We start from the raw sequence: 56,922 nt of genomic DNA, 5'->3' as shown, positions 1-56,922 counted from the left end.
CGGCCGCGAGCGCGTCCGAGCAGCGGCCGCCGCACTCGGTCTCGACGTGGAGCTGGTCGAGCGACCGCCCGCGCGCAGTCTCCACGAGGCGGCGGAGCTGCTCGGCATCGAGCCCGCGGACATCGTCAAGACGATCGTCGTGAAGCGTCGCAGCGGCGACTACCTCTTCGCCCTCGTGCCGGGCGGCCGCAAGATCTCCTGGCCGCCGTTCCGCACGCTGCTCGGTGTGAACAAGCTCGCGATGCCGGACGCGGCGACCGCGTTCCAGGCGACCGGCTACGAGCGCGGCACCATCACCGTCCTCGGTGCGAGCGCTCCACTCCCCGTCTATGCGGACGAGCGCATCCTCGAGCGCGGAGGGCGCATCTCGATCGGCGCCGGCGAGCACGGGTGGAGCGCCTTCGTCGACGCGGCGGAGTACCTCACCGCCATCGGCGCCGTCACCGCGGACCTCACCGAGCCGGAGGACCCTCAGTCCTGAGCCGTTTCCGGCGGGAGCACGAGGCAACTGTCGCCCTCGCAGACGACGGCGTCGCCTCCGAGGAGTCGGAGCGCCGGCCGGACCGGCGCGGACTGCTGATCATGGACGCTGCGCTCAGGCGACGTCGTCTCCGTGCTCACGCCTGCACCGGCTCGGTGCTCGCGCGTTCCGTCCAGACCTGCTCGAGGACCTGCGTGAACGCGGCCGCCTCCTGCGCGCCGGACACCCCGTAGGCGCCGTCGATGACGAAGAACGGGACGCCCTGGATGCCGTACCCCTGTGCCGTCGCCTGGTCCTCGCGGACTGCCTGCGTGTACTGGCCGGATTCCAGCGCCGAGACCACGGCGGACCGGTCGAGCCCCACCTCGACGGCGAGGTCGGCGAGGTCCTCGATGCGACCGACATGGCGGCCCTCGGTGAAGTAGGCCCGCAGGAGGCGCTCGGTCATCTCGAGCTGCTTCCCCTCCGCCTTGGCGAAGTGCAGCAGTTCGTGCGCCTTCACCGTGTTCGTGTGCTGGAGGATGCCGAAGTCGTACTCGAGACCGGCGTCCGAGGCGATCCCCGTCACCCGATCGAGCATCTGCTGCACCTGGTCGGCCGGCATGCCCTTGTGCTTCACGAGGAAGTCGATCTCGGTGCCGTCGAAGTCGACCGGGGTGTCGGGTGCCAGCTCGAAGGAGTGGTACTCGACCTCGACTTCGCGTCCGTCGCCGAGCTGCGCGAACTCCGCCGCACCCCGCTCGAACTTGCGCTTGCCGATGTAGCACCACGGGCAGGCGATGTCGGACCAGATGTCGATCTTGATGGGTTCACTCATGTCAGGGCCAACCGCCGACACCCGTCGGTCATTCCCCCGAGGGCGCCGGGGCGTCTGGCACGTCGCGCGCCCCGCCGAAACGACGGTCGCGTCCGGCGTACCGTTCGACGGCCTCCCAGAGCTGACGCCGCCCGAAGTCGGGCCAGAGGGTGTCGAGGAAGACCATCTCCGCGTAGGCCGACTGCCACAGCTGGAAGTTGCTGGTGCGCTGCTCTCCGGAGCTCCGGACGAAGAGGTCGACGTCCGGGAGGTCGGGCAGGTAGAGCCGGCTCTGGACGAGACGCTCCGAGACGGCCGACGGCTTGATGCGGCCGGCGGCGACGTCGTCGGCGATGCTGCGCACCGCGTCGACGATCTCGTTGCGACCGCCGTAGTTGACGCACATGGTGAGCGTCAGGCGGTCGTTGTCGCGCGTCAGCTCCTCCGCCGTCTGGAGCTCCTTGATGACCGAGGTCCACAACCGCGGCCGACGCCCCGACCAGCGCACGCGCACGCCCCACTCGTTCAGTTGGTCGCGCCGTCGATGGAGCACCTCGCGGTTGAACCCCATGAGGAAGCGGACCTCATCGGGTGAGCGCTTCCAGTTCTCCGTCGAGAACGCGTACACCGACAGGTGCTTGATCCCGAGTTGCAGGGCACCGGCCACGACGTCGAGGAGTGCGGCCTCGCCCGCCTTGTGCCCTTCGACACGCGTGAGTCCGCGCCGGTTCGCCCACCGGCCGTTGCCGTCCATGACGATCGCGACGTGCGACGGCACCTCACCCTTCGCGAACTCGGGCGGGACCTCCCCTGTCCAGTCGATCGGTTTGAACGGCACCGCGTCGCGGTGGGTGTAGGGCTTCGGGGTCACCCGCGGCTCCGATCCTGTTCGAGGTGCGCGAGCGACCGCAGGCCGCGCTCCAGATGCCATTGCGCATAGGCGGCGGTGAATCCGCTCGCCCGTGAGGCCGTCTGCTCGGCGGCGGCCTCCGCGTGCTCCCAGTCGCCGGAGAGCAGTGCTCCGAGGAGCGAGAGGGTCTCGGCGTCGAGCCGAGGGCTCCCTGAGGGCGCGCAGTCGTCGCACACGACCCCGCCGAGCTGCACGACCACGTGCGAGTACTCGCCCTCCGTGCCGCACCTCGAGCAGGCGCCGAAGCTCGGTGCCCAACCGGCGAGCGAGAACGCCCGGAGCAGGTAGGAGTCGAGGGTGAGCCGCGGACCGTGCTCATGCTTCGAGAGCGACCGCAGGGCGCCGACGAGCAGCAGGTACTGCTGGAGGGAGCCCTCGGACTCCGTCAGCCGATCGGCCGCCTCGACCATCGCGCTCGCGGCCGTGTAGCTCCCGTAGTCGGCGCTGATCTCGGCGCCGTACGAGCCGAGCGACTCGGCCTGGGTGATGGTGTCGAGGCTGCGGCCCTCGTAGAACTGGACGTCGGCGACCATGAACGGCTCGAGCCGGGACCCGAACTTCGAGCCCGTGCGACGGACACCCTTCGCGACCGCCCGGATCTTGCCCCTGCTGCGTGAGAGCATGGTGACGATGCGATCGGCCTCGCCGAGCTTGTGGGTCCGCAACACCACCACTTCGTCTCGATATACCGGCACGCATCGATTATCCCGCCTCGCACCGACAACGTGACCCGGGAACCGCCGTCGGGGATCGAAGGAGCGCCTGGAGAGATGAAGCCGTGAACGAGGTCCTCTTCGTCGTTCCGCTGTGGGTCGACCTCTCGGCGGTCGCGATCGGCGCCGTCCAGGGCGCGATGTTCGCGGCCAGATTCCAGGATCGTCAACTCGACTGGCTCGGCGTCGCCATCATCGGCGTCGTCGTCGGACTCGGTGGCGGTCTCATCCGCGACATCCTCCTCGGACAGGTGCCGGCGTCCCTCCAGAACAACTGGTACCTCCCCGTCGCCTCGGGAGCCGCCCTGCTCGGGATGTTCCTCCTGCGCACCATCACGAGGCTCGGGCCGGTCATCATCGGTCTCGACGCCCTGACGATCGGCATGTTCGGAGCGATCGGCTCCACCAAGGCCCTGGCAGCCGGCCTGCCGGTCATCCCGGCGATCTTCGTCGGAACCGTCTCAGCCGTCGGCGGATCGGTGCTCCGCGACGTCATGCTCGGTGTCCCCGTCGCCCTCATGCACGTCGGCTCGCTCTACGCCGTGGCGGCCGCGGTCGGTACCGCCCTCCTCGTCCTCGCCGTGACCTTCGGGGCACCGCTCGGGATCGCGGCGATCGTCGGTGTCTCTTCGACCGCGGTGATCCGCCTCCTGGCGGTCCGGTTCGGGTGGACGTTGCCGGAGCAGCGCCAGATCGGCGGATGGCGGATCTGGCGCCGCTCGACCCGCGGCTGAGTCGTCTCAGTCGACCGCGAGTGCCGCGACGGGCGCGATCCGGGTCGCCCGACGGGACGGTGCCACCGAGGCCGCAGCCGTGAGGAGTGCGGCGAGCACGACGATCACGGCGACGATGGCCCACGGGATGACCGGGAAGATGAGCCCGGGCGAACCGTTGATCGCGCCGAGCATCGACTGGGCACCGGCCCAGCCGTAGAACGTCCCGAGGACGAGGCCGACGACGACGGCCGCGATGGTGAGCTGCGCCGCCTCGATCACGATCATGCGACGGATCTGCACCGCCGAGAATCCGAGTGCGCGGAGCAGTCCGAGTTCGCGGGTGCGTTGCAGGACGCTGAGCGAGAGGTTGTTGACCATCCCGACCGCGGCGATGAGCGCGCTCAGCCCGATGAGGGCGGAGAAGACGCCGACGGTCGTCGCGACCACGGCCTGCGTGCCCTCGTAGACCTCCGGATTCGCAGCCTGTGCGTTCAGCACGAACTCCTGGAAGTTGGCCGCGGCGACCGCGAACATCGTCACGAGGGTCACGCCGATCACCAGTCCGATCGTCGTGCGAGAACTGCGCTCCGGGTAGCGGACGGCGTTCTCGGCGGCGAGTCGAGCCGTCGCTGAGGTGCCGAACAGCCGGCCGACCAGCCGCAGCGCCGGCGGCATCACGAGGTGCGCACCGAGCACGAGGCCGGAGAAGGAGACGATCCCGCCGAGGATGCCGATGAGCACGCCGAGCGGCGACACGAGCCCGACGCCGACACCGGCGAGCAGGAGCAGGACACCAACTACGAAGAGACCGATCGCAACCGCGTTCCGGGCGGGCCGCGCGGTGGCCTCCTCCCGACTCAACTCCTGCGATCCTCCGATCGCCTGCATCGGGGTGACCGTCAGGACACGACGCGCGCCGATCCAGGACGCGAGCCACGTGGTCAGGACGACCGCGACGACCGGCAGGAGCACGGCCGGTTCGACGATCGCGTACGGCAGCTCGGGCAGCACACCGGTCGCGACGCCGATCCGCACGAGCGCGAAGGTCGCGAGGAGCCCGACGAGCAGCCCTGCTCCCCCGCCGAGCAGGCCGACGACGACACCCTCCTTCGCGACGGCGCGACGCTGCGATCGCGCCGTCGAACCGATCAGGCGGAGCAGCGCGATCGTCCTCGTCCGCCCGGCGACGATCGTGGCGAACGTGTTCGCCGTGACGATCGCACCGACGTACACCGCCAACGAGACGAACACGGCGGCCGCGAGGATGAGCATGATCACCACGGTGCCGCTGGACCCCGTGACGTCGTCGGCCAGGATGAAGGTCGAGAGCACACTCGTGACCATGAGCAACAGGACGCCGAACGAGGCACTCAGCGTCGCGACGAGGAGGCTCGCGCGATGCTCGCGGGCCCGGGGCCCGAGATCCGCCCGGCTCATGCCGCACGCTCCATGCCGAGCATGAGCGCTGAGATCTGCTCGGCGGTCGATCGGGGACGGTCCTCGACCACCCGCCCGTCCGCGAGGAACACGATCCGGTCCGCGTAGCTCGCGGCGATCGGGTCGTGCGTCACCATCGCGATGCTCTGCCCGTACTCGGTGCTGGCCGCCGCCAGTAGGGCCAGGACGCTCCGCCCGGTGCGGGAGTCGAGGTTGCCGGTCGGTTCGTCCGCGAAGAGGAGCTCGGGTCGCGTCGCGAGGGCACGCGCGATCGCGACGCGCTGCTGCTGTCCGCCTGAGAGTTCGTGCGGGCGGTGCCCGAGTCGGGAGGCGAGTCCGAGCGTGCTCACGAGCACGTCGATCCAGCTCTGCTCCTCACCGGTCGGACGGCGGGCGTCGAGTTCGAAGGGCAGCCGGATGTTGGCCGCGACGTCGAGCGTCGGGACCAGGTTGAAGGCCTGGAACACGAAGCCGACACGACGCCGACGGAGGATCGTGAGCTGCCCGTCGTCGAGGTCCGTGATGTCCTGGTCACCGAGGCGCACCCGCCCCGCGGTGGCCTGGTCGAGGCCGGCCATGATGTGCATGAGCGTCGACTTGCCCGAGCCGCTCGGGCCCATGATGGCGGTGAACCGGCCCCGCTCGATCTCGAGGTCGACGCCGTCGAGGGCGACGACCTGGTTGTCGGCGGGTCCGTAGCTCTTCCGGAGTCCGTGGACGCTGGCGACGACGGACGGCTGTGCTGAAGTGGTCATACTCCGAAGCTACGGAGTGCGGTGCCGGGTGCGCGTCGGGCGCACGAGCGACCCGGGTACATCCTGGGGATGATCCTCGATCACTCCGCGGGTGCGTGCTGGACCGCGGTCAGACCAAGCCGTGCTCGAAGGCGAACACGACGAGCTGGACCCGGTCGCGCACCTCGAGCTTGGCGAAGATCCGGCTGATGTGCGTCTTCACGGTCGCCTCGCTGAGGAACTCGGCGGCGGCGATCTCGGAGTTGCTCAGCCCGCGCGCCGCGAGGAGGAAGATCTCGCGCTCTCGCGCCGTGAGCTCGGCATAGCGCTGCGGGGCGGCCGGAGCTGCCGGAGCCTGCTGGAAGTGCTCGAACAGCTCGCGGGTGGCCGACGCGGCGATGACCGCGTTCCCTGCATGGACCGTGCGGATCGCTGCGAGCAGGAACTCGGGCTCCGCGTCCTTGAGCAGGAACCCGCTCGCCCCGGCTCGGATGGCCGTCGCGGCCGCCTCGTCGAGGTCGAAGGTGGTCAGCACGACGATCCGAGGCCGCTCGCCCCCGCGCGCGTCTGCCTCCGCCAGGATCGTCTTCGTCGCCTCGATCCCGTCCATGACCGGCATCCGGACGTCCATGAGGATGACCTGCGGACGTGTCCGTGCGGCCAGCTCGACCGCTTGACGCCCGTCGGAGGCCTCGCCGACGACGCGGAGGTCCGGCTGCGAACCGATGAGCATGCGGATCCCGCCTCGGAACAGCGCCTGGTCGTCGACCAGCGCGATCGTGATCGCCCCCGCTGCCGTCGCGTCACTCGGATCGGTCATCTCGTCACTCCCACCGTCGCGTACGGGATCGATGCGTAGACGGTGAAGAGACCGTCCACCAGGGTCGTCCCGAACCTGCCGCCTGCAAGCGTAGCGCGCTCGTTCATCCCGGCGAGTCCGTGCCCAGTGCCGGCCTTCGGTGGTTCGACCTTCGCCCGGTTGACGACCCAGAGCTGCAGCTCGGGTCCGGTCCAGTCGAGATGGACGTCGATCGGCCCACGATGGTCGCCGTGTCGGAGCGCGTTCGTGAGCGCCTCCTGGATGATCCGGTACACGGCCAGCTGCGAACCGGTCGCGACCGGTCGTTCCTGGCCGTGACGCTGGACCACCACGTCCAACCCGGCTCCTCGCAGCTGCTCGTAGAGCCGATCGAGGTCGGCCATGACCGGCTGCGGGCCCTCGGTCTGTTGGAACCGTAATTGTGCGAGCAACACCCGGACATCGGCGAGGGCCTCGCGGGAGATGCTCGAGATCGTCCGCAACGCCTGGTCGGCCGAGTCCGGGTCCGCGGCCAGCGCATATCGGGCACCGTCGGCCTGCGCGATGACGACGGCGAGGGAGTGCGCGACCACGTCGTGCATGTCGCGCGCGATCCGGTTGCGCTCCTGCTCGACGGCGACGTCGCGCTCCGCCAGGAGCTGCGCCTGTCGGCTCTCGCGGGCGAGCCGCCAGGTGCGCATCAGGACACCTGCGGTCCAAGCGAGGCCGAAGAAGGCGGCGAACGCAAGGAACATGAACAGCCCGACGGTCACCTGCGCGACCGGTGTCATGTCGTTCGCCAGGCCGAAGGTACTGATGTCGCTGCCGGTGCCCGTGGTCCAACTCGGGACGACGATCACGTAGAACGCGATGAGCGCGGCTCCGACGAACGCAGAGGCGAAGGAGACCCAGCGCAGCACCCGTCCGCCGTAACTCGCCGCAGCGTAGAGCACGACCGGGATCGCGAAGTTCGCGGGATCGGGTGCCAGGAGGAGCAGCATCTGCGCCAGCGCTGTGACCCAGGCGACGGCGAGGGAGACGGCCGGGGCGACGCGACGGAGGGCGAGCGCGCCGCACATGCCGAGCAGCACGATGACGTACATCGGCTGTCGCCCGGCGTACAGCACGAAGGTGGCGAGGAACAACACCGAGGGCAGAGCGATGTCGAGAGCCAACTGGCTGGGTCGGAGCGAGCGGAGCATCCCCCAACCGTACGACCTGGCCGCCGTTTGCCCCGTCCTCGCGCGGGAAGATCATCCTCCGGGTGTACGCGGGAGGACAGCGCTGCGCCGGGTCGACCCGAAGGCCGACCCGGCGCAGCGGGATCGTCAGATGGAGGCCAGTTCCCGCGCCCCGACCTGCGTGCGCACGGCCCGGTTGACCGCCGAGACCACTGCCTTGAGCGAGGCGGTCGCGATGTCGCCGTCGATGCCGACGCCCCACAGGCGCTGGTCGTTCACCTGGAGCTCGACGTAGGCGGCCGCCTCGGCGTCGCCCCCGGCGCTCAGCGTGTGCTCGACGTAGTCGTACAGCGTGACCTCGATGCCCCGCCCGGAGAGCAGGTTGAGGAAGGCCGCGATCGGTCCGTTGCCGGTCGAGGTGCGCTCCTCGACCTGCTCGCCGTCGCGAAGCGCGACCTCGAGGACCACGGTGCCGGTGAGGTCGCTCGACGTCTTCGTGGACTGGAGTTCGAACCGACCCCACTTGGCATCCGCGACCGTTGCCGGAAGGTACTCGTCCTGGAAGATCGACCAGATCTGGCCGCTCGTCACCTCGCCACCCTCGGCGTCGGTCTTCGCCTGGACGACGCCTGAGAACTCGATCTGCAGGCGACGAGGCAGGTCGATCGCGTGGTCGGTCTTGAGCAGGTACGCGACGCCGCCCTTGCCCGACTGCGAGTTCACGCGGATGACCGCCTCATAGCTGCGCCCCAGGTCCTGCGGATCGACCGGCAGGTACGGCACGGCCCATTCGAGGTCGGCGACGTCCTTGCCCTGCGAGACGGCGTCGACGGACATCGCCTCGAAGCCCTTCTTGATCGCGTCCTGGTGCGAACCGCTGAAGGCCGTGAAGACGAGGTCGCCCGCCCAGGGGCTCCGCTCGTGCACCGGCAGCTGGTTGCAGTGCTCGGCCGTCCGCTTGACCTCGTCGATGTCGCTGAAGTCGATCTGCGGGTCGACCCCCTGCGTGAACATGTTGATGCCGAGCGCGACGAGGTCGACGTTGCCGGTCCGCTCACCGTTCCCGAAGAGGCACCCCTCGATCCGGTCGGCGCCGGCCAGGTAGCCGAGCTCGGCCGCCGCGATCGCGGTCCCGCGGTCGTTGTGCGGGTGCAGCGAGATGATGATGTTCTCGCGGTTGGCCAGGTTGCGGCTCATCCACTCGATCGAGTCCGCGTAGACGTTCGGCGAGGCCATCTCGACCGTCGACGGCAGGTTGATGATGACCTTGCGGTCGGGCGTCGCCTCGAGGACCTCGACCACCTGGTTGCAGATGTCGACGGCGAACTCGAGCTCGGTACCGGTGTAGCTCTCCGGTGAGTACTCGTAGTAGATCTGCGTCCCGGGGACCGTCGACTCCATCTCCCGACACTTCCGGGCGCCGTGGAGGGCGAGGTCGATGATGCCCTGCTTGTCGCTGCGGAACACGACGTCGCGCTGCAGGATGCTCGTCGAGTTGTACAGGTGCACGATCGCCTGCTTCGCCCCGCGCAGCGACTCGTAGGTGCGTTCGATGAGGTGGTCGCGTGCCTGGGTCAGCACCTGGATGGTGACGTCCTCGGGGATCGCACCCTCGTCGATGAGGCTGCGGACGAAGTCGAAGTCGGTCTGGCTCGCGCTCGGGAACCCGACCTCGATCTCCTTGTAGCCCATCTTCACGAGCAGGTCGAACATGATGCGCTTGCGCTCCGGGCTCATCGGGTCGATGAGGGCCTGGTTGCCGTCGCGGAGGTCGACGGCGCACCAGCGCGGGGCCTCGGTGATCCGACGGTCAGGCCACGTGCGATCGGGCAGCGAGACGTCGAACTGGTCCTGGTAGGCGCGGTAGCGGTGGACCGGCATGCCTGATGGGGTCTGGGTGTTCTTCATGATCCTGGGATCTCCTCGTGGGATTGGGGGTGAGCCAATGACGAACTCCGCGACGAGGGAGGCCTGGAACTAGGACTCGTCGCGGCAGCTAAGGAGGAGCAGACCGGAGAACACGTCGTCAGCATAGCACTCCCCCGCGCGGCCGATCAGGTGACCAACGAGGCGAGGTCTCGCACGGACACGTCCGGGAGGTACGCGCGCCCGACCGCGATGCCGATCGCCGGCAGGGTCAGCGGGTCCGCGTAGCCGAGGACGAGCGGACGCTCCTCCGGCTGGAACTTCCCCTTGAAGGCGAGGAGCGAGCGGAACCCGTAGACAGGTTCGAGCACGTTCCCGAGGTAGGTCAGGACCCGGTCGATCCCGTCCGTCTCCGGCTGCTCGGTGCTCTTCGAGCGCGCGAGTGGTGCCCCTGAGAGGCTCATCTCCTCGATGCCGTCCTCCTTGAACCGTGCGGCGGCCTCGGCGATGAGGAACTCCATGACGCCGTTCATACCGTCCGTCCGACGTCGCATGAAGTCGAGGGTCCAACCGACCAGCTCACCATCACGCCGCACCGGGAGCCAGCTCGTGACGCCGTGCAGCCGTCCTTGCTCGTCGACCGCGAGCAGGAGCCGGACCTCCTCGTCGACGAGCTCGTCGATGCCGCCGAGGGTGAACCCCATCTCGGGCAGCTTCCGTTCGGCGACCCACTCCTCGGAGATCTCGGCGATCTGCGCCGCCAGCCCGACGCCGAGTGCCCCGTAGGTGGACCAGACGGCGGTGATCCCCGCACGGTCGGCCCGGTTGACGGAGGATCTGATGTCCTGCCAGCGCTTGCCGACCATGCTCCAGCCCTGCGGGTGCAGGACCGTCTCCTCGGCGACCTGGACGGTGCGCCAACCGATCCGGTGGAGCGCTCCTGCGGTCTCCTCGTCCACGCTGTACAACGCCACCGTCAGGCCCGAGTCCTCGCAGTGCTCGATGAACCGCTCGAGGACCCCCTGCTCGTGCCGGTCCCTCCCGAAGAAGCCGCCCGCCGTGACCGCGACCCCGGCGACGATCCGGTAGGCGATGCCGGCGCTGCGCTCCGGGTCGAACCAGGTGAGGTTGCCCGGCCAGGTGGCCATGTGCCCGATGGAGTCGCTGCCCTCGGCCAGGAGCTCGCGCAGGCGGCGCTCGTCTGCCGGCGCGATGGCGTTCGCGACCCGGCTCAGCGGCCAGACGGCGCCGAGCAGGATGATGCTCCACCAGACGGGTCCGACGGCGTGGAACACCACGCCGGTGAGCGGGGCGACCGGCACGAAGCCCGGGAGTACGTTCCGCAGGTACGCGGCCGGGACGAAACGCTCCGGCGCCGCGCGGAGGACCTCCCACACGTCGGGCCTCGGCGAGAATCCTCCGGGTTGCAGCAGGGCGACGACCACGAAAAGCGCGGCGAGCACGACCCAAGACGCGCCGACCAGGGCGAGGTACCCCCAGGCACTGCGCCGGGTGGCCCGCACGGGGAACCCACGACGGAGCACGACCAGGAGTGCCGCCACGACGAGCGGGAGCAGGATCGCCGCCCACAGCGCGATCGCGATCTCGACGGACCGCTGCTGCGCGCCGTGCCCCGTCCCGAGCAACGACGAGGGGTGTCCCGCCGGGTGGAGTCGCACCCCCGCCCCGAGCGACAGCGCACTCAGGACGGCGAAGGACACCATGATCGCCGTGGCGAACCAGACCGCGAACCGTCTGCCGCGGAGCAGGCCCCACGCTGCGAAGAGCAGGGCGATCATGGGGACCACCGACAGGAGCACCGCTCCGAAGCCGTCGACGCGCACCAGCGTGAGGTCGCGCAGGCACTGTGCTGACACGCCGACCGTCCGGCATTGCCCGATGACCCGTCCGGCGTCCGGGATGTTCTGTTCGAGCAGGAGCACGAGCGGCGCGAGCGGACCGAGGTGCCGGCCGGACAGGAAGGTGATGAGCGGTCCGACGCCCATCATCGCGACGACGGACGCCAGGAGCACCCGGGTCTCGTGGTGCGAGCTCCGCACGCGTCGCACCGACGGGGTGACCCCGGCGAGCACGATCCCGAGCAGGACGCCGACCAGCGCTGCGAACAGTCGTGCGAGATCCTGCGGAAGGCCCGAGTACAGCAGCACGATCAGGGCACCGACGACGACGAACGCGCGGATCCGTCGACGCCAGAGCGGCCCGTGGAACGCACTCGACGCGGCGAGGGCGCCGAGCGCGCCGGCCACGGGGTCGAATGCCACGATGCGGGCGACCTCGCCGCTCCAGAACTCGCCGCCGAGCGTGCCGAGGAGTTGGAGCCCGATGGCGAGCGCGTTCCCGGCGACAGCGGTCACCAGCACAGCCAGGAGCGTCTTGGCTGCGCCGAACCGTCGCTCGGCGAGCACCAGTGCGGGGACGCCGATCAGCAGGAAGGCGAGGAGCCCGAGCACCCCGTCGGTTCCCAGGGCGCCGGTCAGGAGTGCCCACCAGTGCCCGTCGACCACGACCTGCTCGTACCCCACGCCGGCCACCTCACGGATCGCCGTCCGCCAGCCGGGGGTCGCCGCCGGCGGTGTGCGCCAGACGAACGCACTGACCACGAGCACCAGCGCCGTGATCCCGATGCTCATCGGCACCGACCGGAGCACGCCGGTCACGAGTCGACCGAACGGCGTCGCCCTCCCCGCGCGCATCAGGCGAGCCCGAATCGTGCGGCGATCACGGGGAGCGCACGCTCGAACACCGTGTGGACGGTGTGCCAGTCGTGCGCCGTCCCATCGGAGACGAAGGTCGTCGTCCGCATGCCGGCTGCCGAAGCCATCGCGGCGACCCGCCGGACGCCGGGACCGTAGCGGCTGTCGTCGCTGCCGTAGCCGAAGACGCCGACGGTGTCCGCGTACGGGGTGTGCGCGGCGAGGATCGCGGAGGGGGCCGCGGCCTCGTACGCCGTCGCCGACCCGCCGAAGCCCTGTGCGATCGTCGTCGGTCCGATGGACGGGACGACCTCCCCCGAGATGTCGAGGATGCCGCCGTAGCGTTCGGGGTGCGCGGCGCCGAGCTGGATGGAACAGGTCCCGCCCTGCGAGAACCCGGCGATGAACCAGTCCGTCCGCGATGCGGACACCGGGAGGTGCGCCGAGATCCACGCGGGGACGTCGACCGTGAGGTACGTCGCCGAGTTGCCGAGCGGCCCGTCGACGCACATCGGGTTGTGGTCCGGAGCGCCGAGCTGATCAGGCACGACCACGATCGGAGCGAGACCCGCATGCGAGGCGGCGAAGCGGTCGAGGATCCCGGCGATCCCAGCCGACGCGAACAGGTCTGCAGGCTCTCCCGGCTGACCGCTGAACGCTTCGATGACGGGCAGTGCCGGCGGGTGTGCGGTCAGGGCGGCCGGTGGCAGGTAGACGAGCGCGTCCCGGTGGGCGAACCCGGAGGTCGTCGCCGGGATGTCCACGTGTTCGACCCGCCCGCCGCTCGGCAGGTCGGCGGGTCGCTGCCACGACGTGGTCGTCCCCCGGGCTGCAGGCAGGGCCGAGAACGACTGGTACGGGCTGATCCCCAACGCCGCCCGCACCGTCGCGAACTCACCGAAGTCCTGGTTCACGCCGATCGCCCCGATGAGCAGGAAGGCGGGGATGGCGAGGCTCGCCACGACGACCCGCCACGCCCGGGTCCGCACGATCGCCGCGATCGCGAGGGCGGCACCTGCGAACCCGACCGCCGCCCACGCACGGGTGACCGGCGTCAGTTCGATCCCGAAGACGTCGAGCACGTCACCGAGCAACCAGGCCGTGGCATAGGCGAGGAGCGCCCCACCGCTCGCCACGAGCAGCATCGTCAGCCAGCCGCGAACCGTTCGGCGCCCGGTCAACAGGATGATCGCCAGGAGGACGGCGGCACCGCCGACCCAGACGAGGAGCTCCGGACGATCCAGCCTGATGGCCAGCAACCAGTCGAACACACGGACTCCTTCTCGCGACCCCGAGGACCAGTATGTCCGCGCGCTCGCGAGCCTGTCGGCCAGATGACGGGTTCCACAGCGGGCCCAAAGCAGACATGCAAGTCACGTTCAGGTAACGGAGACCACCCGCCCGGATCCGCGCGGGCCCACGGCGCCGACGGTCGACCGGATCCGGGTCAGAATCCCAGGCGACCGAGCAGTTTCGGGTCGCGCTGCCAATCCTTCGCGACCTTGACGCGGATGGAGAGGAAGACCCTCGATCCGACGAGTGGCTCGATCCCGGCGCGGGCCCGGGCCCCGACGTCGCGGAGCCTGGAGCCGCCCTTCCCGATGATGATCGCCTTCTGGCTGTCGCGCTCCACGAACACGTTCGCGTAGATGTCGAGCAGGTCGGTCCCCTCGCGCGGGATCATGTCATCGATGGTCACGGCGAGCGAGTGGGGCAGCTCGTCCTGCACGCCCTCGAGTGCGGCTTCACGGATGAGCTCCGACACGCGGTCGACGACCGTCTCGTCCGTGGTGGCCTCGGCCGGGTAGAGGCGTTCCGAGAGCGGCATGAGCCTCGTCACCTCGGTGACGAGGATGTCGAGCTGGTCGTCGGTCACCGCGGACAGTGGGATGACGGCGTCCCAGTCCCGGAGCTCCGAGATCGCGAGCAGCTGCTCGGCGATCGTCGTCCGGCTGGCGGTGTCGGTCTTCGTGACGATCGCCACCTTCTTGGCGCGCGGGAAGCCGTCGAGCGACTCGTTGATGAAGCGGTCGCCGGGCCCGAGCTTCTCGTTGGCGGGGATGCAGAACCCGATGACGTCGACGTCGGAGAGGGTTGACTGCACGAGATCGTTCAGCCGCTGGCCGAGCAGGGTGCGCGGCCGGTGGATGCCGGGGGTGTCGACGACGATGAGTTGGCCGTGGTCGCGATGCACGACTCCGCGGATCGCGCGACGCGTGGTCTGCGGCTTCGAGCTCGTGATCGCGACCTTCTCACCGACGAGGGCGTTGGTCAGCGTGGACTTGCCGACGTTCGGACGCCCGACGAAGGACACGAACCCCGCTCGGAAGTCGGACGGAGGGGTGGTGTCGTTCATGGGTGCTCCCGGTGGTCGTTGGACGCCTGCTGGGCGTCCTGCAGCTGGTCGTCGCGCTGGGCGATGACGGTGAGGATGCGTCCCCGCCGCCCCTCGACGCGCTCGGCGGTGAGTTCGAGGCCGTTGGTCGACACCGTCGATCCGACGACGGGCAGCCGACCGAGGGCCTTCGCCAGGAGGCCGCCGACGGAGTCGACGTCGTCGTCGTCGAGTTCGAGGCCGAACAACTCCCCCAGCTCGTCGACCGGCAGGCGGGCGTCGACCCGGAACCGTCCGTCGTGCAGGTCGGTGATCTCGGGGGTGTCGGTGTCGTACTCGTCGGAGATGTCGCCGACGAGTTCCTCGATGAGGTCCTCGAGGGTGACGAGACCCGAGATGCCGCCGTATTCGTCGACGACCATCGCGATGTGGTTGGACTCCTTCTGCATCTGCTGCAGGAGCGAATCGGCCTTCTTGGACTCGGGGACGAAGCTCGCCGGCCGCAGGAGCGGCTCGATCGAGCCCACCTCGGTGACGCCGTCGCCACCGAACATCGCTCGCACCAGGTCCTTCAGGTACAGGATGCCGACCAGGTCGTCGATGTCGCCGTCGCTGACGGGCGCCCGCGAGATCCCCGTCTCCAGGAACACCTCGAGCGCCTCGCGGACGCTGAGATCGCGCTGCAGACTCACGAGGTCGGTGCGCGGGATCATCACCTCGCGGACGAGCGTCTCGTTGAACTCGAAAATCGAGTGGATGAGCTCGCGGTCGTCCTCTTCGAGGACCGAGTGCGCGGCGGCCTCGTCGACCATGCTCAGCAGTTGCTCCTCCGAGGTGAAGGAGACCGAACGGGGCAGCCCCGGGGTCACCCGGTTGCCCAGGGAGACGAGGACGTTCGCGACCGGGCCGAGGACCACGCGTGCGGCACGGATGGCGGGGGCACTGAAGCGCAGCACGCCGCTCGCGTGGGTCCGGCCGACGCCTCGCGGGCTCGCACCGACGAGCACGAAGGAGGTGCCGGTCATGATGACGACCGCGAGGACGAGGACGAGCCACAACTCGTCGATCGACGAGGCCAGTGCGAGGGTGACGAGGACGGCGGCCGTGGTCTCGGCCAGGATCCGGATGAAGTTGATCGCGTTGACGTGCGCACCCGGGTCGGCTGCGATGGCGCGGAGCGCGGATCCCGAGCGGGCGCCCTCTGCCAGGTCGAGGATGTCCGCGCCCGACTGGACGCCGATCGCGGCGTCGGCTGCGGCCATCAGACCCGCGAACGCGACGAGCAGGAACGCGACGATGACGAAGACGGCGACGAGGGACATCAGCTGCTGCGTCGTCTCTCCTGGAGCGCGAAGGCGAGGAGGATGTCCCGCTGGATGCCGAACATCTCCTTCTCCTCATCGGGCTCCGCGTGGTCGTACCCGAGGAGGTGGAGCACACCGTGGCAGGTGAGGAGCTGGAGTTCGTCCATCGTCGAGTGCTTCGCGGCGGCCGCCTGCGTCTCGGCGACCTGCGGGCAGAGCACGATGTCGCCGAGCAGCCCGGGCGGCGTCGGGTTCTCCTCGGTGCCGGGACGGAGCTCGTCCATGGGGAAGCTCAGGACGTCGGTCGGTCCCGGCTCGTCCATCCACTGGACGTGCAACTGCTCCATGGCGCCCTCGTCGACCAGGACGATGGCGAGCTCGGCATCAGGGCTCACGTGCATCGCGTCGAGCGCGAACGACGCCAGGGCGAGGATGCGCGATTCGTCGACGGCGACGCCTGACTCGTTGTTGATCTCGATGGTCATGAGCGTCCTCGCTTCGGCTGGTGGTCTCTGGCTGCGCCGCGACGCTCGGCACGGTTGGCGAACTCGGCGGCCTGCTCGCGCTCGAACCGCTGCGCCTGTCGGACGGCGTCGTACTCGCCGTAGGCGTCGACGATCCGACCGACGAGGGTGTGGCGGACGACGTCCTCGCTCGTGAGGTGGGCGAAGTGGATGTCGTCGACGTCCTTGAGCACGCGGGTGACGAGTCGCAGACCGGACGCACCGGTCGGCAGGTCGATCTGCGTGACGTCGCCGGTCACGACGATCTTGGACCCGAACCCGAGCCGGGTGAGGAACATCTTCATCTGCTCGGGCGTGGTGTTCTGCGCCTCGTCGAGGACGATGAACGAGTCGTTGAGGGTCCGGCCACGCATGTAGGCGAGCGGTGCGACCTCGATCGTGCCGGCCGCGAGCAGCTTCGGGACGATCTCCGGGTCCATCATCTCGTTGAGCGCGTCGTAGAGCGGACGCAGGTACGGGTCGATCTTGTCCGTCAGCGTGCCCGGGAGGTACCCGAGTCGCTCACCGGCCTCGACGGCCGGGCGCGTCAGGATGATCCGGTTGACCTCCTTGCGCTGCAAGGCCTGCACGGCCTTCGCCATCGCGAGGTAGGTCTTGCCGGTACCGGCCGGGCCGATACCGAACACGATCGTGTTCTCGTCGATCGCGTCGACGTACGCTCGCTGCCCGACGGTCTTCGCTTTGATCGTCTTGCCACGCGAGGTGAGGATGACCTGCCCGAGCACCTCCGACGGGGAGGCTGAGCCGTCCTGCCCGAGCATACGGGCGGAGGTGCTGACCTCCGCCGGCCCCGGATCGTGTCCTTCTCGGACCATGGTGATGAGTTCCTCTACGAGTCGTCTGGCGGCGTCGGCCTGCGGCGCCGGGCCGGTGATGGTGATCTCATTGCCGCGCACGTGCACCGAGACACCGGGGTGTTCGCGCTCGACGGTCGTCAGGAGGCGATCCTGTGGGCCGAGGAGACGGACCATGGCGAGCCCGTCCACCAGGAGGACGTGCTCGACCTCCTCCGTCCGCGCAGCGACGGAGCGGTCGGGGTTCGAGGACTCAGGCTCCGCCAAGGGTGCCCTCCTGCAGGGAACCGCCGAGGACATGCGCGTGCACATGGAAGACCGTCTGCCCGGCGGACTCGCCGGTGTTGAAGACGAGTCGGAACTCGCCACCCGTGTGCTCCTTCGCAAGCGACGACGCCACCTCGACCATCTCAGCGAGCAAGGAGGGGTCGCCAGCGGCCAACTCCACGACGTCGCGGTACTCGGCGGTCTTCGGGACGACGAGGAGGTGCACGGGCGCCTGCGGTGCGATGTCGGCGAACGCGATCACCCGATCGGTCTCGGCGAGGAGGGTCGTCGGGATCTCCCCCGACACGATGCGGCTGAATACCGACGGTGCTTCACTCATGTCCACCAGTCTAAGGTTCGTGGCGGCCTCATGCGCGGGCTGGTGAATCGTCACCACCGACCGAGCAGCACGTTGAGCGCGGCGATCGCCGCCGGTCCTGCCGTCGAGGTGCGCAGGACGCCCGAGCCGATCCGGACCTCGATGGCGCCGGCCGCTTCGAGCCGTTCGCGCTCCGCCGGCGAGATGCCGCCCTCCGGACCGACGACGAGCACGAGCTCCTCGGCGAGCAGGGCCGACGGGTCGAGCTCCGAGAGAGCGAGTGCCGCGCTGGGTTCGAGCACGAGGACGGTCCGGCCGGCGACGATCGACGCGAGTCCGCGGGTGTCGACGACCTCGGCCACCTCGGGGACCCGTGCGCGGATCGACTGCTTCGACGCCTCCCGCACGATGAGCTGCCAGCGCGCACGGCCCTTGACCGCTTTGTCGCCCTGCCATCTCGAGATGCTGCGCTCGGCGCCCCACGGGACGATCCGGTCGACACCCAGCTCGGTCGCTGCCTGGATGGCGAGTTCGTCGCGATCGCCCTTGGCCAGCGCCTGCACGAGGACGAGCCCGGGACGGTTCTCCGGATGCACCACGACCGATTCGACGCGGATCTCCAACTCCCCCGGCTCGCTGCGCACGACCGGTCCGGTCGCGATCAGGCCCCGGCCGTTGCCGATCGACGTCGTCTCGCCGACCCGCAGCCGACTCACGGCGACGGCGTGCTTCGCCTCGGGCCCGCGGAGGGTCACCGAGTCGCCGACACCGGTCGATTCGAGATCCTCACGGAGGTACAGCGAACTCATCTCAACCGACGCCGTGGAAGCGGTCGCGGATCTTCGCGAACAGGCCCTGCTGGAACTGCGCGAGCGCCGGAGCACCCTGGCGTCGTCCTGAGGCGAAGCTCTTGATCAGCTCGCGTTCGCGGTGGTCGAGCTTCGTCGGCGTGACGACCTGGACGCCGATCTTGAGGTCGCCCCGGCTGTTCCCGCGGAGACGGGTGACACCGCGGTCCTTGACCGTGATGACCTCAGAGCTCTGCACGCCCGGCCGCAGCTCGACCTCGACGTCACCGTCGAGCGCGTGGACGGTGACCTGGCGGCCGAGGATGGCGTCGGTCATCGGGACTTCGAGCGTGCACAACAGGTCGTCGCCGTCGCGGCTGAAGACGTCGTGGTGCTTGACCTTCATCTCGAGGTAGAGGTCGCCGTTCGGGCCGCCGGCCGGGCCGACCTCGCCGCTCCCCGGCATCTGCAGACGCAGACCGGTGTCGACGCCGGCCGGGATGTCGACCGAGACGGTGCGGCGGGCACGGAGCCGACCCTGACCCTGGCAGGTGACGCACGGGGTCGCGATGATCGTGCCGTAGCCGCGGCAGGTGCCGCAGGGCGCCGACGTCATGACGTTGCCGAGCAGCGAGCGGACGGCCCGCTGGATGGAGCCGGTGCCGTGACAGATGTCGCAGGTCACCGGTGAGGTGCCGGGCTGGCAGCAGGAGCCGTTGCAGGTGCTGCAGAGCACGGCGGTGTCGACCTCGAGGTCGCGGTGGGTGCCGAAGATGACCTCGTCGAGGTCGAGCTCGACGCGCAACAAGGCGTCCTCCCCGCGTGCGCGACGGGACTTGGGTCCGCGCTGCTGGCCGCCACCGCCGAAGAAGGTGTCGAAGATGTCGCCGAAGCCGCCGAACCCGGCGTCGCCGCCACCGAACCCACCAGCCTGCGGACCGAGGTCGTACTGCTGGCGCTGCTTGGGGTCGCTCAGCACGTCGTAGGCGTGCGTGACCTCCTTGAACCGTTCCGAGGCGTCGGAACCCGGGTTCACGTCGGGGTGCAGTTCGCGTGCGAGGCGGCGGTACGCCTTCTTGATCTCTTCGGGCGTCGCCTCCTTGGCGACACCGAGTGCTGCGTAGTGGTCGGGGTAGTCAGCCACTGAGGGCCTTTCGTTCGAGGTGCGGAAGGTGTTGGGGGACGCGACGAGGATGCGTCACTCGGCGTCGAGGATGCGCGAGAGGTACCTGGCGACGGCGCGGACCGCAGCCATGTTGCTCGCGTAGTCCATTCTCGTGGGGCCGAGGACGCCGAGCCGGGCGATTTCGCCACCAGAGGAACGGTAGTTCCCGGCGAGGACACTCGTGGTCTCGAGGCCGAACGACGCGTTCTCCCGCCCGATGCTGGCGACCACGCTGTCGCGTTCGGACTCCATCTCACCGAAGAGCCGAAGCAGCACGACCTGCTGCTCGATGGCGTCCAGGACCGGATAGATGCTGCCGGGGAAGTCGTCCTCGGTGCGGGCGAGGTTGGCGGCACCGGCCATGACGAGGCGGTCCTGGCGCTGCGCCGACAGCTGCTCGCGCACCGCGTCGACGATGCGGACGGCCGCCGCGCGATCGAGGTCGGCGATGTCGGCTGGGACGTCGCCGATCGCGTCGTGGGCGTCGAGGAGTGGACGGCCCGCGACCGCCTCGTTGCACAGCGAGCGGAGCCGCGAGATGAGGTCGTCGTCGACCGGGCTCTCCGTCTCGATGAGCCGCTGCTCGACGCGGCCGTTGTCGAGGATGATGACCGCGAGCACACGGTTCGGGGTGACGCTCACCAACTCGAGATGCCGGACGCGTGCCCGGGAGAACATCGGGTACTGGACGAGCGCGACCTGGTTCGTCAGCTGCGAGAGCAGCCGCACCGTGCGGTGCAGGACCTCGTCGAGGTCGCCGGACGCGCCGAGGAAGGTCTCGATCGCCGTCCGTTGGGCGTTGTTCAGCGGACGGCGGTCGGCCAGGTGGTCGACGAACATCCGGTAACCCTTGTCGGTGGGCACCCGGCCGGAAGAGGTGTGGGGAGCTGCGATGAGCTCTTCGTCCTCGAGCTGCGCCATGTCGTTGCGGATGGTGGCTGCGGAGACCCCGAAGGAGTGGCGGTCGACGATCGTCTTGGAACCGACGGGCTCGCGCGAGGCGACGTAGTCCTGCACGATGACGCGGAGCACTTCGAGACCGCGATCCGACACCATCTCGATCTCCTCCCGTCATCCACCTCGGAGCGCCGACCATCAGCACTCGAAGACCCTGACTGCCAATCATATCGTGGCCTCCGCGCGGCCGTCCCTTGCGCGGCCCCGTGCCGCGGGAATACCGTTGGCCGCAGGCGTGGGTCCCTGATGAGCAACACCTGGTGCGATACGCTCAGCTGGACCAATTGAATATCACTCTCCGTGAAAGGTGCGAAGATGTCCGATCCGAACGCTCAGCCGCCCGTCGACCCAGCGAAGGGCGGGTCGGTTCCGCCTGCAGGAGACGGCGCGACGCCCCCTCCTGCAGCTCCGCAGCAGCCGCCCGCAGGCGCCTACCCGCCCCCGCCCGCCGGTGGCTACGCGCCGCCGCCGCCCGCTGCAGGCTCCTACCCGCCGCCGCCCGCAGGCGCCCCGCAGTACCAGCAGCCGTACGCCGCCGCTCAGCCCATGAGCCCGTCGGACGAGAAGCTCTGGTCGACGCTCATCCACATCGGTGGGATCTTCTTCGGATTCATCCCCCCGCTGATCGGCTACCTGGTCCTCAAGGACCGCGGCCCGTTCATCAAGGCGCACACGCTCACCGCGCTGAACTTCCAGCTGACGATGCTGATCGCGCTCGTGGTCGGCTCGATCCTGACGATCGTCGTCGTGGGTCTGTTCATCATCATCGCCGTCTACGTCGTGGTGATCGTGTTCAGCATCATCGCCGCGATCAAGGCGAACAAGGGCGAGCTGTACAGCTACCCGCTCACGATCCAGTTCATCAAGGCCTGATCCGTCGAGTCGCACGAGAACAGCCCCGTCCGGTCCGCCGGGCGGGGCTGTTCTGCGCCTCGGGCAGGGTCAGTCGCCGACCAGACGGCGGACGACCGCGTCGGCGAGGAGCCGTCCGCGGCGCGTGAGCTCCAGCCGTCCGAGCAGGGCCTGCCGTGCGTCGACCAGTTCCTCGGCGATGAGCCCGGCGACGGCCGTGCGAGCCTCGGGTGCGAGCGTCCGGATCGGGATGCCGTCCCGCGTGCGGGTGAGCAGCAGGATGCGTTCGAGTTCCCGCGTCTCGTCGTCCAGGGTCTCCCGGCCGGCGGCCGGCGACTCCCCCGCCGCGATCCGCTGGGCGTACGCCGCCGGGTGCTTGACGTTCCACCAGCGCACCCCGCCGACGTGACTGTGCGAGCCCGGGCCGACACCCCACCAGTCCTCGCCGGTCCAGTAGGAGAGGTTGTGCCGGGAGCGGTGCGTGTCGTCCGTCGCCCAGTTGCTGACCTCGTACCAGCCGTAGCCGGCCTCGGTGAGGAGATCGTCGGCAAGCTCGTACATGTCGGCCTGCAGGTCTTCGTCGGGGGTCCCCACCACGCCCGAGCGGATCTGGCGCGCGAGTTTCGTTCCGGGTTCGACGATGAGCGAATAAGCCGACACGTGGTCCGGTGCGCAGGCGATCGCCGTCTCGAGTGAGACGCGCCAGTCTGCCAGGGTCTCCCCCGGCGTCCCGTAGATGAGGTCCAGGCTGACGCCGAGGCCGGCCTCGCGAGCCCACTGCACGACGAGCGGCACCCGAGCCGGATCGTGCGTGCGCTCGAGGGTGGCGAGCACGCTCGGCACGGCGGACTGCATCCCGAAGGACACCCGGGTGAATCCGGCTTCGGCGAGCGTGCGGAGGTAGGTGGCGTCGACGGAGTCGGGGTTGGCCTCGGTCGTCACTTCAGCGCCGGGAGCGAGGTCGAAGTTGTCCGTCACGCCTCGGAGCATGCGGACCAGGTCGTCAGCGGGGAGGAGGGTCGGCGTCCCGCCACCGAAGAACACGGTCGAGACCGGACGGTCGGGGACGGTCGATGACGCCAGGACGGACTTGCCGAAGCGGAGTTCCGCGACCGCCTCGTCGGCGTAGTCAGACTGCTTCGCGCCGCGGAGCTCGGTCGCCGTGTAGGTGTTGAAGTCGCAGTAGCCGCATCGGACCCGGCAGAACGGCACGTGGAGGTACACCCCGAAATTGCGCTCGTGGGCACCGACGGCCGCCGTCTCCGGGAGGAGTCCGTCGGACGGGGCCGGATCGGCGAGTGGGAGGGCGCTCGGCACGGTCCGTCGCTCAGACGCCGCGCGACGGCAGGAGTGCGCGGAGGTAGGCGTCGTTCATGGTCTTGCGGCGGCGCTTGGAGCCGACGAGCTTCGCGGCACCCTTCGTCGGGCGGAAGAACGAGCGCACGACGATCCAGACGGAGTCGTCCTCGCGCTGCTCGATCGTGAAGGACTGCTCGCCGCTCTCCGGATCGCCCTCCATTGTGCCGATGGCCAGGCTCACGTGACCCGGCTCCTCGGTGACGGAGATGACGCGATGCGGCCCGACGAGCGGTTCCCCGCCGACGGTGCCGGCGAAGACGACCGTCGTGCCCGGCGTGATGAACGGCGTGCCGTCCTCGGCGAAGCGTTGCTCCTCGTGCGTCTCGATGGGTTCCAGCGGCGTACCGTCCTCGGCGAAGGCGATGCCGCCGTACTGCACGCCCGTGCCGGGGTGCACCTCGGAGATCTCCACGCCGCTCGAGCGGTGCAGTCCCCAGGTGAGGAGGGCGCTGCTCGCGAGGGCGAACCGCTCCTCACCGCTCCCGAGGCGGAACTCGTCCTCCGACGGCACGTAGCCTTCCGGCGGGTACTGCATGAGGTCGGCGCGCTGGGTGGCACCGACGGCCGCGTAGTCGACCGCCTCGTCCTCGAACGAACTGCGTCGTGCGTTCACTTCTTGTCCTTCGTCTCCACGTCCCCGGAGAGCGCTGCGATGAACGCTTCCTGAGGCACCTCGACCTTGCCGACCATCTTCATCCGCTTCTTGCCCTCCTTCTGCTTCTCGAGGAGCTTGCGCTTACGGGTGATGTCACCGCCGTAGCACTTGGCCAGGACGTCCTTGCGCATGGCACGGACCGACTCGCGGGCGATGATCCGCGCACCGATGGCGGCCTGGATCGGCACCTCGAACTGCTGGCGCGGGATGAGCTTCTTCAGCCGCTCGGTCATGAGCACGCCATAGGCGTACGCCTTCTCGCGGTGGACGATGGCGCTGAACGCGTCGACCTGGTCGCCCTGCAGCAGGATGTCGACCTTCACGAGATCGGCGGCCTGCTGACCGGAGGGCTCGTAGTCGAGCGACGCGTACCCCTGCGTGCGGCTCTTCAGGTGGTCGAAGAAGTCGAAGACGATCTCACCGAGCGGCATCGTGTACCGCAGTTCGACGCGATCCTCGCCGAGGTACTCCATGCCGAGCAGCGCACCTCGACGGCTCTGGCAGAGCTCCATGATGGTGCCCACGTAGTCCTTGGGGGCGAGGATGCCCACCTTGACCATCGGCTCCGACACCTCGAGGATCTTGCCGGAGGGGAACTCGCTGGGGTTCGTGACGGTGACCACCTGCTTGTCCTCCGTCTTCACCTCGTAGGTGACCGACGGCGCGGTGGCGATGAGGTCGAGGTCGAACTCGCGCTGCAACCGCTCGGTCACGATCTCGAGGTGGAGCAGGCCGAGGAAGCCGACGCGGAAGCCGAATCCGAGGGCGACGGAGGTCTCCGGCTCGTAGTTGAGCGAGGCGTCGGAGAGCTTCAGCTTGTCGAGCGCGTCGCGGAGGATCGGGTAGTCGCTGCCGTCGATCGGGTACAGACCGGAGAAGACCATCGGCTTCGGGTCGGTGTAGCCCGGGAGGGCGTCGGTCGCCGGCTTCACCGCGGTCGTGACGGTGTCGCCGACCTTCGACTGCCGGACGTCCTTCACGCCCGTGATGAGGTAGCCGACCTCACCGACGCCGAGGCCCTTCGTGGGCGTCGGCTCCGGCGAGCTGACGCCGATCTCGAGGAGGTCGTGCACCGCGCGCGTCGACATCATCTGGATGCGCTCGCGCGGACTCAGCTGGCCGTCGATCATGCGGACGTAGGTGACGACGCCACGGTAGGTGTCGTAGACGGAGTCGAAGATCATGGCACGCGTGGGTGCGTCCGGGTCGCCCACCGGGTTCGGGATGCGGCCGACGACGCGGTCGAGGAGTTCCTCGACACCCATACCGGTCTTGCCGGACACCCGCAGGACGTCTTCGGGCTTGCCGCCGATGAGGCTCGCGAGCTCCTTCGCGTACTTGTCGGGGTCGGCCGCCGGGAGGTCGATCTTGTTGAGCACCGGGATGATCTCGAGGTCGTTCTCGAGGGCGAGGTAGAGGTTCGCGAGTGTCTGCGCCTCGATACCCTGTGCCGCGTCGACGAGGAGGATCGCCCCCTCGCAGGCGGCGAGCGACCGCGAGACCTCGTAGGTGAAGTCGACGTGGCCGGGTGTGTCGATCATGTTGAGCGCGAAGGTCTCGCCGTTGAGCGACCACGGCATGCGCACGGCCTGGCTCTTGATGGTGATGCCGCGCTCGCGCTCGATGTCCATGCGGTCGAGGTACTGCGCCCGCATGTCGCGGTCCGAGACGACGCCGGTGATCTGCAGCATGCGGTCCGCCAGGGTCGACTTGCCGTGGTCGATGTGGGCGATGATGCAGAAGTTCCGGATGAACGCCGGGTCGGTCGATGCCGGCTCGAGGGCCTTCACTGCTTGGGGGCTCACGCGTTCCTCGGGGTCAGGGGTGGAATCGGGCAACCCTCATTGTCCCACGGCGGGGAGCACCCGTGCTGCGGTACCCTGGATTGCCAGAACTCAGCCCGACTGGTAATGTTGCCTGTTGGCTTGCGTGTGAGTTGAGACCACACGAGAACTCGCTTGAAGACGCCCTCTTCCGTCCGACGGCACCGAACATCATTTCCTCGAACCGAAAGTTGACCCAACGTGGCAAACATCAAGTCGCAGATCAAGCGCATCGGCACCAACAAGAAGGCCAACGAGCGCAACAAGGCCGTCAAGAGCCAGCTGAAGACCGCCATCCGCGCAACCCGTGAGGCCGTCGTCGCCGGCGACAAGGCTCAGGCTGAGTCCGCGCTCAAGCTCGCCTCGAAGAAGCTCGACAAGGCCGTGAGCAAGGGCGTCATCCACGAGAACCAGGCAGCGAACCGCAAGTCGGCCATCGCCAAGCAGGTCAACGCGCTCTAAGCGACACCAGCTGCAAGGCCCCGGCGTTCCTCGGAACGTGCGGGGCCTTTCGCGTTCCCGGGGCATTCCGTTCCCTGAGTACACAGCGGTCCCTGAGCGCAAACGGGGTCCCTGAGCGCAAACGGGTCCCTGAGCGCAAACGGGTCCCTGAGCGCAAACGGGTCCCTGAGCGCAAACGGGTCCCTGAGCTTGTCGAAGGGCATCCCGCCCGCCGCCACGGCCTGGTCGGCGGGCTACCGCTCCGACAGATCGACCCCGCGTGCCGCGATGACGCCGACGAGCCGCTCGAGCGCGAACACCGGGTCGCGGCTCGCGCCTTTCACTCCGGCGTCGGTCTCGGCGAGCATCTGCACCACGCGGCCGATGCCGGCATCCGTCCAGCCGGACAGGTCCCGACGGGCGCGGTCGACCTGCCACGGTGCGAGGCCGAACTGCTGCGCGATCTGCCCGGACCCGCCGCGTGCCGACGACACCTTGGCCATCGTGCGGATCTTCATCGCGAACGCGGCGACGATCGGCACGGGGTCGGCACCCGAGTCGAGCGCCTGCCGCAGGGCGAGCAGCGCTTCCCCGTGTCGTCCGGCGATCGCGGCGTCGGCGACGTCGAACGCGCTCGTCTCGAGTCGACCGCCGTAGTACTTGTTGACCGTCTGCTCGGTGATCTCCTCGGACGCGTCGGCCATGAGCTGACTGCACGCGGCTGCGAGCTCGGCGAGGTCGTCGGAGAAGGCTCCGACGAGTGCCCGGAGCGCCTGGGGCGTGATGCGACGACCCGCCGTCTTGAACTCCGCCGCGGCGAAGTCGGCCTTGTCGCTGTCCCGCTTGAGTTCGGTGCAGACGATCTCGACACCGCCACCGGTGCCTGAGCGGATGGCGTCGAGCAGCTTCTTGCCGCGCACGCCTCCGTTGTGCCGCAGCACGAGGTAGGCGCCCTCCGGCGGTGCTTCGAGATACCGGATGGCTTCGGTGAGGAACTGATCGGAGCACTTCTCGACCTGGCTGACGCGGACGAGCCGGGGCTCGCCGAAGAGCGACGGGCTCGCCACGGTGAGCAGCTCGCCAGGGGCGTAGCTGTCGGCTGCGACGTCGTTGACCTCGAGGGAGGGGTCTTCGGAGACGAGGAAGTCGCGCAGTCGGCGGATCGCCCGGTCGGCCAGGAAGGACTCCGTGCCGGACACCAACACGATCGGCGCCGGGCGGATCTCCGACCAGCCGAGCTGCGGGATCGCCGCCGAGGCTTTGGCCGCCGTCTTGGCCTTGCCGCGACCGGCGGAACGTGGTGCAGCCACAGCGGCTCCTCTCGACCGTCCGAGTCTACCGGCGACCGCCGACGCCAGACGGGTCGGGGACGGCAGCTCACCCGCCGCGCTCCGACCACACGCGGAACCCGCCGCCGTCGCCTGGGCCGAGGACGATGATCCCCGACTCGTCCGTGCGGAGGACCTCGGCACCGGTGGCCTCGTACAGCTCGAGCGCTGAGCGCGTCGGGTGCCCATAGCCGTTGTCGGCCCCGACGGAGACGAGCGCAACGGTCGCACCGACCCGGCGCGCCAGGCGGTCGCTCTGATCGGCGGAACCGTGATGCGACACCTTGACGATGTCGACCGCGTCCCCGAGCGCGTGTCGTCCGAGCAGCCGGTCCTGCGCTTCCTCACCGAGGTCGCCGAGCAGCAGCACCGATGCGGCGAGGAGGTCGAACCGGACCACCACGCTCGCGTCGTTCCCCGGTTCGACGCCACCTGCCGCGGGGTCCGGCCACAGGACGCGCCACGGCGCCGCGCTCTCCGGAACCCCCAGCACCCCCTGGTCCCCGGCGCCGGCCTGTCGCACCTCCGCACCGGCCGCTCGGAGCACTCGTGCGATGCGCTCGTCCTCCGGGTCGTCGACCGGCCCGAGCAGCACCTCGTCGACCCTGCCGACGACCGCGTCGAGGCCTCCGACGTGGTCCAGGTCGTAATGGGTGAGGACGAGCAGTTCGATGCGGGACACCCCGAGTTCGTCCAAGCACGCGCGGAGCGGTTCGGGGTCGGGACCGACGTCGACCAGGGCGGTGGCGCCGCCCTGTCGCAGGAGGACCGCGTCCCCCTGACCGACGTCGCAGGCGGCGACGATCCAGTCGCCCGGCCGGTGCAGGGCCGGCCCGAGTCCGTCCCCGACCGCCCGACCGCACAGTGCCACGAGCGCCACGACAACCGCCACCCCGATCGTCCTCGACCACCTCGGGGGCAGGTCCCGACGGAACAGCAGGAGCGTGGCGATCAAGACGGTCGGCACGGTGACGAGCACGACGCCCAGCGGCCCCTCCGGCCACGGCACCCGCGCAGCAGGGACGCCCTCGAACCACCGGGCCACCGCTGCGATCCAGGTCGCCGGCACCCACCCGAGCCACGCGACGAGCCATGCGAGTGGTGGTGCGAACGGGACCAGCAGGCAGGCGAGCAGCCCGAGCATGGTCGCGGGCGCTGCGGCCGGGCCCGCGAGCAGGTTCGCGGGGACACCGCCGAGCTGGATCGCGGGGTCGAGGAGGACGAGCATCGGCTGGCAGGCGAGCTGGGCGGCTGCCGGGATCGCGATGAGGGCCGCGATCCCTCGCGGCAGCCACCTGCCCAGCAGGTCCGTGAGGGGTCCGCTCAGGAGCAGCAGACCACTGGTGGCGAGCACCGAGAGCCCGAACCCGTACTGCCCGGCCAGCCAAGGGTCGGCGACGAGGAGGACGACCACCGCCAACGACAGCGCGGCGAGGCCCCTGATCGGCCGCCCGAAGCCGCCCATCACCAGGACGAAGGCAGCCATGAGAGCCGCCCGCTGCACGCTCGGTTGGGGCGTCACGAGGACAACGAAGGCGACGAGGCACAGCAGGGCACACGAGATCCTGAGCTTCCGCCCGCCGCCGAGTGCCGCGACCGCGGTGCTGACGAGCCACACGATGACCGCACAGTTCGCTCCGGACACGGCCGTCAGATGCGAGAGTGAACTGCGCTGCATCGACTCCGTGACCGCGTCACTCACCTGACTCACATCGCCGATCGCGAGGCCGGGCAGCAGTTCCCCACCCGGGCCGGGCAAGGTGGACGCGAGCCCGACGAGGCCGGAACGGAGCGACGCCGACCAGTCGAGGATCGCCGGCGGCTCCCCCAGCAGCTCGGGTTCCTCCCGTGCGAAGAGCAGCGCTGCCCGCGCATCACCCGGCGCGTTCCATCGGAGCGAGCCGTCGACGCGCCAGCGCTCGCCGATCCTCGGCGCCCGATCCGCCGGCACCGGCGCGAACACGAGGACCGGGACCGAGAGGTGCTCCAGGATACTGTGGTCTCCACTGGCCGTCACGAGGTCGGCCGCGAAGCGGATGCCGGACCCCGTCGTGACCGAACCGGTGGGCACAGCGTCGCCGGTCACCACGACCTCGGCATCCACTGGAGCGTTTCCGAGCGCTTGCAGCGCCTCCGGCTGCCGGTCAGGCGCGCGCGCGGCGATCGAGGCCGCGACCATGCCGAACAGCGCCGCGGCGCACGCGCACAGCAGGAGTGTCGTGATGACGACAGACCCTGTCCGACGCTCCCCCGGGCGATACTCCGCACGGCGACGCCGGACGACCGTGCTGCACCCGAGGCAGGCGGAGGCGACGAGGAAAGCGACCAGTACCCCACCCCAGGCCAGCGTTGGAGCCGCGCTCCAGACGGCCGCACCGACCCAGGAGACCGCCGCCGGGATGAGCAGGCGCGGGAACCGCATCGCGCTCTCACCTCGCCCGGACGTCGGTCCGGTGTCCGCGTCTGCGGTCACACCGTCGCCGCCGCGCGAAGCCCCTCGAGGGTCTTCGCGCCGATGCCTTCGACCGCGCTCAGGTCGTCGAGGGTGGCGAACGGGCCGTTCGCCTCCCGCCAGGCGACGATGCGTGCGGCCAGGGCTTCCCCGATCCGCGGGAGTGCGGTGAGTTCGGCCGCGGATGCCGTGTTCACGTTGACGAGCTGCGAGCCGGACGGACTCCCGGCAGCCGACCCGCTCGCGCCTCCGCCAGGTGGCACCTCGCCGACCACTGGGACGTACAGTTGCTCGCCGTCGTTCACGAACCGTGCGAGGTTCACGGCACCGGTGTCCGCTTCCGGCAGGAGGCCACCGGCGGACGCCACCGCGTCGAACGCACGTGATCCGTCCGGCAGCCGGTAGACACCAGGGGCCACGACCGCTCCGAGGACATGGATGAACAGCTCCCCCGTCGCTGAGCCGGCGGGCGCGGTCGCTCCGGGAGTCGCGCCGGGAACGGGGCTCGCATCCGCCGACAGCTCCGCCCCTCCGATCGTCCTGACCACCCCGCCTGAGGTGAACAGCGAGACGAGGATGGCGACGACGAGGGCGGCGATCACCAGCACGACGACCGCGCCGGCACGGAACTCCGGGCGCGGTAGTTCACGCAGCAGGCGGCGTGTGGCCGAACGACGGGACGGCACCGGGTGGGACATGGGTTCCGGTTCGATGGTCATCCTCGAACGCTACGAGCCCGGACGCCCCGAACCACACGCTCGCCGTCGCCATGGACACCGAACACGCCGCGACCGCACCTGTGGAGCGCGGTTGACACGCGCGTCGAGGCCTGACGTCCAGCCCCGGCCCCCACCTCGCGGCGAAGAGCCCTGCTACCGTCGAGTCTCCGGCGGGGGCCGGTGAAACGGGGGCATCATGCAGGCGAAGTCACGTCGACAGGCTTGGCTGACGGCGATCCTCATCGCCGCGGCGCTGGTGCTGGACGTCTCCATGCACCTGTATCCGCTTCGGCTCATGATCCTGGACTTCGAACGAATCGATGGCACCGGAGTCCCGCCTGCAGAGGCAATGCGGTTCCCGGAAGGCACCGCGCTGCTGAGCGCGCGCAGCGAATGCGCGAACGGCGGGTGCTGGTCACTCTTCACCGTGCGACCCCCAGCGGGCGCCGACCGAGTGGCCTTCGAGGAGATCTATCTCGTCGATCGTGGCCGGATGGACGGCACCCTGTGGGATCCGAGGCCGATCACCGTGTCGGCGGAGGAGTTCGGCAATGATGTCTGGGTCGTGCGCGGAGACTACTGGAGCGATTCATCGTGGCGGCCGAGCAGCTGAACGTCAACGCGCGCAGTTCGTGCCGCACGCGTTAAGACTCGATGGGTGCCGGACATGTCATCAGTGACGGTGTTCACTCGAGGGGGTTTCCATGGATGATCTTGACGCACAGATACAACGATCCGCGCCGCGCGCTTTCGGAGAGGATGCGGAAGCCGCCGAGTGCGCTCGTTTCGTGGCCCAGGAAGCTGCGTTCCGAGCACGACCTTCCGGTGTGAGATCCCGATACAAGCGCTACCTCAGCATCCTGGGTTTGACTGCCGGACTCATCACGGTCGGCGTGAGTGCTGCGGCGGCGGCCCCCGCGGTCTTCGACTGGGTTGGATGGGCGCCTGAAGCCACGGTGCAACGATCGTTCGACATCGGCGAGGACGGCGCGGTGTGTCAGCTCGTTGCGCGAGTGGTCCCCGAATACCGGAGCATCAGCACGGCTGAGGCCGATCGCCGCACGCAAGAAGCCCGCATCTTCCTGACCGAATACGACTGGGACAGGGTCGTCGCTTCGATCACCACAGCCGACATCGACGCAGCGCTCGCCATCGAACAGGCTCGACGCGCGGAACTGACAATGATCGCCGAGGTAAATGGAACCACGCCGCCACCAGCTGCAACCCCGGAATCCGTGGCCGGAAACCTGATGGCGACGAAGATCTTCGATGCATTCGAGAAGGCTGGCTTCCTGCGAACTGGGACCTCGATCGACGTCGCCGGCGACTGTGGCGAGACCGCGGAGGATGCGCAGTGACCGACGCGAAACGTCGCGCCCGCCAGGAACGACTGGAGACACTTCACCAGGACAACGCGGCCGATGTGCTGTCGTTCCTCGGCCGACGGGTCACGACCCCGGCAGACGCCGCCGATGCGCTGAGCGAGACCTTCATCGCAGCATGGAGACACATCGATCGGATGCCAGCGGACCCCGTACAGGCGCGGATGTGGCTCTTCGGAGTCGCACGCCGGGTGGCGTCGAATGCCCGCCGCAGCTCTGATCGCAGGGACGCACTCACCGCTCGTCTGGGCGAACACCTCGAAACGCTCCAGCCGACGCAGACGGACGACACCGCCGAATCCGTGCTGGCGGCGATCTCCGAGCTCCCTCGGAATCAAGCAGAACTGATCAAACTCGTGCTGTGGGACGGGTTCACGGTCATCGAGGCAGCAAGCATCGTTGGTGTGCGTGAGTCGACTGCCCGTGGCCGATACCAGCGCGCGCGTCTGCGTCTCCGCCAGCTGTTGCAGGATCCGGGCGAGCAGGACGTGCGCGTTCGCGTCCCGCTCGAGAAATCAGCCGCGCATGTCGACCATTGATCGAGGACGTCTGCTTGTCGATTCCCTCGACCTCCGACTGCAGCGGATCCATCCGTTGAGAGGAGGTCAGGCCGCTCTGCCCGCGTCGGCCCGCTCTCGTGTCGAAGATCGCCCGAACCAGATCCACAGGGGGCGAGCCGTGGCGAGGATGAGCACCGCGAACAGGCTCTGATTGATGACGCCGAACCACGACAGTCCGCCGAGCAGAACGAAGACGGTCCAGTTCACCGCGATGTCAGCGACGATCACCGCGATTCCGAGCACGATGCCGGAGCGCCGTCGAAGGATGATCAACACAGCGGTGATGGGGTCCAAGACCGTGAGCGTCACCCAGAACAGCCGGACGCCGGGCGGGAAGCCGCCGTAGACGTCCAACCCGCCGAGGATCAGATCCGCGGTGTGCGTGATCGTTCCGATCAGGAAGCCGATCACCCACAGGATCTGGAACACGCGGAGCGTTCGTACTGATGGGGCGAGAGCGATCACTCGGTCATGCTACCGAGGAAGCACGGGCAGCCGCTCGGGACCCGATCTGAGAACAGGCTGCCGTCGGATGGGACACGGGTCCGACTCGATGGTCGTGCCCGAGCGCGACGAGCGCGTTCGGGGCAGGCCACAGGGCCCGCCCCGAACCGCATCAGCCCTTCGTGGCGATGCTCACCACGCGCGGGGCACGCACCACGACGTTGATGATCTCGCGGTCGCCCACGGAACGCTGCACAGCCGCACTCGCGCGTGCGAGCTGCTCGAGCTCCTCGCCGGAGATCTTCGGCGACACCTCGAGCCGGTCGCGGACCTTGCCGTCGACCTGCACCACCGCGGTCACCTGGTCCTCGACCAACAGCGACCGGTCGGCCTTCCGCCACGGCACCAGCGAGATCGACGGCTGGTAGCCGAGCTTGGCCCACATGTCCTCGGCGGTGAACGGTGCGAAGAGGTCGAGCGCCATGGCCGTCACCTCGGCGGACTCGCGCACGGCGGGGTCGCCAGCGCCGGGCCCGGCGTCGATCGCCTTCCGCGTCGCGTTGACGAGCTCCATGAGCCGTGCCACGACGACATTGAACTTGCCCGCCTCGATGAGCCCGGGAGCCTCCGCGAGGAAGTGATGCGTGACCTTCCGCAGCTTCTCGTCGCCGTCCTTCCAGGCGACGTCGGGCGAGCTGGTGACGTCGTGCGCGACCCGCCAGGCGCGAGCCAGGAACTTGGCCGAACCGGCCGGCGAGACGTCCGCCCAGTCGATGTCGTCCTCCGGAGGACCGGCGAACGCCATCGTGACGCGCAGGGCATCGGCGCCGTACGATCGCAGCTCCTGGGCGAACTCCACCAGGTTGCCCTTGCTCTTGCTCATCTTCGAACCGTCGAGGATGACCATGCCCTGGTTGAGGAGCGCGCTGAAGGGCTCGGTGAAGCCGACCTTGCCGAGGTCGAACAGGACCTTCGTGATGAACCGCGAGTAGAGCAGGTGCAGGATCGCGTGCTCGACACCGCCGACGTACTGGTCGACCGGGGCCCACTTGTCGGCCTCCTTCGGGTCGAACGCGATCTCGTCGGAGGTCGGGTTCAGGAACCGGAGGAAGTACCACGAGCTGTCGACGAAGGTGTCCATCGTGTCGGAGTCGCGCTTCGCAGGCTTCCCGCACGACGGGCAGTCCACGTTGATCCAGTCCTCAGCCGCCGCGAGCGGGCTCATGCCCTTCGGACGCAGGTCGAGACCCGCGGCATCCGGAAGCCGCACGGGGAGCTGGTCCTCGGGGACCGGCACCTCGCCACAGGCGTCGCAGTGGATGATCGGGATCGGCGTGCCCCAGTAGCGCTGTCGAGAGATGAGCCAGTCGCGGAGGCGGTAGTTCTTCGTCTTCGCGCCGAGGCCGCTCGACGCGAGTGCAGCCGTGACCTTCGGGATCGCGTTCGCCTTGCTCAGGCCGTCGAAGGGGCCGGAGTTCGTCAGGCGACCGTCGCCAGTCAGCGCGACACCCGTCTTGGCGGGATCGATCGACGGGAGGTCCTCCGGCAGCTCACCGTCGACGATGATCGGGATGGCACCGGTGACGGGCTGGGTGGTGTCCACCACGACGCGCACGGGCAGGTCGAACGCCCGCGCGAAGTCGAGGTCGCGCTGGTCGTGCGCAGGGACCGCCATGATCGCCCCGTGACCGTAGTCGGCCAGGACGTAGTCGGCCGCCCAGATCGGCAGGCGCTCGCCACTCAGCGGGTTGATCGCGTAGCGCTCGAGGAAGACGCCGGTCTTCTGGCGGTCGGTCGCGAGCCGCGCGATCTCGCTCTCACCCTTGACGCTGTCGAGGTAGGCCTGGAAGCGCCCCTTGACCTCGTCGGAGGTGTCGGCGACGAGCTCGGCTGCGAGCTCCGAGTCGGGCGCCACGACCATGAACGTCACGCCGTACAGCGTGTCGGGGCGGGTCGTGTACACGGAGACCGGCTCGGCACGACCCTCGATGGAGAACGAGACGTCCGCACCGTTGGATCGACCGATCCAGTTCCGCTGCATGCTGAGGACCTTGGCCGGCCAGGTGCCCTCGAGCTGGTTGAGGTCGTCGATCAGGCGGTCGGCGTAGTCGGTGATGCGGAAGTACCACTGGGTGAGCTTCTTCTTCGTCACCTCGGCGCCGCAGCGCTCGCAGTGTCCGTCGACGACCTGCTCGTTCGCGAGCACGGTCTGGTCGTTCGGGCACCAGTTGACGGGGCTCGCCTTGCGGTACGCGAGGCCCTTCTCGAACAGCTGGAGGAACAGCCACTGGTTCCACCGGTAGTACTCGGGGTCGCTCGTGTGGAGCTCGCGGTCCCAGTCGAACGAGGGGCCGTACTGGCGGAAGCTGGCCTTCTGCTGCGCGATGTTCGCGTAGGTCCACTCGCGCGGGTCGACGCCGCGCTGGATGGCGGCGTTCTCCGCGGGGAGACCGAACGAGTCCCAGCCGATCGGGTGCAGGACGTTGAAACCCTGGTGACGCCAGTACCGCGCGACGATGTCGCCGAAGCCGAACGCCTCGGCGTGACCCATGTGCAGGTCGCCCGAGGGGTACGGGAACATGTCGAGCACGTACTTGCGCGGACGTTTGTCGGCAGGGTCGCCTGCTGCGAAGGGCTTCAGCTCGTCCCAGACGGGAAGCCACTTCTCCTGGATCGCCTGGAAGTCGTACCGCTCGCCGTCTCGGCGGTCGTCGGTGTTGCGCTCGTCTGACACGTCACTCTCAATCACTGCAGGTGCTGGGGGTGGAAGCCCGTGGGCTGCTCGCACGGCGCTCGGCCGCAGGATGGACGGGCTGGAGCGCACGACGGCGCTCCGTCCAACGGTCAAGCCTACCGGGATTCGGCAGGCGGACGTCCGACGCCGAGTGCCGCCAGCGGGGCCGCCGCCTTGGTCCACGTCTCCTCGAGCTCCTCCCGGGCGTCGGACAGCGCCGTGATGCCACCACCCGTGCCGATCGACGCACCCTGCGGATCGATCACGATCGAGCGGATGACCATGGCGAGGTCCATCGATCCGTCCGCGGACAGCAGGCCGAAGGCGCCGGCGTACACCCCGCGCGGTCCCGCTTCGAGGTCGTACAGCAGCTCCATCGCCCGGCGTTTCGGGGCCCCGGTCATCGATCCGGCCGGGAACGCCACCTCGACGACGTCGAGTGCGTCCAGTCCTGTGCGCAACCGTCCTTCGACGGTGCTGACGAGTTGGTGCACCTGCGGGTAGCTCTCGACGTGATGGAGAGCCGTGACCGCCACGGAACCCAGCTCGCAGACTCTGGAGAGGTCGTTCCGCATCAGATCGACGATCATGAGGTTCTCCGCGCGCTCCTTGGGACTCGCCAGCAGATCGGCGCGCCGGCGGGCGTCCTCCTCGGGATCGGCACCTCTCGGCCGGGTCCCCTTGATCGGCTTCGTCCGGACGCGGCCGTCGGCCCAGACCTCGAGGAACTGCTCCGGTGACGCGCTCGCGACACTGATCGAACCGAACCGGAGGAAGCCGCCGTGGTGCGTGGGGCTCGTCCTGCGCAGCCGCAGATAGGTCGCGAACGGGTCGTGGACCCCGTCGACGCGCAGGTGGTTCGTCAGGCACAGCTGGTAGGCGTCCCCACGGGTGATGTGCTCCTGGCACCGCTCGACGAGCCGCACGTATGCGGCATCGCTGTGACGGGGCGCGCAGACCCCGCCGGACGCCTCGGCCACGGGAGGAGGCTCGGTCGCCCTACTCAATCGCTCGACGGTCGTCGCGATCCAGTCGGGATCGTCCGACGAGATCGTCACCGTCCGCGCCGCATGGTCGAACCGCACCTGGTCGTCGAGGCGCAGGAAGAGCGCGTCCGGGGAGGCCGCCGCGTGCGACGGAACCCCGACGAGCCCTGCCCCCGACTCGTAGCCGAACCACCCGACCCAATCGCCCGGGTCGCCCTCCGCACGCACGGTACGGAGGGCGTCGAGGATCGTCGTCCGGTCGACCGAGGCGGACACCGGGGTAATGCGCTCCACCGTGCCGAGCCGGACGTCCGCGACGAGGCGTTCGGTCCCGCGTCCGATGAGACTGACGCCGGTCCGGGAGCCCTGGCCCGAATCCAACCAGGCCGCCCAGGGTTCGTCAGCGAACACGCGTCGGTAGACGTCCTCGGGCTCGGACCAGGCCGGGAGGACGACCTGCCGGCGCGCTCCGGTGGATCGCATCAGCCGACGGCCGCGATCGGCGGCGCGACGATCCGGAGGCGACCGGTCACGAGGCTGTCGGGGACCGGCGTGTGGGAGATCACGATGACCGCACGGCCCTCGGATCCCGCGACACCGAGCAGGTCCTCGAGCAGGGCGGTCGCGCGCTCGGGATCGACGTTGGCGGTCGGCTCGTCGAGCACGAGCACGGGGAACTCGCGGAGGAGCGCACGGGCGAGGGCGATGCGTTGCGCCTGCCCTCCGGAGACGAGCGCGCCGTGCTCCCCCACCGGGCGGTCGAGTCCGCCGCGTTCGGCGAGCCAGGACGAGAGCCCGACCCGCTCCAGCACGGCCTCGAGTTCAGCGTCGTCGGCCGTGTCCCTGGCGAAGAGGAGGTTCTGGCGGATGTCGGCGTCGAAGAGGAACGGACGCTGCTCGACGAGCCCGACCGACTCGCGCAGCGTGTCCGGGCGGAGGTCGCGTGCCTCGACGCCGCCGACGCGGTACCCACCCTCGTACTCGAGGAAGCGGACGAGGGCGTGCGCCAGGGTGGTCTTTCCGGCTCCGCTGTCGCCTTCGACGAGCAGCCGGTCGCCGGCCGACAGCCGGAAGCTGATCGGTGCGAGCGCCGCCGTCGTACTCCCGGGCCACCGCGCGCTGAGGTGCTCCGCCTCGAGCATGACGCCGTCGAAGGTCGGCGTGAGGATGCTGCCGGTGTCCTCGTCCGGGATCTCGTCGGGTCGATCGCTCGGGACCGCGTCCGCCACGCGCTCGGCGCTCGCGACCGCCTCCCGCCAAGCCCCGAACGCGAGGGGCACCATCGCGCAGACCTCGAACACGGCGAGCGGGACGAGGACGATCACGGTGAGCGCGGGGCCGCCGATCGTTCCCAGCGCCGGCATGCCTGCCCACAGCGCCGCGACGACGGACGCCCCGGAAGCCAGGGAGAGGACGGCGCCGGCAACCCCGGCGCCCGCGGCCCGCCGCACCATCGCGCGCGTGAGTGCCGCGTCGGCATGTTCGATCCGTGCCCGCGCGGCGTCGACCGCGCCGTAAGCGGTCAGCACGTCGAGCCCGGTCACGAGTTCGAGCAGGGCTTCCGACAGCGCACCGCGCAGCGGCGCGAGTTCGCGTTCGGCGCGCGCCGCCACCCGACTCACGAGCAACCACGAGACGAGGAACGCCGCGACGAGGCAGACCGCGAGCGCGATCCCGGCGGCCGGGAGCAGCACGGTCGTGAGGATGACGGAGGCTCCGGCGACGACACCCGAGACCACCAGTGGTTGGACGACCCGCAACGGCACGTTCTGCAGCTCGTCCACATCGGTCACCAGGCGGGTGAGGAGGTCGCCCCGGCCGGTCAGCTGCAGTCCGTCGGGAGCCACCGGGATGACGCGTTCGATCATGCCGGCGCGCAGCTGCGCCAATTGACGGAATGCAGCATCGTGGCTCAGCAGGCGTTCGAGGTATCGGAAGGACGCCCGGGCCAGAGCGAACGCGCGCACCCCGACGACGGCGACACCCAGCTCGACGATCGAGGGCTGCTCGGCGGCCTTCGTGATGAGGAACGCGCTCGAAGCGAGGAGGGCGACGGCGGCGCCCGCGGAGAGGATGCCGGCCAGGAGGCCAGGGACGAAGCGGCGAGCCGGCGGCTGCGCCAGTCGGATGATCTGTCGGACGCGCTCATCCATGGAGCATCACCTCGTCGTCCTGGACGCGTTCCGACCGCTGGCAGATCTCGAGCACGACATCCGCGTGTTCGACGATCGACGGTCGATGGGTGATGACGATGACGGCCGCCCCGGCCCGAGCGGCGTCGCGCGCGGCGTCGATGACGAGCGCCTCGGACGCGGCGTCGAGCGCCGAGCTCGGTTCGTCGAGCAGCAGCACCGGCGTTCCGGCATCCGCCGGGGTGCGCCGCAGCCGGTACAGGGCTCTCGCGATCGCGATCCGTTGCGCCTGTCCACCGCTCACGCCGTCGCCGACTGCGCCGATGGGGTGTCCGAGTGGCAGCGCGGACAGCCCGAGTGCTGACAACGCCTCGACGATGAGCACCTCGTCGGGTGCGTCATCGCCCAGCGCGACGTTGCTGCCGACCGTCCCCGCGATGAGGACCGGACGCTGCGGCGCCCACGACAGCCAGCGTCGTCCACCAGGCGTGGGCGACATGCGTCCTCCGTCGTGCAGGATCGATCCGGTGGCGTCCACGAATCCGAGGATCGCCGACGCCATGCTCGTCTTCCCGGCTCCGCTGGCGCCGACGACAGCCGTCACCACGCCGGCCGGGAACGTCGCGTCGAGGTCGTCCAACACCCGCAGCTCGTCGTATTGCACCCCGAGACCGTCGAGCACCAGGCCAGACGTCCGGCGAACGGAGTCGCCTGCTGTCGCCGGTGCGCCGAGCTGATCAGGAACGGACGGGGATTCGCGGACGGCCTTCGCCTCATCGAGGATCTCGAAGACCTCCTCGGCGGCGGTGACCCCCTCCGCGGCAGCGTGGTAGTTCGCGCCGACGTTCCGCAGTGGCAGGAAGGCCTCCGGGGCCAGGATCAGGACGAAGAGCCCCGTTCCGAGGAGGAGCGAGCCGTCGAGGAGCCGGAGGCCGATGCCGACCGCGACCACGGCGACGGCGAGACTCGACAGCAGTTCGAGGGCGAAGCCGCTCACGAACGAAAACCGCAGGACCTTCATGGTCTCGACGCGGTACTCCTCGGTGACGGTTCGGACCCGCTGCACCTGCCGGTGCTGCCGACCGAACAGCTTGAGGGTCGCCATGCCCGCGACGAGCTCGAGGAACCCGCGCGACAGATGGGCCAGGGTCTCCCACTGGCGCCGCTGCACCGCCTGGGTCGCGAATCCGATGAGGATCATGAAGACGGGGATCAGCGGGAGTGTCACGATCACCGTGATGCCGCTGAGCGGGTCCTGGAAGAAGATCACCGCAGCGATGATCGGCATGGCGATCGCCGTGAGGATGAGCTGCGGGACATAGCGACCGAAGTACGCGTCCAGGGCGTCGAGCCCGCGGCCAGCCACGGTCGTCAGGGCGGCAGAGCTCCGACGCGAGACCCAACCCGGCCCGAGCGTCTCGAACGCGCCCGCGAGGGCCCGTCGCAACTGACTGCGGACGATCGCGGAGCCACGGGCGTTCACCGAGTCGGATGCCAGGACGGTCCCGGCACGCAGCACCACGATGCCGATCAGCAGCCAGAGCGACGGCAGGAGCTCCTCGACCGGATCCCCCGCGATCGACCGGGACACGAGCTGGGCCACGAACCAGGCGAACCCGAGCGTGCAGGCGGTCTGGACGAGCGCGATGACCGCGCCGAGTCCGAGGATCGACCGGGCTCCGCGGGCATAGCGGAGCAGTCGCGGATCGAGGGGGCGCACGATGACAGGTTAGTGCGCGGCGGCTTCGATGTGCTTCCGCGTGATGCGCTTGCGGAACACCCAGTACGTCCATCCCTGGTAGGCGAGGATCAGCGGCAGGAAGATCAGGGCGGTCCACGACATCACCGTGAGGGTGTACTCCGTCGAGGAGGCGTTCGCGATCGTCAGGCTGTTCGCCGGGTCGTTGCTCGCCGGCATCACCGCTGGGAAGAGCGCGGTGAACAGAGTGAGCACGGCCGCCGCGACGGTCACGGCCATGAGCGCGAACGCACGGCCTTCCAGCCCACGGCTGTTCGCGAACCAGGCGCTGATGAGCGAGACCGCTGCGATGGCCGCGAGGATCAACACCGGGAGCGAGAAGTGCGCCAGGACGGTCCACCCGAGGAACGACGCGGCGAGCATGATGGCGACGAGCCCGGCGCGGCCCGCGAGGCGGCGAGCGCGCTCGCGGATGTCGCCCTCGGTCTTCAGCGAGGCGAACACGGCTCCGTGGGCGAAGAAGAGCACGAGCGTCGTGAGACCGCCGAGGATGCCGTACGGGTTGAGCAGGGTGAAGAGCGTACCGGTGAAGTTGTGGTCGGCATCGAGCGGGACGCCCTGGACGATGTTCGCGAAGGCGACGCCCCAGAGGAAGGCCGGCAGGGCCGAGCCCACGATGATCATGAGGTCGAAGCGCCGTTTCCAGGAGGCTTCCGGCCGCTGGTGCCGGTACTCGAACGACACCCCTCTGATGATGAGCGCGAGGAGGATGAACAACAGCGGGAGGTAGAAGCCGCTGAACAGGGTCGCGTACCACTCGGGGAAGGCGGCGAAGAGGCTCGCACCGGCGACGATCAGCCAGGTCTCGTTGAGGTCCCAGACCGGCCCGATGGTGTTGATGAGCATCCGGCGGTCGGTCTCGTCCTTCCCGAGGAAGGGGATCGTCATGCCGACGCCGAAGTCGAAGCCGTCGAGGACGAAGTAGCCGACGAACAGTGCGGCGATGATCCAGAACCAGAGAATCGTGAGGTCCATGATGTGCTCCTAGTAGACCGTGGTCGCGGGGGCGGCGGGCTTCTGCACGCCGTCCTCGTCGGGTTCGGACAGCTCGATCGGGTCGGGCCCGGCCTTGATCGTCTTCTTCAGGAGACCGAACTCGACGACGAGCAGCGATCCGTAGACGACGGTGAAGGCGATCAACGAGATCAGGACATCGAGGCCGGTGGTGTTCGGCGAGACCGCGTCCTCCGTCTTCAACAGGCTGAAGACGATCCACGGCTGGCGGCCCATCTCGGTGAAGACCCAGCCCATGGTCATGGCGAGGAACGGCATCGGGACGGCCCAGACCGCGACGCGCCACATCCAGCGCTTCGGCTCGCGGCCCTTGCGAGTGAACCAGAGACCGGCTGCCGCGACGAGCATCGAGGCGAGGCCGAGGCCGATCATCCAGCGGAACGCCCAGTAGGTGACCCAGATGACGGGCGAGTAGTCGCCCGGACCGTAGAGCTGGGTGTACTGCGCCTGCAGGTCGTTGATGCCCTCCACCGTGCCGTCGAAGGTGTGGGTCGAGAGGAACGACAGGAGGTACGGGATGCGGATCGAGAAGAGCTCGTGGACACCGTCGGGTGTGCCGAGGGTGAAGATCGAGAACGAGGCGTCGGCACCGCTCGCCGTGTTGTACATCGCCTCCGCAGCCGCCATCTTCATCGGCTGGGTCTCGACCATGGCGAGGCTGAGCTGGTCGCCGGCGAGCATCGTGGCACCACCCGCGAGGAGCATGCTCCACGCACCGACCTTGAGCGCCGGGCGCATCGCCTCGACGTGCTGGCCCCGGGCGAGGTGCCAGGCCGCAGCGGTGATGATGACGGCTGCGGAGACCATGAAGCACGCGAAGATCGTGTGCGGGAAGGCGGCCAGGGCGACCTTGTTGGTCAGCAGCTCCCAGATGTTCGTGAGCTCGGCGCGGCCTCGCTCCTCGTTGATCCGGAAGGCGACCGGGTTCTGCATGAAGGCGTTCGCCGCGATGATGAAGTAGGCCGACAGCACGGTGCCGAGTGCCACGATCCAGATGGTGGCGAGGTGCAGCTTCGGTGACAGCTTGTCCCAGCCGAAGATCCAGAGTCCGATGAACGTCGCCTCGAGGAAGAACGCGAGCAGGCCCTCGAGTGCCAGCGGCGCGCCGAAGACGTCGCCGACGAACCTGGAGTAGGTGGACCAGTTCATGCCGAACTGGAACTCCTGGACGATGCCCGTCACGACGCCCATGGCGAAGTTGATGAGGAAGATCTTCCCGAAGAACCGCGTGAGCTGCAGGTAGTGCAGCTTGCCGGTCCGGACCCAGGCGGTCTGGAACCCGGCGACCGTCACGGCCATGCCGATGGTCAGCGGCACGAAGATGAAGTGGTAGACGGTGGTGAGGCCGAACTGCCAGCGGGACAGCAGTAGCGGGTCGAGTAGGTCGTTCACGATGAACACTCCATTTTTCGCGGCATCCAGGGAAGGCGGCGCAGGTGCGGCCCGATCGGGGTGGTCATCCCCGTGGCTTCGATCCATGTCGTCGACACCAATCGTACCCGAATTCGCGCCTGTGGTCAGACCACACATCCAAGGGTGTCCTAACAGGGGTTTCGGAGCCCGTCCCACACCTGCCGCACTAGGCTTCGATCCGTGAACGACGTGCTCGGCTGGCTCCTCGACCTGGTGCAGAGCGTCGACCCCGTGACGCGCACGATCCTCGCCGGCGTCGGCATCATGCTCGAGACCTCGGTCCTCGTCGGCCTCGTCGTCCCGGGCGACACAGTCGTCATCGTCGCCAGCACCGCCGTCGTCGGACCCGTCCAGTGGATCTCGATGATCCTCGTCGTCATCACCGGAGCGCTCATCGGCGAGTCCGTCGGGTTCGCGCTCGGCCGCTTATTCGGCCCGCGCATCCGTACCAGCAGACTCGGCCGCCGCATCGGCGAGCGGCACTGGGCCCGTGCTGAGCGCTATCTCGACCGGCGGGGCGGCATCGCCGTCTTCATCTCGCGGTTCCTCCCGGTCCTGCACTCACTCATCCCCCTCACGGTCGGGATGAGCACGATGAGCTACCGACGCTTCATCTCCTGGACGCTGCCCGCCTGCGTCATCTGGTCCTCGGCCTACGTCTCCGTCGGCGCATTGGCCGCGGGCAGCTATCGCGAGCTGTCGGACCGCCTCCACTGGGCGGGCTACGTCTTCGTCGGCATCATCGTCGTCTTCGCCGTCGTGGTCCTCGTCGTGAAGCGACTCCTCCAGCGGAGCGAGGAGCGACACATGCTGGCCCAGGAGGACGCGACACCACCCGACGACGGCTCGACGCCCCAGTAGCAGACGACCGTCATCGCCGCGAGACGGCGGGCCGGACGCACCGGCATGACAGACTGAACGCGTGAAGGCATCCGACGATCGTCCAACGGCCTCCTCCGACGCCGCCGAGCAGATCCGGCACTTCGCCGCACGGATGGAGGACGCCGTCCAGTTGCGCCGCCAGCGTCGTGCGAGGCGGCACGGGCGCGAGGCGGCGGTCATCCCCTTCACCGGCTACGGATCGACGTCCTGGATCCGTGTCCTGGCCAGGGTCGTCCTGGCGGAACCGGGCAAGACCACCGTCCAACCGCAGCAGAAGGTGCGCGGCTGGAAGAGCTTCTTCGCGCTGAGCATCGCCGACCCGACGGTCGAGGTGGAGGTCGACGGACAGCGTCACACGGTCACGGGCGACCGGGGCGGAGTGGTCGACGCGGTGGTCCAGGTGTCACTCACCCCCGGCTGGCACACCCTCCGCCTGAGTTCGGAGGGCAGCGACCCGGTCGAAGCGCCGGTCTTCATCGTCGCCGACGACATCGAGTTCGGCATCGTGTCCGACATCGACGACACCGTGATGGTGACGGCGCTCCCCCGCCCACTCGTCGCGGCCTGGAACACCTTCGTCCTCGACGAGCACGCCAGGACACCGGTGCCCGGCATGGCGGTCTTCCTCGAGCGCACGGCCCGCGAACACCCGGGCTCCCCGATCATCTACCTCTCCACCGGCGCCTGGAACGTCGCCCCGACGCTGACCCGGTTCCTCTCGCGCAACCTCTACCCCGCCGGCGCCCTCCTCCTCACCGACTGGGGTCCGACGCACGACCGCTTCTTCCGCAGCGGTCGCGAGCACAAGCGCAACAACCTCGACCGGTTCGCCGAGGACTTCCCGCGTCTGCGGTGGCTGCTCGTCGGCGACGACGGACAGCACGACGAAGCCCTCTACCGGAGCTTCGAGGAACGCCACCCCGACCGCGTCGCCGCCGTGGCGATCCGTCAGCTCTCCCCCGGTGAGGCGGTCCTCGCCGGTGGGCGCTCGAAGGTCGGTGCCCAGCACGAGGGCGCCCCCTGGGTCTACGCGGGGAACGGCGCAGAACTGCTCGACCAGCTCCACGACAAGCTCTGACGGCACCGATGTCCGTCGTCCCCGTCCTGCGCATCAGATCGCGGCTGCCTCTGCTCCAGGTGCTGAAGACGGCGCTGGCCGCCGTCGCGTCCTGGATCGTCGCGATCACGATCATCCCGGGCCAGCTCCCGGTCTTCGCCGCCATCGCGGCGATCCTCGTGGTGCAGCCGAGCGTCAACCAGTCGTTCGGGAAGGCGCTCGAGCGCAGCCTCGGGGTCATCACGGGCGTCATCCTCGCGACGGCCATCGGGATCGTCTTCGGACACTCCGCCTGGATCGTGCTCCTGGCCATCGTCATCTCCATCCTGCTCGGATGGGTCCTCCGCCTCGGGCCCGGATCCGCCAACCAGATCCCGATCAGCGCGATGCTGGTGCTGTCGATCGGCGCTGCGACCCCGGACTACGCGGTCGCGCGGATCGTCGAGACCGTGCTCGGCGCGGGCATCGGACTCCTCGTCAACGTCGTCCTCGTCGCACCGGTCCTCCTCGCTCCCGCGAAGGAGGCGGTGACCACCCTCGCGCTCGCGTGCGCCGACACCCTGGACCATCTCGCCACCTCACTCACGCGTGCGAACACGGACGCGGAGCTGGTGGCGCTGCTCCAGGAGGCCCGGGCGTTGAAGCCCCTGCGAGACCGGGCGATCGCCGCGGTGAAGGAAGGTGATGACAGCCTGCTGCTCAACCCTCGTCGATCGAGGCACCGTGACGAGCTCGACCGTCAGCGCCTGCTGCTGCGTCGACTGGAGCCGGTCGTCACGAGGACGCTGGGCATGGCGCGCTCGGTGCACGATCACGACGACCCGACCCTGCATGAGGAGCCGACGGTGGCGGACATCGCCGTCGAACTGACGCGGGCGGCCCACGATCTCAGGCTGCTGGTGAACGGTCGTGCCGCGTCCGACGAGCCGCCGACCGAGACCGCGGAGATCCCGGCGCTGACCGCTCCCCTCGTGATCGCCCGCCCGCACCCCCAGCACTGGATCCTCATCGGATCACTCATGGAGGACCTCCGTCGCGTGCGCGACGAGATCGTCGGCGAGCCGACCTGAGCCGGCCGGATACACGAAGGGCCGGTGGAGCGATGCTCCACCGGCCCTTCGACGTCCTGGGGCTACGCCTGGTGCGCGGCCTGCAGTTCGATGGTGATCGTGACGTCGTTGCCGAGCAGCACGCCGCCGGTCTCGAGCGCCGCGTTGTAGGTCAGGCCGAAGTCCTCGCGGTTGATCTCGGTGGTCGCCGTGGCGCCGAACTTGTAGTTGCCGTAGGGGTCGGTCGCGAAGCCGCCGAACTCGACGGTGAAGGTGACGGGCTTGGTCACGCCCTTGATCGTGAGGTCGCCGTCCACCAGGAAGTCGTCGCCCTTGGCGCGGGCGCCGGTCGAGACGAAGTCGATCGTCGGGTAGGTCTCGGCGTCGAAGAAGTCGCCGGTGCGGAGGTGACCGTCGCGGTCGGCCTGGTTCGTGTTGATCGATGCGACCTCGGCGGACGCGGTGATCTTCGTCTCGAGGGGGTTCTCCGGCGTGACGAACGTCGCGTTGAAGCGCTCGAACTTGCCCTTGACCTTCGAGACCATGATGTGGCGGATGCTGAAGCCGACCTCGCTGTGCGTGGCGTCGACCTCCCAGGTGCCAACCTTGTAGCCGGGAATCGTCAGGGTGTCGGTCATGCGGTACTCCTTGCGTCGATGTGCGGCGCGCTCGCGCCACGTTCTATTCAAACGCACGGACCTGGGAGCTATTCCCGCATCCCCGAGAAATTCTCCTCACCGACATCAGCGCGACATCGGCCGGAGCGACGGCAGGCCGAGCCGGACGCGCAGCAGTCGGTGCGCCGCGTCGGCGACCGTCGACTCCGGAATCCTCCCGGACCTGACCGCGGCGGCGATGTCGGCGACGAGCACGGCCGGATCGACACCGGTCGACGACGGCTCCGCCCCGAGGACGTAGAGCAGCATCGTGTTGCCGGCGGCCACGGCGCGGATCGCGTTCTCCGAGGGGTTCTGGTACTCCGGCAGACCCGTGTGCTGCAGCATGAGCATGTCGTCGGTGATCGTGACACCGGTGAAGCCGAGGTCGTTCCGGAGGCGCTCGTGCCAGGCCGCCGAGAGCGTCGCCGGTACGGCGTCGACCGCCGAGTAGACCAGATGGCCGAACATCACGACCTCGGCCCCGGCGTCGATACCGGCGACGAACGGCAGGGCATCGGTCGCAGCCCAGTCCGCGGCACCGATGGCGGTCGTCGGGACCGTCGAGTGCGAGTCTCCCGGCGCCTGGCCATGGCCGGGGAAGTGTTTCAGCGTGCTGAGCACCGCACCCCGCTCACCACGGACGGCCGCGGCAACCCGCTCCGCCGAGGCGTCCGGCGTCGTCCCGAGGGCACGGTCGTAGATGAAGGAGCTCGGATCGGCGGTCTCGTCCGCGACGATGCCGAAGTTCACGGTGCAGCCGGCACCGGCGAGCATCACAGCGCGTTGGCGGAACGCCTCCTCGCTCGCAGCGGCCGGTTGCGACTTCAGGGTGTCGGCAGCGGCGAAGACGTCCTCGTCGATGCGCCGGACATCGCCGCCCTCCTGGTCGATGCCGATGAGCAGCGGCATGGTCGGGTCGGGGCTGAGGGCGCTCGTCACCGCGGGCAGCCCCGCGAGACCCGGCACGTTGTCGCCCATGATGATGAACCCGCCCGGCTGATACCGCTCGACGAACGCCCGGAGCGTGCCCGGGTCGGTGCCCGGGGCATGGAGCATCAACATGGATGCGATCCGCTGCTCGAGGGTCATCGCGGCGAGTTCAGCGGCCGCACGCTGGTCGGCGACAGCCGGAGTCGTGCTGGTGGGACGGCTCGACGGCTTCGGGGATCCGGGCTCCGTGCACCCGGACAGGCCGAGGACGGCACCCGCCGCCATCGAGGCGCCGATTGCGAGAAACCCTCGTCGTCCCAGCTGCACCGGCCCACTCTAGGCTCGGATCTTCCACGCAGGCTGGGCGTCGCTCCCGGTGTGGCAGGAGTGACGAATGTGACATCGGCGGCTACACTTGCGTGGGTGACCGCCAGGATGGACGCATGCGCAAGCCGCTGACAGCCCTCTCGCCCCGCTCGAGGGGCGTCTCGCGAGCCGCCGCCCTCGGCGCCGCGCTCGTCATCGCGGTGTCGGTCGCAAGCCCGGCGGCCGCCGTGACCCCCACCTCGTTCCGGACCGCCGACTACCCGAGCTGGGACGACGTCCAGGCGGCCAAGGCGAACGAATCGACCGCGCAGGCCGAAGCCGACCGGATCGTGTCCCTCCTCGACGGACTGCGCGACGAATCCGCCCGGCTCGGCGATGAAGCCGTCCGCCAGGGTGCGGCGGCAGGTGAGGCCAAGGCGGCGTTCGACGCGCAGGCCGCCGTCGCCGACACGATCAGTGCGCAGGCGACCGCAGCAGCTTCGGCAGCGGCATCGAGCAAGCGTCAGGCCGGAGCGGTCATCGCCCAGATGACCCGCACCGGCGGTGTCGACCCGACGCTCTCCCTCGTCCTCTCCGGCGCGGCCGACGACGACCTCCTCTCCAAGCTCAGCGCGATCAGCAAGCTGAGCGAGACCTCGGCTCAAGACCTCGCGTCCGCGACCGCCGCGAGCAACACGGCGACCGCGCTCGCCGAGCAGGCGACTGCGGCCGAGACCGAACGTCAGCGACTCTCGGAGGCGGCGGACGCCAGCTACGAGACGGCGCAGTCTGCGAGCGACGCCGCCGATGCGGCGGTCGCCGAGCAGCAGGCCAACCGCGACCGGTTGTACCAGCAGCTCGCCGTCCTCAAGAACACCACCGCGGCGGTCGAACAGGCCTACGCGCAGAGCCAGGAGGCGATCGCCGCAGAAGAGCAGCGACGCAACGAGGCCACCGGTGGCGAGGGATCCACGAGCGCGCCGCCACCGGACCTCGCAGCCGACCCGGCGGGCGCGAAGGCGTACGCGCAGTCCGCCATCGGCGCCTACGGCTGGGGCAGCGGAGAATTCCAGTGCCTGCTGCAGCTCTGGACCCGGGAGTCGAGCTGGCGCGTCAACGCCTACAACGAGTCCAGCGGCGCCTACGGCATCCCGCAGTCCCTGCCCGGGAGCAAGATGGCCAGCTCCGGCGACGACTGGCGCACCAATGCGGCGACGCAGATCAACTGGGGCCTGAACTACATCGACAGCCGGTACGGCTCCCCCTGCGGCGCGTGGGCGCACTCGGAAGCGACCAACTGGTACTGACGCCCCGTCTCAACCGGCCTCGGCCGCACCGAGATTCGTCCCGGCCACCGCCAGCACCACGGTGACGAGCAGGGCGGCCCCGATGATGAGCCGGAACAGCAGACGGTCCGGCGCTCGGGTTCCGACGAGCACGAGCCCCCATACGACGAGCGCGAGGACACCGACGGCGCCCAGCACCCCGACGATCGGCGGTGCGGTCGGCCTGCCGACGAAGATCCCACTCTGTCCGAGGACGGCGACCACGCCTGAGACGCCGAGGGCGACGAAGGCCGTCCGACCGGCGGTCCGCGCGCCGAGCCGGTGCGGCAGACCACGGACGCCGGTCCGCAGGTCGTCCTCGAGATCGGGCAGGGCGTTCGTGAAGTGGATCGCCACACCGAACAGACCACCGACGGCGAGCGTCCACGCGGCCGGCACGATCGGCGGGACGGCAGCGAAGGTGACCACGGCGGGCAGTGCGCCGAACCCCACGATGAACGGGACGACCGACCAGGCCGTCGCCTTGAGACCCAGGTTGTAGGCCCATCCGCAGACGAGGAACAGCAGGTGCGAGGCCGCCGACGCCCAGCCGAGTGATGCCGAGAGCGGAATGCTCGCCGCACCGGCCAGCAGCGCCGCCGCCCGGACTGCCGAGACGCTGAGGTCGCCGCGCGCGACCGGCTTGTCCTGTCGTCCCGAGCGACGATCCCGCCTGGCGTCGAGCCAGTCGTTGGACCAGCCGATCGAGAGTTGCCCGACGAACACCACCACGCCGAGCAGGGCCGTCCGGAGGGGTGGCAGGCCGACGGCCGATCCGAGCACGACCGCGAGAACGGTCACCGCGACGGTCGGCCCGGGATGCGAGGACGCGAACAGACGACGGACCATGGAGAACACCGCCTCAGCTTAGGGTGAAGCCCGAGCCACGGCGGTACACTGGAGCATGACCGTCTCCGTGAGGGCGATCGGCGTGGCCGTTCCTCAGACCATCCTCCATCAAGACGAGATCAGGGATGTGTTCCGCGACCAACCCGGGCGGACCCGGCTCGCCCAGCGTCTCATCGGCGCCGCCTTCGACGCGTCCGCGATCGACACCAGGCACACCGTCATCGACGCCTTCGACCATGAGGTCGAGACGACCACGGCCGCCTTCTACGACGCGGCGCAGCGGCAGGTGCTCTCCCCGCCCACCGGCGTGCGGAACGACGCCTACATCGAGCACGCTCCCCCGCTGCTCCTCGAGGCCGCACGGCGGGCACTGGACGCCGCCCCCGGCCTGTCGGCGGCGGACGTCACCCACGTCGTGACCGCGTCCTGCACCGGGTTCTTCGCGCCCGGCCCGGAATACCTCCTCGTGCGCGACCTCGGGCTGGACCCGGGCACGGAGCGCTACCACCTGGGGTTCCAGGGGTGTTTCGCCGCGTTCCCCGCCCTTCGCGCCGCAGAGGCGTTCTGTACAGCCGACCCCGACGCCGTCGTCCTCGTGGTCTGCATCGAGCTCTGCTCCATCCACCTCCGTTCCTCCGACGACCCCGACGTGATCCTCGGTTCCTCGGTGTTCGCCGACGGTGCTGCGGCCGCCGTCGTGACCGGTCGGGACACCGGATCCTCCGCGCCCGCGCTCGAGTTCGACGGCTGGTCCACCGCGCTCGTGCCGGACGGCGAGACGGAGATGGCCTGGACGATCGGCGATCACGGGTTCGAGATGGTCCTGAGCGGCGCGGTGCCCAAGCTGATCGGCGAGCACCTCGAGATCGCCCTCCGCCCACTCCTCGCCGCAGCCGACGACGCCCCGGTCTCATCGATCGACCGGTGGGCGATCCATCCCGGTGGCCGGAGCATCCTCGACCGGGTCCAGCGCGGATTCGGGCTCGACGACGAACTGCTGGCTCCGTCGCGCACGGTGCTCCGCGAGTACGGCAACATGTCGAGCGCGACCGTGCTCTTCATCCTCCAGCGCCTGCTCGACGGCGCGCCGACCGATGCCGATGAACGGGTGTGCGCCCTCGCCTTCGGTCCGGGACTGACGATCGAGAGCGCGCTGCTCCGGCTCCGGGCCGGCCGAGCCTGATGCTGCCCGACCTCGGCCGCCGTGCGACGGATCTCCTCGAACTGATGGACGATCCCGACTGCGATCCCGCGCTGCTGGACGCCACCTACGCCAGGTTCGCGACGGTGAACCGGCTCGTCTCGGGCTGGCGTGGTCTGTACCGGTCGCGCATCCGTCCACTCCTCCACCCGTCCCGGACCACGACGATCCTCGACATCGGCTTCGGTGGTGGCGATGTCGCCGTGGCCATCGCCGACTGGGCGCACGCCGACCACCTCCCCGTGCAGGTGGTCGGGATCGATCCCGACGAGCGGTCCGTGGCCTTCGCCCGTCGCCGGTACCCGGATGGCCCCGTCGCCTTCCGTCCGGCGCACAGCAGTGACCTCGTCGCCGCTGGCGAGGAGGCCGACATCGTCCTGTCCAACCACGTGCTCCACCACCTCGATCCCGCGGGCCTGTCGAGCCTGCTCGCCGACAGTTCACGGATCGCCAGACGACTCGTCCTGCACAGCGACCTCGAGCGCAACCGACTCGCGTACGCGGTCTACGGGCTCGCCACCCGTGCAGGACGAAGGCGTTCCTTCCTGCACGTCGACGGGCTCCGCTCGATCCGTCGCAGCTATCGCCAGGAGGAGCTGCAGCGCGTCGTGCCCGACGACTGGACCGTCGAGCGCAGCTTCCCCATGCGACTCCTGCTCTCGCAGACCGTCTCGTCGGCAGCGGACGGCCCACGATGACCGAGGTGCTCGTCATCGGTGGCGGACCGGTCGGCCTCGTGTCGGCGATCCTGCTCGCTCAGGCCGGCGTCGACGTGACCGTCTGGGAGCGACGGCTGGGCTCCCCCTCCGGCACCCGGGCGATCGGGATCCACCCGCCGTCGCTCGACCTGTTCGAGCATCTCGGTGTCCTCGACGAGATCCGCCGCGACGCGGTCCGGATCGACCAGGGCGAAGCCTGGAACGCCGGACGACGCCTCGGGGCGGTCGTGTTCCGTGATCGGCCCGTCCCGCACCCCTACGTCGCCGCGCTCGAGCAATGGCGGACCGAACGGATCCTCCGTGCTCGACTCGAAGCCGTCGCGCCGGGATCGCTCCGGACGGGGACGAGCTGTACGCGGTTGACGCCGGCCGAGGACGGCGTCCTCGTGTCCGGCAATGACGCCGATGGAACGGTGAGCACCCGCGCAGCCGTCGTGGTCGTCGCAGCAGGAGGACGCGCCACCGTCGACGGGATGCAGGCTCCAGGCCCCCTGCATCGATACCGGGACCGGTACCTCATGGGCGACGTCGCGGATCGGAGTGGGGCAGGTTCCATCGCCAGGGTGCACCTGCACCACCGAGGGGTCGTGGAGTCCTTCCCGCTCCCCCATGGCATGCGACGATACGTCGTGCACACCGGGTACTCGGACGATCAGGATGCCGCCCGCCCGGAACCCACCGCGTCCGACCTCGCGGCCCTCGTCGCCGACCGGACCGGCGACGACGTCGATCCGGCGACGAACACCATGCTCAGCGCGTTCGGCGTGCTTCGTCGACGACGGAAGCGCGTCGTCGACGGTCGGGTCGTCTATCTGGGCGACGCCGCCCACGAGATCAGCCCGATCGGCGGCCAGGGCATGAACCTCGGCTGGTCCGACGCACGGGTCTTCGCGCCACTGATCGCCCGCATGACCACCGGGCATCTCTCGACACAGCGCGACGTGGCCGCGGCCGTCTCCCGCCAACAGCGCGCGATCCGTCGGGCCTCATGGCAGGCGGAGCTCAACATGCGCTTGGGGCGTCCGTTGCCGGGCCCGCTCGTCGGGATCCGGGACCTCGCGCTGCGAACCGCGCTCAACGGTCCCGCGATGCCGATCCTCGCCGACGCCTACACGATGCGCTGGCTGCGCTGACGCCGTCCGAGGCCGTGCGTCTCAGTGACCGACGTGCACGCCCGCCGCAGCCTGGTCCGTCCGCCGGATGAGGAACGACGCACCGATCGCGAGCAGCGAGAGCACGGCGCCGCACATGAACGCAGCCTGCACGCCGGCTGCCGTCGCGTCGACCGCGGAACTCCCGACCGCCGCACGAGCCGCCGCGGTGGTCGACATCATGGTGATGAACAACGCCGTCCCCGCTGCACCGGCCAGTTGCTGGACCGTGCCGACGATGGCGCTGCCGTGCGGGTAGAGCTCGGGCCGCAGTGAACCGAGCGCCGAGGTGAGGAGCGGTGTGAACATGAACGCGAGACCGGCGCTCAGCAGCACGTGCACGGCGATGATCATGACGATGGCGCTGTCGACGCCGAGCATCGTCAGCAGCCAGAGCGCAGCACTCACGGCGAAGGCCCCGGGGATCACCAGCGGACGCGGACCGAACCGGTCGAACAGCGACCCGACCAGCGGCGCCAGAGCGGCCATCGTCAGGCCGCCCGGCAGCAGCATGAGGCCCGTGGTCAGGGTGTCGACCTGGAGGACGGTCTGCAGGTAGATCGGCAGGATGATCAGCGAGCCGAACAACGCCATCATCACGATGGCCACGAGGATGATCGAGACGGTGAACGAACGGTTCGCGAACGTGCGCAGGTCCATGAACGCTCGATCGTCGCGCGCCAGCCCGCGCTGCCGGAGGACGAACCCCAGGAGGGCCAGGACGCCTACCGCGAGCGGGATCCAGACGGGCATGAGCGCGTGTCCCTCGGCGGACTCGCCGATACTGCTGAGACCGAAGATGAGGCCACCGAACGCGAAGGCGGAGAGGACGAGCGACAGCACGTCGAAGCGGACCCTACGCGGCTCGGTCACGTTCCGCACGAGGACAGCGCCGAGCACCAGCGAGGCGACGGCGATGGGGAGGACGATCCAGAACATCCAGCGCCAGTCGAGCACGCTGAGGATGAGCCCGGAGACGGTCGGCCCGACGGCCGGCGCGACCGAGATGACGATCGAGATCGCACCCATCGTCCGGCCACGTGCCGAGACCGGCACGACGTTGAGCACGGTCGTCATGAGCAGCGGCATCATGATGGCGGTGCCGCTGGCCTGAACGACACGACCGAGCAGGAGGGTGCCGAATCCCGGGGACAGCGCGGCGATGAGCGTGCCGAGGCTGAACAGCACCATCGCGGTGATGAACATCGTCCGGAGGGAGAACCGGTCCAGGAGGAACCCGGTCGCGGGGATCACGACGGCCATGGTGAGCATGAAACCGGTGGTCAGCCACTGCGCGGAACTCGCCGTGATGTCGAGGTCCTCCATGAGCCGCGGTAGGGCGACGCTCATGATCGTCTCGTTGAGGATGACGACGAACGCCGACACCAGGAGCAGCCCGATCAGGAGCTTGGACCCGGGTGGAAGGCGGTCGTCCGAGGGCTTCCCGGTCGTCGGGACGGAACCGGTCGGATTCGGCACGGTTTCAGTCGTCATAGCGGTGTCATCCTTCTCAGGCCTCGGCCGTCGTACGGGCAGACGCCTGCCCTCTCGAAAGACAAGCGCCGTGTCGCCGCGGGTATTCCCATGCGTGTCGACCGGTTACGCGCAGGGCGAAGACCCGTTCCGGACGGACGGTTCCGGTGCCAGCATGAGGACATGACAGTTCCCACCATCACCCTGAACGACGGCCACACCATCCCTCAGCTCGGCTTCGGCGTCTTCCTCGTCGACCCGCAGGAGGCTGAGCGCATCGTCTCGGACGCGCTCGAGGTCGGCTACCGCCACATCGACACCGCTGCCATCTACAAGAACGAGGAGGGCGTCGGCGCCGCCATCGCGAAGTCGGGCATCCCCCGCGACGAACTCTTCATCACCACGAAGCTCTGGAACGACCGCCACCAGAAGGCGTCCGCGCACACCGCCATCGACGAGAGCCTCGACAAGCTCGGGCTCGACCACGTCGACCTGTATCTGACCCACTGGCCGACCCCGGCCAAGGACGACTACCTCGAAGCGTGGCTCGCCCTCGAGGAGATCAAGGCGGCCGGCAAGGCGCGTTCGATCGGCGTGTCGAACCACCAGGTCGAGCACCTCGAGAAGCTGATCGCGGGTTCCGAGACGGTCCCTGCGGTCAACCAGATCGAACTCCACCCGGCGTTCGCCCAGCGCGAGCTGCGTGCCTTCGGTGCCGAGCACGGCATCCACATCGAGTCCTGGGGCCCGCTCGGTCAGGGCAAGTACGACCTCTTCGGCGAGCAGGCCGTCTCCGCTGCAGCCGAGGCGCACGGCGTCACTCCGGCGCAGGTCGTCATCCGGTGGCACCTGCAGAACGGGCTCATCGTCTTCCCGAAGTCGAACTCGCGCGAGCGCATCGCCCAGAACTTCGACGTCTTCGGCTTCGATCTCTCCGCCGACGAGATCGCGTCCGTCGACGCCCTCGACTCGGGCAAGCGCGTCGGCAGCCACCCCGACGAGGTGAACTGACCTCACGGCCTCGCCCAACCTAGAGTCTCAACAACGCAGAAGTCCCCGTCAGCTGTTCGGCTGACGGGGACTTCTCGGTGTTCGGGTGGATCTGAGGGGACTCGAACCCCTGACCCCCTGCATGCCATGCAGGTGCGCTACCAGCTGCGCCACAGACCCGTATTCAACTTGCTTGCCCCTGCTGTTTCAGCGGAAGCAACTTGAATAGGTTACTACATCTTGAGAGCGGTTGTGACCACTTTCGGTGCTCGGCACCGACGGGATGGTCAGTTCGCGGGCTGCGGTGCGGACGAGACCAGCGGAATCACCGGGCAGTCCTTCCACAGACGCTCCAGCGAGTAGTACATCCGCTCCTCCTCGTGGAAGACGTGGACGACGACCTCGCCGAAGTCGAGCAGGATCCACCGCCCCTCGGACTTGCCTTCGCGTCGCAGCGTCTTCACGCCGCTCGCGTTCAGGCGGTCTTCGACCTCGCCGGCGATGGCGACGACGTTGCGCTCACTCCGACCGGTGACGAGGAGGAAGGCGTCGACGAACGGCAACGGACCGGAGACATCGAGCGCGACGAGATCCTCGCCGCCTTTGGACTCGGCTGCGGTCGCTGCGAGCTGGACGGCGTCCAGTGTGGTGTCGGACAGGGTCATGTGGTGTACTCCTCTGGCGATCGCATGGTGCGCGATCGGATGAATGTCGGCAGGGCTAGAACGCTCCGCCGAAGAAACCGATGATGAGCACCGCGATCACGCCGGCGGCGAGCACTGCGGCGGCGATCGCGAGCGTCATCAGCAGCTTGTTGCTCTGGTTGGTGGTGGCCGGGACGACGTCGCGGGTGGAACCGTGGCTACTGACCGCGCGGCTTGCCGCGACCGGGGACGCTGCAGTGACCGACGCCGGCAGCTCGTCGCCCTCGATGAGTCGGTCGATCCCTGCACCGTCGAAATGGTTCGGGTCTTGACCGGCGGAACCCAGTCCGCGGGGCAGATCGATGGTTCCGGTGATGAGGATCTCGCCCGTGGAGTTGGATGTGGCGCCCGCCTCAGCCTGCGAGGGAGCGACGGGGATGATGAGCGAGCTCGTGGTGATCTGCCCCGTGCTCGTCATGCCGCTTCCGAGGAGGTCTTCGAACGCGACCTCGTTGTCGGCCTGCGAAGCCTTCTCGGCTTCGAGCGCCGCCACGAGCATGGAGTCGCGCCCGAACCCCTTCGACAGGGTCGACGCGGGGTCCTCGGAGATGTCGTCGCGGTCCGAGACGTCGAAGAGTGAACCGGGGGCCGCGGACGCCGCAGCGGCGGGGGTGACGGAAGGCGTCGGCGCCTCAGCGGACCGGGCCTTGGCTGCGCGCTCGTCGGCGGCGGCCCGCTCAGCGTCCTTGCGTTCGGCCGCCTTGCGTTCAGCGGCCTTGCGCTCGGCGGCCTGCTGTTCTTCCGCCTTGCGCTCCGCGGCCTGGCGCTGCTCGG

52 protein-coding genes and 1 tRNA gene (2 of these 53 cut by a window edge) are annotated in these 56,922 nt (G+C 69.2%); 15 read left to right on the top strand and 38 right to left on the bottom strand.

Features of this window, described 5'->3' with window-relative positions:
* Positions 1 to 481, top strand: partial view of an aminoacyl-tRNA deacylase gene (locus tag EAO79_RS12845; protein ID WP_124769219.1) — the 3' portion only. 38 nt of this gene lie to the left of the window's left edge; 481 of the gene's 519 nt are visible here — the last part of the coding sequence; the start codon falls outside the window, past its left edge; it ends in the stop codon at positions 479 to 481.
* Positions 482 to 617: 136 nt separating this feature from the next.
* On the opposite strand, the gene EAO79_RS12840 is transcribed toward EAO79_RS12845, so the two are convergent.
* From EAO79_RS12840 to recO, 3 genes are read right to left on the bottom strand one after another with little or no spacing between them, the layout of a single operon-like run.
* Complete coding sequence (locus EAO79_RS12840; protein WP_079705763.1) at positions 618 to 1,298, bottom strand: DsbA family protein; 681 nt, start codon at positions 1,296 to 1,298, stop codon at positions 618 to 620.
* Positions 1,299 to 1,326: 28 nt separating this feature from the next.
* A complete protein-coding gene (locus EAO79_RS12835) occupies positions 1,327 to 2,148 on the bottom strand; it encodes an isoprenyl transferase (RefSeq protein WP_124769218.1) in 822 nt (273 codons plus the stop codon).
* Entirely contained in the window at positions 2,145 to 2,882 is a 738-nt protein-coding gene (gene recO / locus EAO79_RS12830) for a DNA repair protein RecO (RefSeq protein WP_124769217.1), read from the bottom strand. Before recO ends, EAO79_RS12835 begins: the two co-directional genes overlap by 4 nt.
* 83 nt (positions 2,883 to 2,965) lie before the next feature.
* Here recO and EAO79_RS12825 point away from each other — a divergent pair, with 83 nt between their 5' ends.
* Positions 2,966 to 3,634, top strand: coding sequence for a trimeric intracellular cation channel family protein (locus EAO79_RS12825; RefSeq protein WP_079705760.1), 669 nt, complete (start codon positions 2,966 to 2,968; stop codon positions 3,632 to 3,634).
* A gap of 6 nt (positions 3,635 to 3,640) precedes the next feature.
* Here EAO79_RS12825 and EAO79_RS12820 read toward each other — a convergent pair whose 3' ends face one another.
* The 15 genes from EAO79_RS12820 to hrcA form a co-directional block, all read right to left on the bottom strand.
* Positions 3,641 to 5,053, bottom strand: coding sequence for an ABC transporter permease (locus EAO79_RS12820; protein ID WP_124769216.1), 1,413 nt, complete (start codon positions 5,051 to 5,053; stop codon positions 3,641 to 3,643).
* Positions 5,050 to 5,808 (bottom strand): ABC transporter ATP-binding protein, encoded by a 759-nt coding sequence (locus tag EAO79_RS12815; protein ID WP_079705758.1) that lies wholly within the window; start codon positions 5,806 to 5,808, stop codon positions 5,050 to 5,052. The genes EAO79_RS12820 and EAO79_RS12815 overlap by 4 nt, the downstream gene beginning before the upstream one ends.
* A gap of 109 nt (positions 5,809 to 5,917) precedes the next feature.
* Positions 5,918 to 6,607 carry a response regulator transcription factor gene (locus tag EAO79_RS12810; RefSeq protein WP_079705757.1) on the bottom strand — a complete coding sequence of 230 codons (690 nt, stop codon included), beginning with the start codon at positions 6,605 to 6,607 and terminating at the stop codon, positions 5,918 to 5,920.
* A complete protein-coding gene (locus EAO79_RS12805; protein WP_079705756.1) occupies positions 6,604 to 7,788 on the bottom strand; it encodes a sensor histidine kinase in 1,185 nt (394 codons plus the stop codon). Before EAO79_RS12805 ends, EAO79_RS12810 begins: the two co-directional genes overlap by 4 nt.
* Positions 7,789 to 7,914: 126 nt before the next feature.
* Positions 7,915 to 9,675: a 2-isopropylmalate synthase gene (gene leuA / locus EAO79_RS12800; protein WP_124769215.1), complete on the bottom strand. Its 1,761-nt coding sequence runs from the start codon at positions 9,673 to 9,675 to the stop codon at positions 7,915 to 7,917.
* 146 nt (positions 9,676 to 9,821) lie between these two features.
* Positions 9,822 to 12,347 carry a bifunctional lysylphosphatidylglycerol flippase/synthetase MprF gene (locus tag EAO79_RS12795; protein WP_124769214.1) on the bottom strand — a complete coding sequence of 842 codons (2,526 nt, stop codon included), beginning with the start codon at positions 12,345 to 12,347 and terminating at the stop codon, positions 9,822 to 9,824.
* The gene (locus EAO79_RS12790) at positions 12,347 to 13,618 is read right to left on the bottom strand and encodes an esterase family protein (protein WP_124769213.1); all 1,272 of its coding nucleotides are present in this window, start codon (positions 13,616 to 13,618) and stop codon (positions 12,347 to 12,349) included. Before EAO79_RS12790 ends, EAO79_RS12795 begins: the two co-directional genes overlap by 1 nt.
* Before the next feature lie 176 nt (positions 13,619 to 13,794).
* Positions 13,795 to 14,703 carry a GTPase Era gene (gene era, locus EAO79_RS12785; RefSeq protein WP_124769212.1) on the bottom strand — a complete coding sequence of 303 codons (909 nt, stop codon included), beginning with the start codon at positions 14,701 to 14,703 and terminating at the stop codon, positions 13,795 to 13,797.
* The gene (locus tag EAO79_RS12780) at positions 14,700 to 16,004 is read right to left on the bottom strand and encodes a hemolysin family protein (RefSeq protein ID WP_079705751.1); all 1,305 of its coding nucleotides are present in this window, start codon (positions 16,002 to 16,004) and stop codon (positions 14,700 to 14,702) included. Before EAO79_RS12780 ends, era begins: the two co-directional genes overlap by 4 nt.
* Positions 16,004 to 16,471 carry an rRNA maturation RNase YbeY gene (ybeY, locus tag EAO79_RS12775; RefSeq protein ID WP_064293631.1) on the bottom strand — a complete coding sequence of 156 codons (468 nt, stop codon included), beginning with the start codon at positions 16,469 to 16,471 and terminating at the stop codon, positions 16,004 to 16,006. The genes EAO79_RS12780 and ybeY overlap by 1 nt, the downstream gene beginning before the upstream one ends.
* Complete coding sequence (locus EAO79_RS12770) at positions 16,468 to 17,481, bottom strand: PhoH family protein (RefSeq protein ID WP_228498304.1); 1,014 nt, start codon at positions 17,479 to 17,481, stop codon at positions 16,468 to 16,470. Before EAO79_RS12770 ends, ybeY begins: the two co-directional genes overlap by 4 nt.
* Positions 17,482 to 17,557: 76 nt before the next feature.
* Positions 17,558 to 17,911 (bottom strand): HIT domain-containing protein, encoded by a 354-nt coding sequence (locus EAO79_RS12765; protein WP_064293856.1) that lies wholly within the window; start codon positions 17,909 to 17,911, stop codon positions 17,558 to 17,560.
* A 50-nt stretch (positions 17,912 to 17,961) separates the two neighbouring features.
* Entirely contained in the window at positions 17,962 to 18,699 is a 738-nt protein-coding gene (locus tag EAO79_RS12760; RefSeq protein ID WP_124769211.1) for a 16S rRNA (uracil(1498)-N(3))-methyltransferase, read from the bottom strand.
* Position 18,700: 1 nt separating this feature from the next.
* Positions 18,701 to 19,822 carry a molecular chaperone DnaJ gene (gene dnaJ, locus EAO79_RS12755; RefSeq protein ID WP_064293629.1) on the bottom strand — a complete coding sequence of 374 codons (1,122 nt, stop codon included), beginning with the start codon at positions 19,820 to 19,822 and terminating at the stop codon, positions 18,701 to 18,703.
* A 54-nt stretch (positions 19,823 to 19,876) separates the two neighbouring features.
* Complete coding sequence (hrcA, locus tag EAO79_RS12750; protein ID WP_085510717.1) at positions 19,877 to 20,899, bottom strand: heat-inducible transcriptional repressor HrcA; 1,023 nt, start codon at positions 20,897 to 20,899, stop codon at positions 19,877 to 19,879.
* Positions 20,900 to 21,115: 216 nt separating this feature from the next.
* On the opposite strand from hrcA, the gene EAO79_RS19410 reads away from it, so the two are divergent.
* Positions 21,116 to 21,673 (top strand): DUF4870 domain-containing protein, encoded by a 558-nt coding sequence (locus EAO79_RS19410; RefSeq protein ID WP_234993956.1) that lies wholly within the window; start codon positions 21,116 to 21,118, stop codon positions 21,671 to 21,673.
* Between the two features lie 69 nt (positions 21,674 to 21,742).
* On the opposite strand, the gene hemW is transcribed toward EAO79_RS19410, so the two are convergent.
* The 3 genes from hemW to lepA are packed head-to-tail and all read right to left on the bottom strand — an operon-like array spanning position 21,743 to position 25,471.
* Complete coding sequence (gene hemW, locus EAO79_RS12740) at positions 21,743 to 22,969, bottom strand: radical SAM family heme chaperone HemW (RefSeq protein ID WP_079705747.1); 1,227 nt, start codon at positions 22,967 to 22,969, stop codon at positions 21,743 to 21,745.
* Positions 22,970 to 22,979: 10 nt separating this feature from the next.
* Entirely contained in the window at positions 22,980 to 23,624 is a 645-nt protein-coding gene (locus EAO79_RS12735) for a DUF1990 family protein (RefSeq protein ID WP_241160874.1), read from the bottom strand.
* A complete protein-coding gene (gene lepA, locus EAO79_RS12730) occupies positions 23,621 to 25,471 on the bottom strand; it encodes a translation elongation factor 4 (RefSeq protein ID WP_079705746.1) in 1,851 nt (616 codons plus the stop codon). The genes EAO79_RS12735 and lepA overlap by 4 nt, the downstream gene beginning before the upstream one ends.
* 219 nt (positions 25,472 to 25,690) lie before the next feature.
* On the opposite strand from lepA, the gene rpsT reads away from it, so the two are divergent.
* Positions 25,691 to 25,951 (top strand): 30S ribosomal protein S20, encoded by a 261-nt coding sequence (gene rpsT, locus EAO79_RS12725; RefSeq protein WP_064295571.1) that lies wholly within the window; start codon positions 25,691 to 25,693, stop codon positions 25,949 to 25,951.
* A 233-nt stretch (positions 25,952 to 26,184) separates the two neighbouring features.
* Here the strand turns inward: rpsT and holA are convergent, their stop codons facing one another.
* The 3 genes from holA to EAO79_RS12710 all read right to left on the bottom strand — a co-directional run bounded on the left by holA (position 26,185) and on the right by EAO79_RS12710 (position 30,429).
* A complete protein-coding gene (gene holA, locus EAO79_RS12720; protein WP_071260815.1) occupies positions 26,185 to 27,240 on the bottom strand; it encodes a DNA polymerase III subunit delta in 1,056 nt (351 codons plus the stop codon).
* A 67-nt stretch (positions 27,241 to 27,307) separates the two neighbouring features.
* A complete protein-coding gene (locus EAO79_RS12715; RefSeq protein WP_124769210.1) occupies positions 27,308 to 29,731 on the bottom strand; it encodes a ComEC/Rec2 family competence protein in 2,424 nt (807 codons plus the stop codon).
* Complete coding sequence (locus EAO79_RS12710) at positions 29,728 to 30,429, bottom strand: helix-hairpin-helix domain-containing protein (protein ID WP_241160873.1); 702 nt, start codon at positions 30,427 to 30,429, stop codon at positions 29,728 to 29,730. The genes EAO79_RS12715 and EAO79_RS12710 overlap by 4 nt, the downstream gene beginning before the upstream one ends.
* 196 nt (positions 30,430 to 30,625) lie before the next feature.
* Here EAO79_RS12710 and EAO79_RS12705 point away from each other — a divergent pair, with 196 nt between their 5' ends.
* From EAO79_RS12705 to EAO79_RS12700, 3 genes are all read left to right on the top strand, one after another.
* On the top strand, positions 30,626 to 31,042 hold the full coding sequence (locus EAO79_RS12705) for a hypothetical protein (RefSeq protein WP_124769209.1): 417 nt from the start codon (positions 30,626 to 30,628) through the stop codon (positions 31,040 to 31,042).
* Between the two features lie 91 nt (positions 31,043 to 31,133).
* Positions 31,134 to 31,787 carry a hypothetical protein gene (locus EAO79_RS19110; RefSeq protein WP_164486941.1) on the top strand — a complete coding sequence of 218 codons (654 nt, stop codon included), beginning with the start codon at positions 31,134 to 31,136 and terminating at the stop codon, positions 31,785 to 31,787.
* On the top strand, positions 31,784 to 32,350 hold the full coding sequence (locus EAO79_RS12700) for an RNA polymerase sigma factor (RefSeq protein WP_164486940.1): 567 nt from the start codon (positions 31,784 to 31,786) through the stop codon (positions 32,348 to 32,350). The genes EAO79_RS19110 and EAO79_RS12700 overlap by 4 nt, the downstream gene beginning before the upstream one ends.
* A 66-nt stretch (positions 32,351 to 32,416) precedes the next feature.
* Here the strand turns inward: EAO79_RS12700 and EAO79_RS12695 are convergent, their stop codons facing one another.
* The 7 genes from EAO79_RS12695 to EAO79_RS12665 form a co-directional block, all read right to left on the bottom strand.
* Positions 32,417 to 32,836 carry a hypothetical protein gene (locus EAO79_RS12695; RefSeq protein WP_124769207.1) on the bottom strand — a complete coding sequence of 140 codons (420 nt, stop codon included), beginning with the start codon at positions 32,834 to 32,836 and terminating at the stop codon, positions 32,417 to 32,419.
* 151 nt (positions 32,837 to 32,987) lie between these two features.
* Entirely contained in the window at positions 32,988 to 35,549 is a 2,562-nt protein-coding gene (gene leuS, locus EAO79_RS12690) for a leucine--tRNA ligase (RefSeq protein ID WP_206428233.1), read from the bottom strand.
* A gap of 116 nt (positions 35,550 to 35,665) precedes the next feature.
* A complete protein-coding gene (locus tag EAO79_RS12685) occupies positions 35,666 to 37,018 on the bottom strand; it encodes an anthranilate synthase component I family protein (protein ID WP_124769205.1) in 1,353 nt (450 codons plus the stop codon).
* Entirely contained in the window at positions 37,018 to 38,688 is a 1,671-nt protein-coding gene (gene cydC, locus EAO79_RS12680) for a thiol reductant ABC exporter subunit CydC (protein ID WP_124769204.1), read from the bottom strand. Before cydC ends, EAO79_RS12685 begins: the two co-directional genes overlap by 1 nt.
* Positions 38,681 to 40,387, bottom strand: coding sequence for a thiol reductant ABC exporter subunit CydD (gene cydD, locus EAO79_RS12675; RefSeq protein ID WP_124769203.1), 1,707 nt, complete (start codon positions 40,385 to 40,387; stop codon positions 38,681 to 38,683). Before cydD ends, cydC begins: the two co-directional genes overlap by 8 nt.
* Before the next feature lie 9 nt (positions 40,388 to 40,396).
* On the bottom strand, positions 40,397 to 41,401 hold the full coding sequence (gene cydB / locus EAO79_RS12670) for a cytochrome d ubiquinol oxidase subunit II (protein WP_124769202.1): 1,005 nt from the start codon (positions 41,399 to 41,401) through the stop codon (positions 40,397 to 40,399).
* 9 nt (positions 41,402 to 41,410) lie between these two features.
* Positions 41,411 to 42,832: a cytochrome ubiquinol oxidase subunit I gene (locus tag EAO79_RS12665; protein WP_079003899.1), complete on the bottom strand. Its 1,422-nt coding sequence runs from the start codon at positions 42,830 to 42,832 to the stop codon at positions 41,411 to 41,413.
* 201 nt (positions 42,833 to 43,033) lie between these two features.
* On the opposite strand from EAO79_RS12665, the gene EAO79_RS12660 reads away from it, so the two are divergent.
* From EAO79_RS12660 to EAO79_RS12650, 3 genes are all read left to right on the top strand, one after another.
* On the top strand, positions 43,034 to 43,714 hold the full coding sequence (locus EAO79_RS12660; protein WP_124769201.1) for a DedA family protein: 681 nt from the start codon (positions 43,034 to 43,036) through the stop codon (positions 43,712 to 43,714).
* A 133-nt stretch (positions 43,715 to 43,847) separates the two neighbouring features.
* Positions 43,848 to 44,813 (top strand): App1 family protein, encoded by a 966-nt coding sequence (locus EAO79_RS12655; protein WP_079706285.1) that lies wholly within the window; start codon positions 43,848 to 43,850, stop codon positions 44,811 to 44,813.
* A gap of 8 nt (positions 44,814 to 44,821) precedes the next feature.
* Positions 44,822 to 45,862 carry an aromatic acid exporter family protein gene (locus EAO79_RS12650; protein ID WP_124769200.1) on the top strand — a complete coding sequence of 347 codons (1,041 nt, stop codon included), beginning with the start codon at positions 44,822 to 44,824 and terminating at the stop codon, positions 45,860 to 45,862.
* A 62-nt stretch (positions 45,863 to 45,924) separates the two neighbouring features.
* On the opposite strand, the gene EAO79_RS12645 is transcribed toward EAO79_RS12650, so the two are convergent.
* Positions 45,925 to 46,479: a YceI family protein gene (locus tag EAO79_RS12645; protein WP_124769199.1), complete on the bottom strand. Its 555-nt coding sequence runs from the start codon at positions 46,477 to 46,479 to the stop codon at positions 45,925 to 45,927.
* A gap of 105 nt (positions 46,480 to 46,584) precedes the next feature.
* Positions 46,585 to 47,757, bottom strand: a complete 1,173-nt coding sequence (locus EAO79_RS12640) for a glycoside hydrolase family 3 N-terminal domain-containing protein (RefSeq protein ID WP_241160872.1) — start codon at positions 47,755 to 47,757, stop codon at positions 46,585 to 46,587.
* Positions 47,758 to 47,873: 116 nt separating this feature from the next.
* Between EAO79_RS12640 and EAO79_RS12635 the strand changes: the two genes are divergently transcribed.
* Positions 47,874 to 49,043: a lytic transglycosylase domain-containing protein gene (locus EAO79_RS12635; RefSeq protein WP_085510704.1), complete on the top strand. Its 1,170-nt coding sequence runs from the start codon at positions 47,874 to 47,876 to the stop codon at positions 49,041 to 49,043.
* A 9-nt stretch (positions 49,044 to 49,052) separates the two neighbouring features.
* On the opposite strand, the gene EAO79_RS12630 is transcribed toward EAO79_RS12635, so the two are convergent.
* A complete protein-coding gene (locus tag EAO79_RS12630) occupies positions 49,053 to 49,910 on the bottom strand; it encodes a UbiA family prenyltransferase (RefSeq protein WP_124770165.1) in 858 nt (285 codons plus the stop codon).
* A 55-nt stretch (positions 49,911 to 49,965) separates the two neighbouring features.
* On the opposite strand from EAO79_RS12630, the gene EAO79_RS12625 reads away from it, so the two are divergent.
* Genes EAO79_RS12625 through EAO79_RS12615 form a run of 3 tightly spaced genes read left to right on the top strand, consistent with a single transcriptional unit; the run spans position 49,966 to position 52,963 of the window.
* Positions 49,966 to 51,093: a type III polyketide synthase gene (locus EAO79_RS12625; protein WP_124769198.1), complete on the top strand. Its 1,128-nt coding sequence runs from the start codon at positions 49,966 to 49,968 to the stop codon at positions 51,091 to 51,093.
* The gene (locus EAO79_RS12620) at positions 51,093 to 51,809 is read left to right on the top strand and encodes a class I SAM-dependent methyltransferase (protein WP_124769197.1); all 717 of its coding nucleotides are present in this window, start codon (positions 51,093 to 51,095) and stop codon (positions 51,807 to 51,809) included. The genes EAO79_RS12625 and EAO79_RS12620 overlap by 1 nt, the downstream gene beginning before the upstream one ends.
* On the top strand, positions 51,806 to 52,963 hold the full coding sequence (locus EAO79_RS12615) for an NAD(P)/FAD-dependent oxidoreductase (protein ID WP_124769196.1): 1,158 nt from the start codon (positions 51,806 to 51,808) through the stop codon (positions 52,961 to 52,963). Before EAO79_RS12620 ends, EAO79_RS12615 begins: the two co-directional genes overlap by 4 nt.
* Positions 52,964 to 52,984: 21 nt before the next feature.
* On the opposite strand, the gene EAO79_RS12610 is transcribed toward EAO79_RS12615, so the two are convergent.
* Positions 52,985 to 54,475 (bottom strand): DHA2 family efflux MFS transporter permease subunit, encoded by a 1,491-nt coding sequence (locus EAO79_RS12610; protein ID WP_124769195.1) that lies wholly within the window; start codon positions 54,473 to 54,475, stop codon positions 52,985 to 52,987.
* Positions 54,476 to 54,637: 162 nt separating this feature from the next.
* Here EAO79_RS12610 and EAO79_RS12605 point away from each other — a divergent pair, with 162 nt between their 5' ends.
* A complete protein-coding gene (locus EAO79_RS12605) occupies positions 54,638 to 55,465 on the top strand; it encodes an aldo/keto reductase (RefSeq protein ID WP_124769194.1) in 828 nt (275 codons plus the stop codon).
* Between the two features lie 86 nt (positions 55,466 to 55,551).
* Here EAO79_RS12605 and EAO79_RS12600 read toward each other — a convergent pair.
* The 3 genes from EAO79_RS12600 to EAO79_RS12590 form a co-directional block, all read right to left on the bottom strand.
* Positions 55,552 to 55,624, bottom strand: a tRNA-Ala gene (locus EAO79_RS12600).
* A gap of 107 nt (positions 55,625 to 55,731) precedes the next feature.
* The gene (gene rsfS / locus EAO79_RS12595) at positions 55,732 to 56,109 is read right to left on the bottom strand and encodes a ribosome silencing factor (protein WP_079002329.1); all 378 of its coding nucleotides are present in this window, start codon (positions 56,107 to 56,109) and stop codon (positions 55,732 to 55,734) included.
* Positions 56,110 to 56,164: 55 nt separating this feature from the next.
* A protein-coding gene (locus EAO79_RS12590; RefSeq protein WP_124769193.1) for a hypothetical protein crosses the window boundary here: on the bottom strand, positions 56,165 to 56,922 show its 3' portion. 535 nt of this gene lie beyond the right edge of the window; 758 of the gene's 1,293 nt are visible here — the last part of the coding sequence; the start codon falls outside the window, past its right edge; the stop codon is at positions 56,165 to 56,167.

The sequence above is a fragment of the Plantibacter sp. PA-3-X8 genome (genome assembly GCF_003856975.1).
GTDB lineage: Bacteria > Actinomycetota > Actinomycetes > Actinomycetales > Microbacteriaceae > Plantibacter > Plantibacter auratus.
Note: the sequence above shows the minus strand (reverse complement) of the source record. Positions and strands in the feature narration are given on the sequence as shown.

Coding starts and splice junctions, on each gene's coding strand:
- EAO79_RS12840 (WP_079705763.1), bottom strand. CDS start 1,298: ATGAGTGAACCCATCAAGATCGACATCTGGTCCGACATCGCCTGCCCG.
- EAO79_RS12820 (WP_124769216.1), bottom strand. CDS start 5,053: ATGAGCCGGGCGGATCTCGGGCCCCGGGCCCGCGAGCATCGCGCGAGC.
- EAO79_RS12815 (WP_079705758.1), bottom strand. CDS start 5,808: ATGACCACTTCAGCACAGCCGTCCGTCGTCGCCAGCGTCCACGGACTC.
- EAO79_RS12810 (WP_079705757.1), bottom strand. CDS start 6,607: ATGACCGATCCGAGTGACGCGACGGCAGCGGGGGCGATCACGATCGCG.
- EAO79_RS12805 (WP_079705756.1), bottom strand. CDS start 7,788: ATGCTCCGCTCGCTCCGACCCAGCCAGTTGGCTCTCGACATCGCTCTG.
- leuA (WP_124769215.1), bottom strand. CDS start 9,675: ATGAAGAACACCCAGACCCCATCAGGCATGCCGGTCCACCGCTACCGC.
- EAO79_RS12795 (WP_124769214.1), bottom strand. CDS start 12,347: ATGCGCGCGGGGAGGGCGACGCCGTTCGGTCGACTCGTGACCGGCGTG.
- era (WP_124769212.1), bottom strand. CDS start 14,703: ATGAACGACACCACCCCTCCGTCCGACTTCCGAGCGGGGTTCGTGTCC.
- EAO79_RS12780 (WP_079705751.1), bottom strand. CDS start 16,004: ATGTCCCTCGTCGCCGTCTTCGTCATCGTCGCGTTCCTGCTCGTCGCG.
- ybeY (WP_064293631.1), bottom strand. CDS start 16,471: ATGACCATCGAGATCAACAACGAGTCAGGCGTCGCCGTCGACGAATCG.
- EAO79_RS12770 (WP_228498304.1), bottom strand. CDS start 17,481: ATGGTCCGTCTCCTCGGCCCACAGGATCGCCTCCTGACGACCGTCGAG.
- EAO79_RS12765 (WP_064293856.1), bottom strand. CDS start 17,911: ATGAGTGAAGCACCGTCGGTATTCAGCCGCATCGTGTCGGGGGAGATC.
- EAO79_RS12760 (WP_124769211.1), bottom strand. CDS start 18,699: ATGAGTTCGCTGTACCTCCGTGAGGATCTCGAATCGACCGGTGTCGGC.
- hrcA (WP_085510717.1), bottom strand. CDS start 20,899: ATGGTGTCGGATCGCGGTCTCGAAGTGCTCCGCGTCATCGTGCAGGAC.
- EAO79_RS19410 (WP_234993956.1), top strand. CDS start 21,116: ATGTCCGATCCGAACGCTCAGCCGCCCGTCGACCCAGCGAAGGGCGGG.
- EAO79_RS12710 (WP_241160873.1), bottom strand. CDS start 30,429: ATGACCATCGAACCGGAACCCATGTCCCACCCGGTGCCGTCCCGTCGT.
- EAO79_RS12705 (WP_124769209.1), top strand. CDS start 30,626: ATGCAGGCGAAGTCACGTCGACAGGCTTGGCTGACGGCGATCCTCATC.
- EAO79_RS19110 (WP_164486941.1), top strand. CDS start 31,134: ATGGATGATCTTGACGCACAGATACAACGATCCGCGCCGCGCGCTTTC.
- EAO79_RS12685 (WP_124769205.1), bottom strand. CDS start 37,018: ATGCGATCCACCGGAGCGCGCCGGCAGGTCGTCCTCCCGGCCTGGTCC.
- cydC (WP_124769204.1), bottom strand. CDS start 38,688: ATGGATGAGCGCGTCCGACAGATCATCCGACTGGCGCAGCCGCCGGCT.
- cydB (WP_124769202.1), bottom strand. CDS start 41,401: ATGGACCTCACGATTCTCTGGTTCTGGATCATCGCCGCACTGTTCGTC.
- EAO79_RS12655 (WP_079706285.1), top strand. CDS start 43,848: ATGGAGGACGCCGTCCAGTTGCGCCGCCAGCGTCGTGCGAGGCGGCAC.
- EAO79_RS12650 (WP_124769200.1), top strand. CDS start 44,822: ATGTCCGTCGTCCCCGTCCTGCGCATCAGATCGCGGCTGCCTCTGCTC.
- EAO79_RS12645 (WP_124769199.1), bottom strand. CDS start 46,479: ATGACCGACACCCTGACGATTCCCGGCTACAAGGTTGGCACCTGGGAG.
- EAO79_RS12635 (WP_085510704.1), top strand. CDS start 47,874: ATGCGCAAGCCGCTGACAGCCCTCTCGCCCCGCTCGAGGGGCGTCTCG.
- EAO79_RS12630 (WP_124770165.1), bottom strand. CDS start 49,910: ATGGTCCGTCGTCTGTTCGCGTCCTCGCATCCCGGGCCGACCGTCGCG.
- EAO79_RS12625 (WP_124769198.1), top strand. CDS start 49,966: ATGACCGTCTCCGTGAGGGCGATCGGCGTGGCCGTTCCTCAGACCATC.
- EAO79_RS12620 (WP_124769197.1), top strand. CDS start 51,093: ATGCTGCCCGACCTCGGCCGCCGTGCGACGGATCTCCTCGAACTGATG.
- EAO79_RS12615 (WP_124769196.1), top strand. CDS start 51,806: ATGACCGAGGTGCTCGTCATCGGTGGCGGACCGGTCGGCCTCGTGTCG.
- EAO79_RS12610 (WP_124769195.1), bottom strand. CDS start 54,475: ATGACGACTGAAACCGTGCCGAATCCGACCGGTTCCGTCCCGACGACC.
- EAO79_RS12605 (WP_124769194.1), top strand. CDS start 54,638: ATGACAGTTCCCACCATCACCCTGAACGACGGCCACACCATCCCTCAG.
- rsfS (WP_079002329.1), bottom strand. CDS start 56,109: ATGACCCTGTCCGACACCACACTGGACGCCGTCCAGCTCGCAGCGACC.